Genomic DNA, 55041 nt, shown 5'->3' with positions numbered 1-55041 from the left:
GCTCAGGGCCAGACGGCGCTTGTCGTGTTCGTCTTTGCTGACATAGTCCACGTGATCAAAGATCAAAATTGGTGTTTCACCCAGCTTGATATAGTCCGCCAGCTTTTTGATCACATCATTGCGAACCACAACACAACCGCGGGAACCGCGAGTCAAGGGAACTGAGTCCGGAATAGCATGCAGCCAGATACCAGAACCCGTTTTGTTTTCGCGTTTGTCGAAAAGATTCGGATAGTTCGTGGTGAAGGCCAGTGCCCCGTAAAGACTGAAAGGAATCTTGGGCTGACTTAGGCGTTCTTGCAGGAAGTAAATACCTTCCGGAGTTTTATGATCATCTCTTTTGGTTTTGTTGCCACCCATTTTGCCGATGTCGGCTGGGTATTCGGTGATCTTTTGAATCAGTTCCCCATTGCGTTCAAAGACAGAAAGTTTGCGCTGTTCTTTATCGACCAGAAATACATAGCGGGAAAAGGCTTCGGTTTCTGAAATCTGCAGCAAAGAAGCGGGCAGCAGCTCTTTCTCGTTTTGGGATTTGGGCGCGACAACAGGATCCGCCATGGTCGGCAGACTCAGGAAAAGTAAAGCACAGCCCGTGAGGAAACATCTCATATTCTTATTATGCCCGAAAAGGTCTTGTTCTTGTCAAGTGGCTGTCCTCAGGTGTCCAGAGGTTGGACATTTTTCGCGTAATTTAGTTGTAAATAATGAGGTCTAAGATCTTAAGACCTAAGCCTGTCTCACCGATAAAATCTATGACAAGAGGTTTATACATGGCTGAACAAAAAGAGCAATCGACCGCGAAACCGCGCAATATGGCAATGATCTTTCAAGTGGCCTTCGCGGTGCTGAATCTGGGTGTCATGGGGGGCGGGGCTTACATGGTTTATGCCTCGACTATTGGATGGGAAAGCCCCAAGGTGACAGAAGAAGAGGCCGAGCGGGAATTGGCCTCCACAGCCAGTGAAGCGGACACGGCGCCGTTGATCTATACCATGGATAAATTCACGGTGAATTTGGGTGGTGAGCCCAAACGCACCATCCGTCTTGAAATCAATCTGCAAATGCTGGGTAAAGAAGGTTTTGAAGAGGTCATGGAGCCTGAAAACCGCGCCAAAGCCCGCGATCGCATCGTCCGTCTGCTAAATGATAAACCCTTTGCAGACCTGGACAGTATTCAGGGGAAACTTTTCTTGAAGGACAAAATCGCCGGGGAAGTGAACGGCATCCTTCGTCGTGGCATTGTGAAGGATGTTTTCTTCTCTGACTTCGTTGTTCAATAGGATATCTGCCAAAAGTCTTAAAAGTCCTTAAGGTCATTGTCATCACAGCCCTGCGGTTTCAAACTAGGTGCAGAGTCGTTCTGTATTAACTAACGAAAGAAGCACCTATGAAACGGATTTCAACTTTGCTCTTGGGGCTGGGGCTTGCTGTCTCTGCCTACGCCGTCGAACCGTCACCTGCACCATCCCCGAAAGGGCAGGAGGTGATTGGCGCTATCAAAGGATGGACTGAAAACAGTCGCCCAGATTTGAAGCTGTCTCTTCCTGTCACAAAATTTGTTCTGGATAATGGATTGACCGTACTTCTGTTGGAAGATCATGCGGTGCCGATGATCAGTTATCATACCTGGTATCGCGTGGGTTCCCGGGATGAGTCCCCGGGTGTGACGGGGGCCGCTCATATGCTGGAGCATATGATGTTTAAGGGTGCTAAGAAATACGACGGCAAATCCTTCGATCGCATCTTCCACGAAAATGGCATCACCAATAATGCCTTCACAACGAATGATTACACAGGCTTCTATGAAAACCTGCCCAGCTCGAAGCTGGAACTGGTCATGGACATGGAGGTGGATCGCATGAGTTCACTTCTGATCAGTCCTGGGGATCTGAAAAGTGAAAAAGAAGTTGTCAAGGAAGAGCGTCGCTGGCGCGTGGATAACAATCCGATGGGATTGTTGCGTGAGCTGATGATGGGAACCTTGTTCAAAGTTCACCCGTACAAATGGCCTGTCATTGGGTATATGAAAGATATTGAAGCTTATGATTCTGACAAGCTTCGCTATTTCTATAATACCTTCTATGTGCCGAACAATGCCGTTCTGGTTGTTGTCGGGGACTTCAAGACATCAACAGTGAAAAGCCTGATTGAAAAGTATTACGGAAAACTGCCGTCCCGTCCTTTGCCGGAAAGAAAGTATGCGACAGAGCCTCTGCAGAAAGCGCAGCAGAATGCGACCTTGCGCAAAGATGTTCAGAATACCTCGTTCGTAGTGGCTTATCAGAGCCCGAAACAAGGCGACCCTGACATGTACGCTCTGGATCTGGCGGCCAATATTCTGGGTAACGGCAGCTCCAGCCGTTTGCACAAGCGCCTGGTGTATCAAAAACAGGTAGCAACATCCGCTTATGCCTACAACTACTCCATGAAAGATCATGGGATGTTCGCAGTGGGAGTGAACATGAAGCCGGGGCTGGGGTCTGCTGAGGCTTTGGAGACTGTTTACAACGAGATCTGGAAGTTGCGTAATCAAAAGGTGACGCCTCAGGAACTTGAAAAAGCCAAAACTCAGGTCATGAAGGATCTGGTGGACAGTCTGAAAACGATGGATGGCAAGGCTCGCGCATTGGCAGTGAATGAAATCGTGAATGGCACCTATGAAAGCCTTTTCACCGACCTTGAAAAGTATCAGGCGGTCACAGCGGATGATATCAAACGTGTGGCCGACAAATTCACGCAGCAGACTCAGCGATCCATTATCACTCTTGAACCCAAAGTGCAAAAGGAACAATAGCCATGAGAATATTTACCGCAGCTTTGACACTTCCTCTTGTATGTTCTGCGCTGGTGGCTTGTTCCAGCTCGACCAAAAAAACAGTGAAGCCTCCGACAGAGGGGTATGTCACAAAGGGCAATGGGTCCTTCACTTTGCAGCCGTATAAAGAAGTCACTTTGGAAAATGGTTTGAAAGTTTATTTCATTCATGATGCCAGTCTCCCGCGGGTCAGTCTGACATTGATGATCAAGACTGGCAGCATGCAGGAGGGCTCCAAGGCTGGCCTGAACGCCTTGACGTCCTATCTTCTGGAACAGGGCACTCAATCACGGGACGCTTTGAAACTGGCGGATGAGTTTGGGCAATTGGGTTCCAGCGTGGATATCAGCCCCAGTGCAGACGCCACAACGGTGTATGCTGATGCTTTGACAACCGGAGCCCAGACGTTACTGGATCTTTTCGCGGATGTGACAATGAACCCGGCCTTTAAAGATGCGGAAATCGCCCGCATTCGTTCCCAGATGCTGGCGGGTTTGCAAAAGAAGATCGACAATCCGTCCTCTTTTGCTGACGAAAAAATGGATCAGTTTATCTTTGGCAATCATCCTTATGGACGTGACACCAATGGCACTCCGGAGGGGTTGAAGTCCATCGGCAAGCAGGATGTGATCAAGCACTATCTGACATTCTTCCGTCCGAACAACTCGTTGCTGGCGGTGGTGGGAAGCTACGATGCAGCCTATGAAAACCGCGTAAAAGAGGTCTTTGGAAAATGGACAAAGCGCACCACTCCAGAGGTTCAGGTCGAGGCTCCCCCAGTCAGTGAGAGCCTTCAGGTGAAGCTGATAGTGAAAAAGGGGCTGCAGCAGACTCAAATTCGCATCGGACAGGTGGGAATCGATCGCGCGAATCCTGATTACTTGCGCCTGCGTCTGGCAAATGAAACCGTGGGTGGCAGTTTTGCCAGTCGTCTGAACCAGAAAGTACGTGATGATCTGGGACTGACATATTCCATCTATTCGTACTTCGATGTTCGTAAAGAACGTGGAAGCTATGACATCGTGACCTTTACGAAGAACGAAACTGCTGGAAAGACCTTGGAGGAGGCCTTGAAGGTACTGACAGATTTTGTCAATAACGGGGCGACCGAAGCTGAGGTCAGTGCGGGACGCAACCAGTTGATTGGTCAGTTCCCGAGAGCTATTGAGACTGCAGATCGCCTGGCTTACAATCTTCTGGCTTTGGAGTTTTATGGTATCCCGGTCAATTATCTGACGGATTTCAACAAGAATGTCGGAGCCATCAAGCCGAAAGAAGCCAATGCGGCCTTCAGGAAAGTCGTAAACCCGGCTAAGTTCAAGGTTCTGGTTTACGGGGATGAAAAGATCATTCCTCAGTTTGAAAAGTACAAGCCGGTCATTGAGCGCCTGAAGTAAAAGATCACATTAAGACAAATAAAAACCCCACAACTTTGCAGGTTGTGGGGTTTTTGTTTTTAACTTTTGATCTGGATCTTATCTGCGTTTTTTGCGGGCCTTCAAGAAGATGAAGGCACCCAAAGCTGCTAACAGGATCGCTCCGGCCAGAAGCAGGGTCTTATTGTTGCCTTTGCCGCCTTCTTCTTCACCTTGCAGCATATCCGCAGGCATGGCGGAACTGATTGGGGCTCCCAACGTTTCCGAGCCAGGGCGGATGGGGCCCAGTTCCGGTTTAGCCAGAAGGTTCTTAGAGGCGATCACGCGTAAGCTCATCACCGCCTTGAAGAAATCCTGGCTGTATTTGGTGTAGTACTGCTTGTGGGCGCTGAAGGTGATCAGGATGGCAATTTTGTCTTTAATAGTCGCCAAATAGCGAGTGAAATAGTTGGGAACTTCAGAGCCCAGGTGCAGTGAATCCACCCATGTCTGGTCGTTGATCTGCACACTTTTGGATTTATAGACGATTTTGGATTCGGCAGAGCCGCCACCCTTCAAGGCCACAGAAATAGGTGTGTTCAGGTGCGATTCATAAAGAGCAAAGGTGTCCGTCGGACCGACTTCTTTGGCGGTCAGAATGATGATGGCTTCTTTGGCTTCCTTGGTTTGTTCACTTCGGCAGACCCATTCGGTTTGCTCCAGATTGCACTTCCAGGACTCTGGCATTTCAAATGCGATGTAAGCGTTACGAAAGACTTTTGCATGGGCGCTAAAACTGAGTAGAATAACGGCGAGTGATGCTAACAAACGATACTTCATGCAGACCTCGGCTGTGCTGTACTGGTTTACAATCCGGCGGTGCCGGATGGGTTTACACTTCGGCTTCACCGAAGTAGGCTGCAGTAAGTATAATAACAATTTCCTCTGGGATCAAAGAGCAAAAAAGGGAGATTTCCTGTGAAGAACCTTTATCAGCTGACCACATTCGTGACCGTCATCAGCGAGGGCAGCATGACTGCGGCAGCGGACAAGCTCTATCTGACCCAGCCCGCAGTCTCTCAGCAGATTCGTAATCTGGAGGAAGATCTAGGGGTTGAGCTGCTGGTCAGGGGGGTGCGTTCCATTAAGGCCACTCCTCAAGGGGAGGTTCTTTACGAGTATGCCAAAAAAATTATACATCTGACCCAGCAGGCGGAAATAGCCATCAAATCCATCGGGAATCAGATGAAGGGGCAGTTGCGAATTGGGACACTGAACTCCTTGGGATTGCACGTGATGAGTCCCATTGTGGGGCGTCTGATGCGGCATAATCCGGAACTGACCCTGAAGATCGAGTACGATCGTGGTGACGAGCTGATCAAGGGCTATAAAAAAGGTCACTACGATGTGCTGATTCTACCTGACACCAAGACAGAGTTCGACTCTGAACTTGACGGCAGCGAACAGCGCTTTTTGCTGAAAGAGGAAATGTGGCTGGTAGGCTCCAGCAAAGACGAAAAGATGCCTCAGCAGATTATGGTGAAGGATATGGGAGCCTTCCCTTTGGTGGACTTCACCGAAGAGTTCCCGGCTTTTTACAGTGAACTTCACGGCAAGATTCAGTCACAAGGAGCGAAGGTCAGCGCAATTTTTGAGTCTTCCAATGTGGGGACTTTAAAACGTGTGATCGAAGCCGGGTTGGGTTGGGGATTCCTGCCCGCGCACTCGATTAAAAAGCAAGTGCGTTCAGGTCGTTTGAATCGGGTGTACGTAAAAGACATGCACTACGAAATTGATCTGATGTTCTATTATAAAAAGAATTCAGAAAGCAAGGCCTTGGTCGAGGTCTTCTATCAAACTCTGGCCCAACAGGAAAAAGGTTAGACTTTTGTAGTGTTCTGTCCGAGCAGGGGTGACACAGTCTCGAGAGGAGAATTTAAGTCAAAGACTCTGTTGAAGATGTCATTGCCTGTTCCCAGTGTTTTCTTCTCAGTTCTTGAGCTTTATGTCTAGCTCTTTCTCTGCGCTTCAATAGTTCATACCGTCCTTGATGATGAACTGAATTTGGAGCAAAGCCTCCGTTCCCTTGGTTTGGTCGGTTGAAGTTATAATCGTTAATGGCTTTGCCGATAAGATCTCTTGCTTCCGTTTCATCAGCATACTGCTCTTGAAGATTTATTTCTTCGCGCTTCAATGTTCCAATCACTCTTTCAGTTCTGGCGTTGCCAGTGGGTCTACCGATGCCGCTTAGCCACAACTTCAATCCTTGGACCTCGATGTTAGTTTTTGTATAGGCTGCAATATTGGCACTGCCATGGTCTGCGACAACAAAGGGCTTGAGGTGACCACTCGGAAGTAAGTCAATTTTCTCGATGGCAACGGCTTCGGTGACGACAGTAACAACTTGGATCTGGGTGATCTGATGGTAAAGACCCCAAGATAAAATCTTTCTTGAATACCAGTCTAGAAGAACCAGACAAAACATAAATTTCCCCTTCACAGTTACCCAGGTCCAATCCATACCCCACAGTAAATTCTTCTGCCAGGGCTCGTGCAAAAGCATATCTGCTGGTGGTACTACTGGCCTTGGCTTTTCTGGTACAAAGGGGTGATTTAACCCGTGTGACTTCATGATCTCCGCTACTTTGGTTTTTCCGACGAAAGCCTTCGCGGTTTTTTCAAGATAATAAGCGATTCGTCGGCAATGCCAATCGGGGCGCCTCTTCGCGAGAGCAATCACTCGCTTTTCTTCAAGAGGTGTGATCTTATTTTTGCCACCGCCCCCGCCATGATTTTCTTTGGCGGGATCTTGTTTCCAACGGTAATAGGCTCTTGGATTTAGTTGCAGGTATTTGCAAACAGCAAGGAGCGACTCGCTCTTGCGAGCCTTATCGATAAACTCCACCAGAGCCTCGCGGTGCGCCTTGGTCAGGTGGCGATTGTAAAGGGGGCCCTCTAGTCCTAATAGCCGCTTTTTTTTAAGGCCTGCAACTCTATGGCTGTCTCTAGAAGGGCTTCCTTGAGGCGTTCGGTTTCGGCTTGAAGCTTTTCCACTACTGGATCTGCTTTTTGTTTTGGACCGCGCTTTAGGTCTTTGAGACCCGCAATACCGGCCTGTAGAAACTTTTGCTTCCATCGAGACATCTGCGCCGGTGCTATATTTTCTCGCCGACACACGACGCCTTGTCCGACTCGTTCTGCTTCCAAAACCAGTTCCGCCATTTTTTCTGGCGATCTTCTTGCGCGCTTTTTCTTTTCTTTGATCTGACTCATTGTGACTCCCTTTTATCATGGTTTGCTCTCCTTTGAGAACAGGGGTCACCTTCCAGATTTCAGCTATTTACGCTGAAATCGACACATTTTTTTGACTTAAATTGCCCTTTTGACTGTGTCGAACGAGCTCGGACAGCACAGTAGTATTCATTTATGAACAAGTTTTTCCGAAAGAATTATTCAGATTCTATTTCGGGAGAAGTCTTAAATGAAGAAACAGTATTCTATTCAGGTCAAGTTGGCAGTCCCTATTATTTTGATTGCATTGCTTGTATTGGGAACGATGACCTTTTTGATGGCACGCAACGGCCACGAAACAGCCAAAAAGGGAGCGACCGATAAAACCGTCGCCACGGCAAGAGCCTACGCGGCAGAAATGCGTCTGGAAGTTGAGCGCGGGTTGGATATCGCCCGAAGCATGGCGCATGTTTTGGAATCATTTAAGAAGCGCAACACCACGGGCCGTTCTCAAGTGGCCGAGGCTTTGCGTGAGATTCTGGAAAAGAACAAGTTTCTGATTGGTGCCTGGACAGGTTGGGAGCCCAATGCCTGGGATGGCAAGGACGCTGACTATGTTTCAGTTCAGGGGCACGATACGACAGGTCGTTTTGTTCCATATTTGAACTGGGAAGGTGGCAAGTCTTCTTTGACTCCATTGATCGGTTACAGCAAGCCGGGTGAAGGGGACTACTATCTGGTGCCTCAAGCCCGTGGTAAAGAAACCATGATCGAGCCTTATCTCTATCCGATTGACGGTGTACAGGTGTTGATGACCTCGGCGGTTGTACCTATCTTTATTGATGGCAAGTTCGTTGGAAACTCCGGTGTGGATCTGCCTTTGAAAGAGATCCAAGCCAAAGCCAACGGTGTAAAGCCATTTGAAACTTCCGAAGCTTATTTGGTCACTGCAAACGGGAACTATGTTTCACATCCCGATGAAAAGATGATCACCAAACCAGCTGAATATCCGTTTGAAGCTGAAAAATTCAAAGCGGCGATCAGCAAGGGTGAAGAGCTGACGATCACGGGTGTGGATCCGAAGGATCAAAAGGAATACCTGTATGTGGTCTCTCCGATGAATTTGGGTCACACACAAGAGCCATGGGCTTTGATCGTCAGAACTCCAACCAGCACGGTATTGGCTGAAGCTAACACGATGGTTTGGACTCAGATTATTATCGCCCTTTCCGGCATCTTCGTGTTGCTTGTGGCGGTGATGGCAATTGCCCGAATGATTTCCAAATCAGTCAGTGGCCTGGCCAACAAGCTGCAAAGTTCTGGTGACCTAGTGTCTTCTGCAATTCACCAGTTGTCCATTGCGGGGCAGTCCCTGTCTGAATCCTCCAGTTCTTCTGCGGCCTCTTTGGAAGAAACTGTGGCGGCTTTGGAAGAAATGACTTCCATGGTAAAAATGAATTCTGACAACGCGAAACAGGCGGCGGCTTTGTCGGCGCAGTCCTCTGAAACAGCCGTTCAGGGTGAAAGAGAGATGGGCGAGTTGTTGGCTTCCATGAATGAGATTTCCTCTTCATCCAAACAGATCGAAGAGATCATCAACGTGATTGATGATATTGCCTTCCAGACAAATCTTCTGGCCTTGAATGCATCCGTGGAAGCGGCTCGTGCCGGGGAACACGGTAAAGGCTTTGCGGTTGTGGCCGAAGCCGTGCGCACATTGGCTCAGCGTTCTGCCAGTGCAGCCAAAGACATCACAGGTCTGATCAAAGAATCTGTTGAGAAAATTGATCGTGGAACGCACAAGGCAGACAAATCCGGCGAAATGCTGAAAAACATTGTGACTTCGGTTAAGAAAGTGGCGGATCTCAACAACGAAATTTCCATGGCCAGCGAAGAGCAGTCCACGGGTATTCAACAGATCTCCAAGGCAATGAATCAGCTGGATCAGTCAGTTCAGTCTAATGCCGCGTCTTCTGAGGAAATCGCCGGTACAGCGCAAGAGATCAACTCGCAGGCGGCGATCATGAAGAATGTGGTGGATGAACTGAACACAGTTGTTTATGGGGACGGCAAGCAGCCGGCTCCAGCGACAACTTTGACGGCGAAGGCCCCACCAGAGCATCCGGAAATGGACGAAGAGGGCTGGAAAGCGGCCTAAGTCAGCGCCTCCACCGGGAGGTTGTATTTTCATGACTCGCAGAATTAAGCATGACCAAGGTCATGCTTAATTTTTTTGTGAAGGGGATAGAGTGCAATCAACCCTAAGCAAGGGTCCCTGTCGATGGACGACAGAGTTCAAGGAGTCACTATGAAAATCGTTTCTTTGATTATGGCAGCGTTGGTCAGTTTAGGTTCAGTGGCTTTGGCATCCCAAGAACAAGGTGTGGCCAAAGATGTCCAAATTGGTATCAGTGGAGTTTATGTTCCGGGCGGTTTTGATTCTGCCTCTGACGTTTATGTTGTTGTGAACGGGATCTTCCAGAATGGTTGTTACAAGTGGAAGAATGCTGAGATCGAGCACAAGGATACTTATTATCACAATATCAAGTCCATCGCGACCGTCAGCCCCGGCATGTGTCTGATGGTACTTATTCCCTTCCAGAAAGAAGTTCGTCTGGGCCGCTTTGCACCGGGAAAACACACTTTGCACTTTGAAAATGGGGATGGCACTTATATCGAAAAATCTGTGATGATCGAGTAAGAAATTGCACCCAAAAGAGGGCTTCAACGAGCCCTCTTTGTTTTTGAAGGGATGCTGTCATGAATAAGATCCTGCCTCTGTTTTTTCTCTTGTTCGCTTCCTGCACGAAATCATCTTTTCACGTGTATGACTGGAAAGCCGGAGACGAGAGCCCCATCACCCAAGAACTTGCGGTCTATGACTTCGCCGCCGCCCCTAAAAATCTGTCCCAGGGCGAGTGGGTTCGACTTCAGCCTCAGACCTATCGCGGTTTTGTGGTTGAATCCTCTTATCGAAAAGAAATTCATTCTGACAAGGGCGCGCTCAAGCAGGTAAGAGCTGGCGTGGTGAAACCCGAAATTGCCTTGGCCCATCTGGATACGAACGCGGTCAACCAGGATGCGCAGAGGATTCGTCAAAAGCTGCAATCGGCCTTTCCTGTTTTCCGCAAAAGACCTCCACAAAGTGTGACTCCGGTGATCACTCAGCGCGAGGGCTTTTACGAGATCGTCTGGCAGGTTGATTATGCCGATGAAAAAGGTCGTATGTGGACTCTGAAGCTGAATAAGAATCTGGAGGTTCGCTCTCTTCGCCCCGCAGGTTCGCAGTTTATCGATACCAGTGCCTGGGTGTTTCCTCGCGGGCCTTTGTGGGGTGGTGTTCAGGAGGTTCCCTTGAAGGGGCTCTATTTGGAGCCAGCGTTGGCCAATCATTGGGTTTATGTCAGTTCCCAGGCTGAAAATAAAATTAGTAAAATTGCGGGGCCTTTGAAGTTTTCAATGGAGGATCATCGCTTTGATCAGACGCAGGCATTTGTCTACTTAAACGAATCCTTTAGTTGGTTCCAAAGTCGTCTGGGCTTCACTTTGCCTTTTCAAGTGCAGGCGGAAGTGTTTGTCGGTTATCCCGAAAAGACCAATTCAGCTTTTTATTATCAGGGAAAAATCCGTTTGGGGCAGGGGGATGATGAGTACTATCAACATATTCCCCGGGATCCGTCCATTGTCATTCATGAAAGTGCTCATGCGGTGATTGATGTGCTGGCCAAGCTTCCTTTTGAAGGAGAGGGCGGATCTTTGAATGAGGGCTTTGCCGACTATTTCACGGCCATGCAGTTGGGCAGTCCGCGGATGGGAGAAGTCTCTTATAAGAAAGCACCTTTTCGCAGAACTGTTTTGAACAGCCTGTCTTTGGGGGATCGCAACGGGGGGCTGTATCATGATTCTGGAATTGTCAGCGGAACCTTGTGGGAGTTGTCTGAACAGTTGGGTGCAAGCAAGGGCCTGGAAATCGCCATGAGCGTTCTGAATCGACTGGTTCCAGGCAGCGATTTTGCCGACTTTGGAAAAACTTTGAAGGATGTGTGTCTGGAAAAATTGTCAGCTCAGGATGCCGGAGCGGCCTTGGCGATACTTTCCAAGCGGGGGTTGTTATGAGTTTGCTGGGGATCTGGATTTTTGTGGGTCTGTGGTATCAGGATCGCGAGCTGCCACCGCCGAACCCGGCACTGCACATCGTTTATCAGTTTGGCTCTGAAAGCGAAAACATCCTGCGCTATTGGCGAGACGGAGAACATGGCTTCTGTGAAAGACGGGCTCGTTACAGCTGGCGGGGCGAAGAACTCTATCAAAAGGTTGTCGAAGTTCATCCTGACAATGCGTCCTGGTGTTCCCAGGATCCTGACATGCGCATGGGCTTTGAGAGCTGGACGACTCTTCGTCTGAAAGACCAGCGTCTTTATTTGAAAGTTCTTATGGGCGAAGAGGATCTGGAGTTTATCTGGGAAAAACAGACCGATTGAGCTCTTTACTTAAAACGTTGGGCGCAAGCTTGTTTCAAAAGATACGCCTCGCGCCAGGTGTCGGCGCTTCGCAGGGCTCCCTTTAAGTACCAGTAGATGCGCACTTGTTCCATGTACTTTAGATCGCAGAATCCGGTGTCCACGTAACAGCTGACGTGGCTGTCCATGGCCATGGTGTGCAGGTCTTTGCAGCTTGTGCCTTCGGCCACTTCCTGAATACGTTCCTGCAGGCAATATCGAACATCCTGAAGCCAGATCTGTGACCGTGGTGAAAACCGGGTCTCATCTTTCAAGAATTTTTGACAATAGGGATATCCGAAATTTTGCCAATAACCTCTTTTGCCGCAGGCTTGTTCGCGCTCTTTACAGGCGTAGAAGTCGCAGGATTGGTCGCTGGGAAGGCAGGATGAGGCCGTCGCTGCAAAAGACGCCAAAACAGTAATAAAAGCGAGAAATAAACGAGACATAGAAAACGAAGCTAAAAGCAGAAGGGGCCGGTGTCCAGCCCCTTCCTGCCCACGGGCAAAACTTGCAGGGATGTCTAAATCAGTGACGCTCGCTTGGATCATTCGGCTTAGGCACTTTGCTGCAGATATAGCCGCAATGCTCAAAGCAGTGAGACGATTTGCTCCAGCAGTATTTCTTGGCAACCAAGTATCCCTTTGGGCACGAGGGACGTTCGAAGTCGGCCGTCCAGATAGGCTCCACAGCCGCCATCTCCGGGATATCCTGCGCTGAGCTATAGGTTTCTATCGCGCCTGCCGTGCCGGCAAATGCAAACGAAGTAAGAATCAGTAAAAACATTTTTTTCATGGGTGTCTCCTTGGTGATTTTGTGAAAGAGTATCGGGGGTTGCAGATTCCGATCCATCGCTTTTGTGGTTGGGTGCGGGATTACAAGCAAAGCGTTGCAGGGGCATTACACCATTCCAGAAATAGTGGGTAATTTTTCAAACGCGAACGCAATCTGACAAACAGGAGATTTTATGAAGAAGATTTTTTTATTCTTAGTGAGCGTCTTGGGTTCGGCGCAAGTTTTTGCAGCAGCTGATTCAGTCGCAGTCTTTCATCGCGCGGAAAAAGTGGGTGTTCTGTTGAATGAACGAGCCGCAGTGGGGCGTATTCAGCAATTCATGGACGCCGTCGGGGCCGACAGTCGTTTCCGTTGGTTGTCGGTGGATGAAAGTGTGAAAATTGAATGTGCCCGTGAAGATGTCAGAGCGACTTGCACCATTCGCTTCCTGCCGTCTGAAAGTGTGGCGATCCAGGGGCGCAGTGTGAAGGCATTTGTGGCAACTCAAGACTTCCCCCAGTCTTTTGAAATGACCTTCGAAAGCTCCATGGAGGATCGCTTTATCCTGCAGATGGGACAGCAAGGGCTGTGGCTCTGGGCAGGGAAACGCGGCGAAGCTCCTTAAGGCGCGCGCGGCTTAGGTCTGAATATAAAGAAGGCCCGGCGATGGGTCTGGGCAAAAACAAAAGGCCATTGGATAATGATTCCATGGCCTTTTTATTTGTCCTTCTCTTATCGTGGAACGTCAGTGCCGGAGAGCCCGATAATTTTTCTGCGCGCCGGGATTCCAGAGCCGTGGTCGCTAACGCGGAAATCAATAAAGCCATCAATGGTGTTCTGGACATGAATCTGCAGGAGTTCCCCGCAAAGTTCGGGTGTGATCGAAAGAAGTTTTTGGACTTTGTGCAGGACGATCTGGATCGCAATTTACCGCAAGTGTATAAGGCCGTCTATGTGAATGCGCCTGTTGCGGGGCCTCGCTTCGCCCGCGAAGTGCCTTATCGGGCCGGCCGCCCTTACACCGATCTTTACTTCTCCCAATCCTATAAGGTGAACATTAAGGGTCAGACATTCTATATCGGTCTGGATAAGATCGATCACTTTTTCGCGCATGGGGCGACTTATTGGGACATGGTCGGGCAGGATCCGGCCCTGCCCAAGGACAAGGTTAAAAAAGCTTTGGAAGTGGGAGTCCTGCAGGAACAAGCCACGTGGGGATTGCAGCGTCCGGGTGTGAAGTCCTATGCGGATCTGTCAGCCAACTATCAGGGGCTTTATTTCTGGCGGGATCTTTTTGATGGCAAGCCCGCCATTGCCCTTTGTCAGAACGGTCGTTTTGTAAAGAACCGGGAATTTAAGATTGAGGACTACTTCGTGCCATCGATGGATGAAACCATCAATTGCAACAGCTACGCCGATCAGGAGATGTATCAGGCGATAACCACGGTCACCAAGAAGTGGGGACAGAAGTGCCCTGCGGTGGAAGGTCTTTGCGAGGAAATGAAATCCAAAAACGGCGAATTCGCCTCTTTGCTGTTGCATCCGCGCTGTCTGGGCACAGGGACATCGCAAGTGGAAAAGGCCTCGGCCATGACCACGAAGGATGTGCTCGACACCGCTCAGGCGGTGATGGGCGGAGGCGCCAACTATCTGCTCTTTAAGTTGTTCGGCGAAAAGAAAGGGCAAGGTGTGCGATGAGGATTCTTCCAAAATGTGCTGCCGTCGCTGTCAGTTTTTTCGTGCTTTCAGCACAAGGCTCTCTGGATGACGCCAACAAAGTCTGGAAGGATTTCCGGGCTTGCGCCAAACGAACGCCGCAGGATGTATTTGTGTCCTGCGCTCGGGGATATTTGGCTTCCACGCTGGTGATGCCAGAGCAAAATAAGATGATACAGTTTTTGGATATCGGTTATGAGTTCACAGGATTACAGGACTGCACCGAAAAAAACAAAATCCAGCCGACTCAAAAGCGATCTGAGTTTTACTGCATGGAACTGAAAGGCAAAACGAAGAATGGGGAAGGCTATGTGGCCTTCGTCAAGGAATCCGAAGGCCTGAAGATTGAAACAATCAAATTCAAATACTAGGGGAATCAGAGACTACCATCCGCCGTCGGAAGGATCATATTCCAGATCGTAAAGACTGATATCAAAGTAATAGACACGGCCGTGGGCGCGATAGGCAAAACAACCTTTTTTATTTGCACTCAGATTAAATCCAGCCCCCCACCAGAAATATCCACTCACCTCACTGGCCGTATTGGCGGCGCTGGCTGGGTTTTGCACAATGGACATTTCGGCTTGGGTGTGATTTTCGCCCACCAGGTTTCGAGTTCTATGGCGGTGACGAACTCTCGGATCGGGAAGAACCTGATTATTTTCATCAAGCATCTTGAGCTGTTCTGCCGTGTGATACAGGAACTTGATCTGACTGTCGCGGAAAACTTCTTCATAGAACCGGGACATCGCCTGCACAGGGAAGCGGTCGTACTTTTCCTGCATTAACTTCTCGGGAATCAAAAGATGGGAATGTCCCATGTCCGGGAAGAACACAGCATCAACCACATCCAACTGAAGACCTTTTTCGATATGGCGAGCCACTGTTTGCACAAAGGATTCGTCCACCACGACATCTCCGCCTCGGTCGCTATAGTAGGGCAGGCGGATTGTTTGTGTTGATGAATCGAAATAGGCGTTTTTGGAAAGTCTTTTCGGAGACTCATACATTTCCGTAAATTTGAGCAGCATTTCCGGCAGCTCATAGCCCCATTTGAAGTCTTTGGTGTAAAGGGGGTTGACACTGGGGGTACAGCGAGCGGCGATTGCTGCCCGAGTATTGAGCTCTGCACTCTGTGCTTGAACCTGAAGTGTCCCAAAAAGAGACAGAACCACCAATGAGATCATCTTTTTCACTTCATCCTCCTGCCTTGCTGGAGGAATCTCTCCGCAGGTCAACTTATTGGAAGCAAGAAGTACGCCACTCCCTAGAAAATCACGCTGTCGGGAAGTCCCAGACGAGCGGCGATAATACGCACGATCTCACTGGCTGTTTCCTCTAGCGCGCGTTCGGTGACGTTAAACACCGGCCAGCGCCGATTCACCTTAAAGATCTTCTCGGCGTATTCGATTTCTTTGGCGATATGAGACATTGAAGCGTAAGATCCGCCGGGATCCTGACCGAACTTCTCCAGACGGCTTTTGCGAATTCTTTGCAGGGAATCCATATCGATGATCAATCCCACGATCCGGCGCTGATCAATTTTGAAAAGCTCTTCCGGCAGAGGCGTGTCCAGCACCAGCGGCACATTGGCAACCTTCCAGCCCTTGTGGCTAAGGAAGATCGACAGCGGAGTTTTGCTGGTGCGGGAAATTCCGACTAGCACGATGTCAGCTTTGTCCAGCTCTGCAAACGTTTTTCCGTCATCGTGTTTCACCGTGTATTCAATCGCCTCAATGCGTTTGAAGTATCTTTCATCCACCGCACGCAAAGCACCCACGGCGTCTTCGGAATGTTGTCCAAAGAAAGTGTCCAGCGTGGAAAGCAAAGGCCCCAGAAGGTCAAAGTAGGGAATGCCTTTGCCAGAAGCCATTTCCCGGATCTTGGCACGCAGGCCCTGGCTGGCCACGGTGTAGGCCAGCATTCCGCGGCGCTCGAAGCATTCTTCGATCACGGCTTCGGCCTGCGCTTCTGTGCGCACATTTTTACAGCGGATGATGTTGACGTCTTTGGTGGTGTACTGAACCAAGGCCGCACGGATCATCGTTGCGGCGGTTTCACCGGTACTGTCTGAAAGAATATAGATCGTGTAGGTTTGAGAGTCCGTCATTAGTCAGCAAGTCCATTGATCAGAGCTGTGCGAACATTTTCGATATGCTCTTTCAGCCAAAGATCGGCCATTCCCGAAAACAGTAAAAATGCAAAGTCAGGGCTGGCCTTAATTAGCAGGCAGGACGTTTTGTTTTCCGGATCCAGATGCTGCAGTTGCAGTTTGCTCAGCATTTGTTCGGAGTTGGTGGTCAAAACCGAAAGCATATTCATCGGTGGCAGGCGCAGAACGGCTTTGGAGTTGTTTTTTAAAAGCTGAGTGGCCCCTTTATGGAAATAAGCTTGAGCCTTCCATTGAGCATCGTTGTTTTCCAGAAGAACTCCGGCATCAAACAACATCGCCAGTCGGGAAAACACCACAATCGCACGGTCGATATGATCCTCTGGAAGCCCCAGGGAAAGACCGCGCACCAAGGACAGATCTCGGGATGGCTCAAAGTGGGCTGTACGTTCGCTGGCTTCAACCTTCGCCTCAAAATCATTATCCAGAACGGATTCCAAACGCTTCTGCAGGTTTGTGATTTTTGACACGATTGTTTGCGACAGTTTTTCCATGACGTTCTCCCACGCTGATCATTTTATTCTGGGGAGAAACACGCACTTAATCAAGTACGACAGTGAAATCCTGTGCAGGGTGGTGGGCCTGCCAGGCAATCTGAAGGTTCCCGGTACTTTGTCCAGGTGGCAGGAAAATGCGCAAGGTCGGCTCTTTCAGGTTTTTCCAGATGTCGAACACTTCCGCCGTCCAGGCGGCAAGATCCCCGTTCCACGGAAGAACCACGACCCACTTATTGGGCAGCAGTTTTTCAGAGGCGATCATCAAAGGGGCCGAAGATGTGGCAGGTTGAAACGGAGATTCCAGTTCCGCCTCCTGCACAACAGTTTCCACAAACGCGGGAATGGCCGGGCTGTGATGGCGCGAAGATTTGCAAACTTGAAAATTCAGATACCAGTCCAGCTTGGCGGTCCACGGTGACTTTTCCAGATCAGGCACAATCCACAGGTCGGAACCTGGGTTCAGTGCGCTAGCCTGGGAAAGTACGCTGAGTGCCATTAGCGAGCCTTACCGACTTGATCCAGAAGACCGTTGACGAAGCTGCCGGAATCCGATGTGCCATATTTCTTGGCAATTTCCACGGCTTCATTGATGACGATGTTTTCTTTGATCGGATCTGCGGCGAATCGCATTTCATAAACCGCGATGCGAAGAATGTTGCGATCAATTGTGGCCATGCGTTCGACCTTCCAGTGAGCACTGGAGGCTTGAATTTTGGAATCAATGGCGGCTTTCTGCGACTGCACACCGGTCACAAGTTGATCGGCGTAAGAAATCACTTCGGGGTCAAGACTTTGCTCAAACACTTCAAGGAAGGTTTGGTAGCTGATCTGCGGAGCAAACTCAGTTTGAAAGAGGACCTGGAGGGCGAGTTCGCGGGCTTGGCGTCTTGCTGTCAGTTTCATGGTTCGTACTTTTCTCGCTTTCAACAAATGTCATAGCGGTGAGGCTTAATTGTGGATTACTTGCGTCGACAAAATCAAGAAGCTCGGCGTCTTCCAGAGTCTCCACAAATTCCTGAACGTCTTTGAAAGTTCTGTATACACTTGCAAAGCGAATATAGGCAACGTCATCCAGTTGTTTTAGTTCAGCCATGACTTTTTTCCCGATCAGACGGGAAGAGATCTCGGATTCACCGCGGTTGATCACCCAGGCAGAGATCTTTTCCACCACGGCATCAATCTGCGCCAGACTGACCGGGCGCTTTTGACAGGAAGCTTGCAGGCCTTTCAGGATCTTTTCTTTGCTGAACGGTTCACGGCGTCCATCTTTTTTGATGATGAACGGGAAAGCCAGCATGATGGTTTCTACTGTTGAAAAACGAGCCTTGCACTCGAGGCATTCGCGACGGCGGCGAATGCTGCCATCTTTCTGCACTCGGGTATCCAAAACTCTGTCATCAGCATGTCCGCAAAATGGGCATTTCATAGTCTTTAGTCCCGTCTCAAAAGCTAGCCGGAGATTAGGGAGCCGACCGTCTTGAGTCAACGGGTCCAGTGGCTTTGTCTATGTGCGTTATAGACCTTCCGTGGCGGGCTAAAAGCTGGATAGAATAGAGGGCAGAATTGAGGTGCGTGTGAAGACTTTTCTATCGTTGATTTTGCCCTTGTTTGTCGCTTCTGTGGCCACAGCTCAAAATTCCCAGCCTGTCGTTGGACGTGAGGCGGCGGCCAAATACTTCCAGCCCCGTGATCCGGCTGAGTCCTATGGAAACTCGGTGCGAGCGGCTTCTGATCATTACCTGGCTTTGCACTTCGGCCGCTATATGGCATCGCAATCCTATGACTGGGGTAAAAACGGTCAGGAGGACGATGCGGGGAAAAATCAGTTTGGCGTCACTTACCGGGTCGGTGAGTGGTATAACTCCATGGATCTGGCGCTGCGCCTGGATTATTCCGAATTTGAGCTGGCCGATGAAAATCCGACGAAATTATCCTTCCTGCCTTTGATCACTTTCCCTGATGCGTCCTCACGTTTTCCGCTTTATTTCGGTGCGGGGTTGGGCTTGGGTGTGTTCTTTAAACAGGCCTCTGGAAAATCTGCACTGTCTTTGGACTATCAGTTGATCGCAGGCGCTCGTTTCTTTGATATCTTTGAAAATACTGGATTCTTCATCGAAGCTGGTTTAAAAAACCACCTTCTTATTCTGTCCTCGGGGCAGTTCAACGGAACCTTTTTGGCCACTGGCCTGGTATTTACATTTTGAAAATTCATAAGCACCTCGTATCCGAAATCGTTACTGCCCTTGATGAAGTCTTTGAACAGGGCTTCTATGCAGACAAAGTTATTCAGCGTCACCTGAAGGCGAACACGCGCTGGGGTTCCCGCGATCGTCGTTTCTTTGCTGAATCCGTCTACGAAATCGTGCGCTGGGAACGTCTGCTCAGTCACATGGCTGATGACAACGATCTTTGGAAGGTCTGGGGCGCTTACTGGATTCGTCAGGGAAATGAGCTTCCGGACTGGGAAGAGCTGCAGGGTTTGAACCCGGCCGAAGTGATTGCGCGTGAAAAGAATGTGTCTTCTTTTGCCGTGGCTCAGTCGATCCCGGACTGGATGCACGCACGTGGACAGCAGGAATTGGGCGACGAGTGGAAAGACGCCATGCGCGCCCTGAATAAGCCCGCTGAAGTCTATTTGCGCACCAACACCTTGAAAACGACTCCGGATGAACTGATCAAAACGCTAGAGACCGCTGGTATCAACGCCACGAAAGTTTCTCCGGATCTGCCGAATGCTTTGCGATTGGTGGAACGTAAAAACGTATTCATCACCGAGCCATTTAAGAAGGGTTTGTTTGAGGTTCAGGATGCGGCTTCGCAGATGGTGGCGCCTTTGTTGGGAGTTGAACCCGGCCACCGTGTGATTGATGCCTGTGCGGGTGCGGGTGGAAAAAGCCTGCATCTGGCTTCGATGATGAAGAACAAGGGCAAGATCATCTCTCTGGATATTCATGAGTGGAAGCTGCAAGAACTCAAAGTCCGCGCGCGCCGTGACGGGGTGGACATCATCGAAACGCGTTTGATTGATTCCAATAAGGTGATCAAACGACTGTACGATACTGCCGATCGCCTGCTTTTGGATGTGCCTTGTTCAGGGATGGGTGTTTTGCGCCGCAACCCTGACAGCAAGTGGAAGCTGAGCAATGAAGAGATCGACCGTCTGCACGGTTTGCAGTACGAGATCCTGACAGGTTATTGCAAGATGACCAAAAAAGGCGGGCAGATGGTTTATGCGACCTGCAGTCTGTTCCCGAGTGAAAACGAAAAGCAGATTGAAAAGTTCATGAGCGAGCACGGGTCTGACTGGACTTTGCTCAAGCAGATTCATGTGCGCCCGGATAAAGAGGGCTATGACGGCTTCTATGCCGCCCTTCTTCAGCGTAACAAATAACCGGACCTTTCTGGACCCTGACTGGCCTTGGGGTCCTAATCAATTCTTCCGATAGAAAAGCTGTGAGACTATTGTTGCCGCTGCTTTTTTTGATCGTATCAAGCACCGCCCGTGCCGGCTTTTTGCTGGAAGTGGGGGGGACCTATATGGGGGACACCCTTTCCACCTCTGAAACTCTAACCTCAACGAAGTATTTTTATAATCTCGGGGGGCTTTTCAGTCTGAAAAAGAATATCTGGGGTGGGTGGAACTACTCGGGCATTTCTCATACGGACAAGGACACGGCGACCACGACCTACAGTTCTACCGACACGGGACCTTATCTGAAGTGGCAGTTCGGGCGCAATCAGCTTTACAGCCTGAGCATGGCCTACAATATTCTGAGCAAGGGCAAATTTTCCGATGGCACCACCACAGAAGAGTGGACGGGGACCAGCATGTGGTTTCAGTTCGGTGTCATGCCAGAAGTGCGCGAAGGCTTCCATTTGGGGGCATCACTGAATTACTATTTAGCCACTTATTCGAAGAAGACTGTTTCTGGAGTGGAATCGAACGATTCGAACTCGAAATCCTGGATTTTCCCTATGCTTACGCTCACTAAGCAGTGGTAACGCAGCGCAGAAGATTAAATAGTTAGCAGTTGGGCTTTTTCGTTTGAAAGCTCGTATTTGCCTTGATATGACCCCTGCCAACGAAACAAGGGGGTCCAAATGATTCGTTCTCTAATCGCAGCGGCGTTGACACTGGGTATGGCGTCTTCCGCTTTTGCTACTGATAAAGCTTACTTCGAAATCAAAAAAGTCACAGTTCGTGACGTGACTGAGCAGTATCCGCAAATGGATACGTTTGCCAAAGGTGCAAACGGTTTGTCTCAGGATTGCAACTCTCAACGTCCATTGCGCGTGAAATTCACTGGCGAAAGCGATATCGCGAACGAAGTGAATCCATTGAATGCAATTGAGTTGATCGTGGATCAAATCATCAACATCGGTAAAAAAATCTTCGCAGTTATCAACGCCGGTAAATCTGTTGTTAACTTGAAAATGGACACTGCCAATGCTCTTCCTGCTGGTTTGACTTGCTGGTCTGACCTTCATGGCTGGAATGTTCCTCAGTCCAAAGTTTACAATGTAGTTTATGAAAACGGCTTCGGCATGGCTGTTGTCGATTTCTCTTACCGTGTAACTTACACTGCCGGTGGTTCTGCTGATGGAGTTGGTAAATACATCACAAACGCGACATTCATGCCTGCAAACCTTTCTGTTGCTTGGGGCTTCAACTTCGACGCAACAGCCGTGATCCCTTCTGTATTCAACACAGGTACAAAACGTGATCCTGTAGCTGGTATGCAAATGAACATGGAGTGGAAAGCCACTTCTCCAATGGCCTACGAGCAAGCGACTGAGTCGTACTTCGTAAGCGGCGAAAACAAATTGATCCAGTTGGATTAAAACCGTGAAAAAGGCCCGTCTGACTTCGTTGTCGGGCCTTTTGCTTCACTCCGGCGTACTTTGAGTACGCCTCCGATACGCAAAAAACCCTCCGCCTTGCATACGAACCTTTTTGACGGTTTTCTGCTTGGGGAGGGTTTCGTCTTCTTAGAAGAAGATCTTGATTCCTGACCTGATCCCTGTGCGATCGGTGACTGTGTCATCCGTCGCGGCAGGGATTTTTGTTTTCTGGCTCTCCTTAAACCAGCTTCCGAAGATCCGGACGGCTTTAAAGTCTATAAAAAGCCCGGCTTCGGCCCGATTTCCTTCGACATCTCCCAAATCATCCGTGGAGGTGGGAAGGAAATAACGATATTTTCCGTCGATTCCGAAATACTTGGTTAAATACACCTGCAGTGAAACCTGCCCAAACTGCTGGGACAGGCGGTCTCCGGTGCCTTCGCGTGTGCGCAGACCGTAATGGATAGTAAAAGCGGTGTTTTGGATCGAGTTCCCCAGCAGGCGGATGTTGAGCATTCCACCGAGGTCGCTGAAGTTTTCTTCCGTGTTGTTTTCATATTCGCCGGTCAGGCCGACAAACTGGGCATAGGCGGAAACCTCACCGCTGTACGAGACGTGAGATTCGCTCGTGCCTGAACCTTCTACTTCCGTTTTGAAAGAGTTGTAGGTGCCTCCCAGAGCGAACTCATAGGGGGAGGGTGAGTTGACCGACAGCCACATGTCCATCATGCGGTTGCGGTTTTTGGTCTCCATCCACTCAGACAGAGACCAGCGGCCCTTTTCCCGGGCGGCGGCTCGCTTGGTGAAATCAATCCCGCTGCCCCAGCGGCTGGCACTTTGTGCCTCGGCCAGAGACACGGTCAAAATAATGCAGAGTAGAAGCACAGATGAAAACCTAGACATACCCCTATTTTCTCGCTTTTATGGTCCCAGGTCCATAGAGCGTCTCAAATCAGGTAGATCACGATGTCGTGAGTGCATCACTTTGCGACGTGGACTAAGAATTAGTTTTACAAAAAGAAGGATATCCTGTGGTTCATGATTTCGATCCCTTTGCATTAAGAATTTCCGGAGACTTTGGCGTTCGCTGGTATGGTCTGTCGTACATGATGGGTTTTATCTGCGCCTATCTGCTGATCACCTGGTTGGTGCGCAGACAGCGTGCAGGCATGACAGCGCAAATGGTGGGCGATTTTATCACCTACGCCGCCATCGGAACCCTGGTGGGCGGTCGTTTGGGTTATGTCTTGTTCTATGGCCCGGATCTGTTTTTGAAATTCAAAGCAACCTTCCCGTACTGGGGTGTCCTGGCGGTGAACGAAGGTGGGATGGCCAGCCACGGTGGTATAATCGGTATCGTGATCGCTTGTTGGTTGTATGCACGCAAGTACTCCGTGAACACTCTTTATCTCTTTGACCTAGTGGCTGTCAGCGGTCCGGTCGGTGTGTTCTTCGGTCGTATCGCGAATTTCATCAACGGTGAGCTGGTGGGTCGTCCTTGCGATCCGACTTATCCTTTGGCAGTGAAGTTTCCGCAGGACATCACAAGCTGGCCCTCTCAGGAAGCCGGCAAGTTGTCCGAGCTGGTTCCGGTTGTTGAGAAAATCGGCGTGGGCCGCGAGCAGTGGTTGGAACTCATCGATAAATTCCGCTTCGACATGGGCGCGCGTGATCAGCTTTATTCCATTTTGAATAAGGTGATCGAGTCCATTCAGGATGGCAACACGGCGGCCAAAGAGGCGATTGCACCGTTGCTGACCCCCCGTTATCCATCGCAACTGTTCGCCGCAGTGGGCGAGGGGCTGGTGATCTTCCTGTTCTTGTTCTTCTTGTGGAGAAAGCCTCGCAAGCCCGGCTTCATTGCGGCTTGCTTTATCCTGATTTACGCGGTGGTGCGTGTAGTGGATGAACACTTCCGTATGCCAGATGCACACATCGGATTCCAGGCTTTGGGGCTGACCCGCGGTCAGTGGTTGAGCTTGGTGATGTTTGTCGTTGGTTTGATCATGATGTTTGTCTGGACGCGAGCAAGTTCTTTGAAGATCTCCGGCTGGAGTAAGGGACACTCGATCAAGTTGAATCGCAAGTAAAAGCATCAAAGCCACCTCCCGGTGGCTTTTTTGTTTCTGAAATAAACGAGGTAATGCAGTGAAATCTGTCATGATGGAAAAGAACGATATTATGATTGTGGGCATTGAAGTGCGTACCAGCAACCAGGCGGAAATGAACGGGGCGGGTAGGATTGGTGCTCATTGGCAGAGGTTTTTTCAGGAAAATGTAGCGGGACAGATCGTTAACGCCGTTTCGGATGACGTCTTTGCGATTTATACGGATTATGAAAGTGATGTGAATGGCGAATACTCGTTTGTGCTTGGGAAGCAGGTCGGCTCATTCGCGGACGTTCCTGCAGGATTGGTGTCAAAGGTTCTGCCAGCTTCCAGGTATTCCGTATTCACCACCCCGAAAGGTCCGATGCCGAACGTGGTGATCGAGGCATGGCAGCATATTTGGAGCTTGTCAGCCACGCAGTTGGGTGGCGAGCGTGCTTATCGTGCGGACTTTGAAGTGTACGATCACAGAAGTGCTGATCCGGGCAACACGCAGATAGAGATCTTTATTTCTGTAAAATAGCTCAACAGAGTCTTTTCACGACCGACCTTTCGCGGTAGCCTTTTTGAGAAGGAGAAATCACCATGATCGTCAGACTTGTCATGTCCGTGTTGTTGTTGGGATGGCTTTCGTTAAGTCCGTCAAAGGCTTGGGCTTTGGATTTTGACAAGGACGAGGGGATGTCCCGGGAAACTCTAGTGGCCTCTTTGAAAAAGAACACTCGTCTGAATCAGGAACAGATTGATCAGTTGGTTTTGACCTTGCAACAGCAATTCAAGGTTGATTCGGATCAGAAGATTCCCATCAAAGGTTATCTTTATGCGCATGGCATGAACGGGGCTCTTTTGATGGATCACGACGTGTGGACCTTTGATGCTGCGTTTCTGGTGCCAGGAACTGACGAAGTGGTGCGGATCCCTGAGATGTATTTGTGTGACTTCAAAAACGGCGGACTCAAGTTTGAGATTGCGTACAAGTGGATGTTCAGCTTCATTCCCAGCGGGGTGAATATCAGCGAACTCAACGGTGCGGTTTATGGCCGGGGGGTCGGCGTCGTCGCGGAAGCTTTTCTGGGGCTTGAGGGTTCTTGGTTGCCAGCTCAGAATAGGGTGAATGACTTATTTCACGTCGCCGTGAAGCTGGGGTTTGGTGGGGGAATCGTCTTCCCGAAAATGGAATTCAAACTGCGAAATATCAAGTAAGAAAGAATCAAAAAAACCCGCTTTTCAAAGCGGGTTTTTTCTTTCGTAGGATTTAAATGGAAAACGGAAAGGTCTTCAGTTCCTCGCGGGAAATTTCTTTTTGTTCCCCGGTGGAGAAGTTCTTCACCGTCACAGTTTTATTTGTGACTTCGTTGCCTCCCAAAATCAAAGCATAGTGGGCACCGGCTTTGTTGGCCTTTTGCATTTTCTTACCCATTTTGCCGGACAGGAAGTTTTCAGCTTTCAGGCCGCGGCTGCGAATTTCATGGGCGACTTTCACGCTTTCATCCTCACCCTGGTCATCCGCGCCAATCACAGCCACCAGAACTTCGGGCTTCACCGCCAGCTCTTTAGGAACTAGATCGGCCAAACGGTCGATGCCCGCAGCCCATCCCACACCCGGAGTTTTCGGCCCACCCATGGTTTCAATCAAACCATCGTAACGACCCCCTGCCAAAACAGTCCCCTGTGCGCCCAGTTTGGACGTGGTGAACTCAAAAACGGTGTGGCAGTAATAGTCCAGGCCGCGCACAAGGTGATTGTTCACCTTGTAAGGGATGCCGAGCTTTTCAATCCCTGCCAGAACCTTTTTGAAGAAGTCCTGAGAAGTCTGATTCAAGGATTGTTCAAGTTTCGGGGCATTGGCGTTTAGTTTTTTATCGCCCTCGTCTTTGGAGTCCAAAATGCGCAGAGGATTTTTCTCCAGACGCATTTTGCTATCCTCGGAAAGTTGATCCTTGTGAGTTGTAAAGTATTGAACAAGGGTGTCGCGGTAAGCCGCGCGGCTTTCGGCGTCACCCAGCGTATTGATTTCCAGTGTGCAGTCCTCAGAAATGCCGATTTGTTTCAGCAGATCCCACGCCAGGGCAATGCACTCCACGTCGGCCAATGGGGATTCGTAACCTAAACACTCCGCGCCCAATTGGTAAAATTGGCGATAACGTCCTTTTTGTGGTCGCTCATAACGAAACATCGGGCCGGAATAATAGAACTTCAAAGGAAGATTCTGCATCATGCCTTCAGAGATAAAAGAGCGAGCCACACCAGCAGTGCCCTCGGGACGCAGGGTCAATTTCTCTCCACCACGATCTGTAAAATCATACGTCTCTTTATTAACAACATCAGAGGTTTCGCCCAAAGTGCGGTGAAAAACGTCAGAAAACTCGAAAATTGGGGTTTCGATCTCGCCGTAGCCGTACAGAAGTGCCTTTTTATAGGCGGATTCTTCGACAAATCGGAAAAGAAGGTTGTCTTCAGGAAGAAGATCTCGAGTGCCGCGGACACTTTGAATTTTGCTGCTCATAAAATTGGCCCTTTTTTGACTAACAAGTACTCGTTATAGCAGAGGCTCGGGCGCTGCGCAAAGCTATTGCATTTAATGGGGGCAGAGTCTTTAATGGAAATATGAAGAAGTGGGTTTTAGCAGGAATTTTCATTTTGGTGGCCGTGACAGCCGCAGTTGTTTATCAGCTGGCAGGCTCTGGTGGAGCTGTTTTAAACGGTGTCGAAGTGGATTGGCGGTTGCTCGGTGAAATGGATTATATCACCGGGAATTCTTCTTCAGAGTTGAAGGCACTGGATGGGAAAACGGTGAAAATTCCGGGTTTCATGGTTCCTTTGGAGGACAATCAAAAAGAAGTGGTGGAGTTTCTGCTGGTGCCAAGTCCTCAAGCCTGTATTCACGTGCCGCCACCTCCTCCGAATCAAATGGTCTATGTGAAAATGAAAAAGGGAACCGATGCGGCCATTGGCCCGATTTGGGTTCACGGAACTTTGAATCTAGTCACTAAGAAATCTATGTATGGGGATGCGTCCTTCGAGCTGATCGGAGAGGCCATCGAACCGTATAAATAAAAACCCTCAAGGAGGTCTTTGTGTTAAAAGTTCTTCTCTTGTCATTGATGGCATTGGCGCACACGGAACATGGAGCTCATGTTCATGGCGCGGGAAAAGTCAGTATCGCCTTTGACGGTAAAAAAGGCAAAGTGGAGTTCCATGCTCCATCCGAAGCGATTTACGGCTTCGAGCATTCCGCAAAAAGCAAAAAAGACAAACAGAAAAAAGAGGAAGGTCTGGCCAAGCTCGACAACATGGCCGAGATGATGGTCTTTGATCCTTCGCTGAAATGCGAAGTGAAAAAAGAGATCTTTGAAGTCATCGAACAAAAAAGCCATTCCGACGTCGAAGCAGAGTTTGCTGTGAATTGTGAGGCGCCGGTGGCGGGTAGCACGGTGACCTTCAACTTTCAGAAGTTTTATCCTCGCCTGAAGAAGGTGCAGGTCGAAGTTCTTGTGGACCAGGTGCAAAAATCTCTGGAAGTGAAAAAGAACGGAGAAAGTCTTGAGCTCAAGTAGTGAATTGATCACCCTGAGAGATCTGACCTACACATACAGTGGGCAGATAACTCCCACGTTGCACGTTCCTGAGTTCCGGGTGAACAAAGGCGAAGAGCTGTTTTTGTACGGTCCCAGCGGAACAGGGAAAACCACCTTGCTGGAAATTCTGGCCGGGGTTCTGCGCCCGACCTCGGGTTCGGTCGAGATTCTGGGGCAGGATCTGGCAAAAATGTCCGATGCCCAGCGTGATTCCTTCCGTGCCGAGCATATGGGTTATGTCTTTCAAAGCTTCAATTTGATCCCTTATCTTTCCGTGCAGGAAAACATCGAACTTCCATTACATTTAAGTGCGTCCCGCAAGGCTCGTCTGGGCACTGTGGATACCGAGATGGTGATCCGTGCGTTATGCGGCAATCTGGGGATTGCGGACCTTCTGGAAAAGAAGGTCACTGAGCTGAGTGTCGGGCAGCAGCAGCGTGTGGCTGTGGCCCGAGCCTTGTTAGGAAAACCGGATCTGATTCTGGCGGATGAACCGACTTCGGCTCTGGATGCGGATCATCGCGAAAAGTTCCTGAAACTGATGTTCGAACTTTCCGAGCTGTATGGCACCACGGTGATTTTTGTATCCCATGACCGCAGCATTGAAAAACTATTCAGTCGTTCTCTTTCTTTAGAATCCATTAACAAGGTTGTGTGATGGTCTTTTTGAAGTTGGCAATCAAGTCTTTGCAGAATCGGGCGTTTGCGACAACGCTTACGGTGATTTCCATTGCTTTAAGTGTGGCCTTGCTGTTGACCGTCGAACGTGCCAAGCGGGCTGCGGAGGAAGGTTTCACACAGACAATCAGTAAAACAGATCTGATTGTCGGGGCTCGCAGTGGTCCATTGCAGTTGATTCTGTACACTGTGTTTAATATGGGAAATGCGACCCATAATATCTCCTACGAGACTTACGAAAAAGTCCGCGCCAACCCGGCGATAGAATGGACGATTCCGTATTCTTTGGGAGACGGGCATCGTGGATTCCGTGTTGTCGGAACCACCCAGGATTTCTTTAAGTACTATCACTATCGTGGGGATCGCAAAGTCACTTTGGCCGAAGGGCAGGAGTTCAACGACCTTTGGGATGTGGTTGTCGGTGCCGAGGTGGCTCGCAAACTGGGTTACAAGCTGGGTGATCGTGTGGTGGTGACTCACGGGGTGACCAAGGGTGAAGGCATTCTTCAGCACGATGATCGTCCGTTTAAGATTTCCGGAATTTTAGAAGCTACGGGAACGCCACTGGACCGCGCGGTTTATATGTCCCTGCAGGGGATGGAGGCTTTGCACATTGACTGGCAGGATGGCTCAGCCCCTTCGCCGGATAAAATCGTGCCTCACAACCAGCTAAGTAAAGAGACCCTGCCTGTGCACACAATCACGGCCTTTTTTGTCGGGGCGAAGTCCCGCATTGAAACTTTGAAGTTGCAGCGGGAAATCAACACCTACAAGGAAGAGCCCTTGCTGGCGATCATCCCCGGGGCGACTTTGAGTGAGCTTTGGAATGGTCTGTCCTATGTCGAAGGCGTACTTCGCATGATTTCCTGGATGGTGGTCGTTGTCGGATTTATGGCGATGTTGATTGCGTTGACGACGACCCTGAATGAACGCCGTCGTGAGATGGCCATCTTGCGCGCTGTTGGTGCGAAGTCCACACAGATTGTCGGGTTGTTGGTTTTTGAGTCCGCTCTTTTGACCGCCGTGGGTGTTTTCTCTGGGGTGGTTTTGTCAGTTGGTCTGGTGGCGGCTTTGAAGCCTTGGATCGAGACTGAATTTGGTCTTTATCTGGTGGGGCCGTGGTTTACACGTTCTGAGTTGGTCTATCTGTTGATTACTTTGGTGGGGGGAACGGTGATTGGCCTGATACCGGCTCTGCGCGCTCAGAAGCTGGCTTTGAAAGACGGCCTTAGCGTTCGTACCTAAAGAAAAAAGCCACCTTGTTTGACCGCGGTGGCTTTATGTCTCTTAGGTTTTGGAATCATCTAAACTATTGACCAATCTGTGCTAGCTGGACACCTCCCTTTGTCGATTGGACTCGGAAAGGGTCCACGTTTTCAAGAATCACATCTGTTTTAGCTTTGAAGAAGATGTCCACCATGAGGCGGAACTGCGCCGTTTGGCCGTCTTTGTTTTTTCCTGTCACCAGACGAGTTAGAATTTCATCTTCAGAAACACCTTCTGTTTGTTCCGCGGAAGCCAGAACCTCACCCGGTTCGAGCATCAGGAACGGAGCGCGCAACTCGGTGCTGTTACCGTATTTGTCCTTTTCGTTTGCATAGACCACGTGGCAGGCATTGATCGCAGCAACACGCGCGTCAGCCAGAGCAATCACTTCGGAATCATCGGCGATGCCGTTGCGGTTCTTATCCACCCATACTTTAATCTTTTGACTGTACAGTTCACCATCCCAAGGTCCCAGATAGTGTTTCTTGGGGTCTTCAGATTGACAGTCCTTGCCAGCCAAGGCGATCAGGGTTTCAAAGCCATTGGCAAAAGTTTTTTCCTCATCTCCGACCTTCACTTTCATTTCCGAGCCAAAAAGATTTTTTGCACTGGTGATGCTGCCATCGGCATTGGGAACAACCAGGAAACCATCTTCGATTTCTCTTTTGAACAAGGTTTTATTCACTGAGTTTTCAGACTCTTTGGTAACTAATTTGCCACCCAGCCAGGCGGTCATGTGGCTGACTTTTTGACCTCCATCCAAGTCGTTGTCGCTGCCGTCCACTTTCAGGTTTGCCAGATTGAAGAAGGTGCCACCCTCCACACTGGAGGTTTGTACGTTTTTCTCACCCAGATCCAGAACCAGTGGGGTGTACTTCGTTGACATGGCGGTACCGTCCACTCCGGAATGAACCATCCATTGAATCAGTTGTGGGACCGCCTCATAGGCGGAATAACACAGATCTCCGGTATTGCAGGAGCCCATTGTGACTGTGGTGCCACTCCCTGTTTTTACGGATCTTTGGGTGGAAAGAACTTCGGTGATGAAATCTCGTTGCGACCATACGGTGCGCAGGTCAAAGATCTGTTTGAAGGTCAAAGTCACTTCATCACCACGAGTCAGACCTTTACTGAGTTTAACGAACTCCGGAGTCAGGATATTAAAGGCTTTTTGATTGGTGTCGTTGATGTTTTCACGCAAGTCCGCCAAATAAAGGTTCACGATATTCGGAGAACCGTCACCCAGCTTTTTGAAAAGACGGGGACTGCCGGAATTCACGTCATCCGCATAGGATTCTCCATAGTACAAGTTGCGCAGGGAGTGGTTTTGCAGGGCGACCGCATCAGGAATGGCCTGACTTTGATCACCGAAAACAGTCACAGCCCCGGTGTTTTCAACACTGGCAATGGCGCGAACCGTACTGAAGAAGCATTTTGAACCTGTGATGAACTGACTGCGAGCGGTCATGTGATCCACCAGATAGTGGAAGTGATTGGTGATTGCCGCTTTAGGTGTGCAGTTCGTGGACCATTTACAGGCATCCGTGTCTTTCTTGGCCGCGCCCACATAAATAGGTGTCACACCCTCAGTGTCTTTTCTGAGGATGGATCTTTGATGAGACCAGTGAGCAATCGTATCCACGGCACTGCCTGCGGAAACCGAGAAGCGCACCGGGATCAAAGACGTATCTTCTTTGGCCGCCTGAAGAGCCGCCTGGCGTTCCTCTTCATAGCGGTCGGAACCGTCAGGACGGATGCGCTCGCAATTGGAAACAGGCTTGCCGTTCACGGAATCATCCGTCGCCAGATTCGGCGTCATGGAGTCGTCACCATCGGCAACGTCTGTCATGTGTTTGTACGGATTAAAAGGATCCACTTTGGGAACTTCAGGAATTTCCACTTCTGGAATCACTGGAGTGGTGCCAAAGGCATTGTCAGATAAAGAGCTTTGTTCAAGGGCTGAGGGGGCGAAACGTACTGGTTGGCTGCAACCGACGACAGCCTCAACAAGAGCTCCACACAGAACCAATTTTGAAAATTGAGTTAGTTTATTCACAGTATCCCCCCGGATCGTAAATAACAGAAAATACAACTGGAATGGAATGAAGAGGCTATTCAGCGTCGCGAATGGACTTGACCTCAACCTCGTCCTCATTAAGGAACGGATTGTATTTGACCGGATTGCGCTTGCTATCCACGACAGTGATCACGTCACCTTTAAAGCTCGCTCCACCGGTGGAGCTGACATTTCGTGCGATAGTTGCATTAAGGCTTTTGGCTGCGGCGTTGCCTTCATCGATCATCTGATTGAATGTGCCTGTTGAAATGGCGTCTTTGGCCATGGCATATTCTGGAACCGCGGCTGCTACAAACAATATGGTCCACAAAATCTTTCTCATCGTTCCCCCCTAAGGAAGTCACAAAGCAACGGTTGGGCCAGCACCTAAGCTGCTGAAATCTTACAAATCTGTATGTCGAGGAAATTCAGACAAAAGTTTTCCATGTTTTGTGTGAGTGCTTGTTTTCAGGTGAGATTTTTCGGAATCGGAAAATGTTTGAACATGTGCTGAATCTGTACAGTTGTGATCCGATGCAAATCGACTGTCTAATATATTTTAGACAGTGCTTAAGGACTTTCCGTTTATAAGCAACCTATTGCAATAGGGGTGGCAAGGAGCATGCAAAGGGATCTATCTACGATATCCGGGGGGATGTATGAAGTTGAAAGTAGTGTTGTTGTGTCTGCTACTATTGAATGTTGTGTCTTGCGCCAGTGCGCCGTCTTTATTGTCCTCCAAGAAAGATCCCACAAAGAATATCTATATAACGGAAGCTTTTATCTATCCTGAATTCCGCCAGATGGCTGCGGCGGAGTCTGTGGTTGAAAAAGAAGACGCCGCTGTTGTTGCGGCGGTTTCCTCAAGCTCTCGTGCTCCGGCGAGTAAGCACTAGGCAGCGTCTTTGATTTTCACTTTGTCTGCGGCTTCAGCTTCATAGTCGGAATATGGGGTGCTAACATCGACCATGCTTCCGTCTTCAGCTCTGTAGCCGCGGACTTTGAACATCTTCAGGGCTTCGGAACGCCCTTTCACTTCGGCGGCTCCGGCCAGTTCGGTTTTAAAATCCTCACCAATTTTTTCGATCACGGTGTCCGAGATCAGCAGATCTGCACCGAAAGCTTTGGTCGAAGCTTCAATACGGGAAGCTGTATTGACGGTGTTTCCGATGACAGTGTACTCCATGCGCTCATCTGAACCGATCGTGCCCGAAATTGCTTTTCCGGCGTGCAAACCCATACCGATATTGATCGGCGGGTGGTTGCGGGCAATACGGCGTTCATTCAGTTGTTCCAAAGCGCGTCTCATTTCAAGGCAGGCGCGAACCGCCTGATGAGCATCGCGGTCCGAACTCTTCGGTGCCCCCCAGACCGCCATGATCGCATCCCCGATAAATTTATCGACGACCCCACCGTGGCTGTTGATGATTTTAACCATCACGCCAAAGTATTCATTCAGCATTTCCACGACCTCTTCCGGAGATCGCTTTTCTGAAAACGCCGTGAAGCCGCGGATGTCCGAGAAGAAGACCACGACCTCTTTGGTCTGGCCACCAACCCCGATGTCCTTGTTGATCAAGTCTTCAGCGACAGAAGATCCGTGGAATTTCGAGAAAAGGCTTTTCACTTTGTCGCGCTCTTTTAATCCCTCGGTCATTTGATCGAAGGCCTCTGCCAGATCGCCCACTTCGTCGTGGGATCTGACGGCCGCGCGGGCTTTGACGTTGAAGTTTCCTTTTGAAACCAGGTTGATCATCTCCGCCAACTTTTCAATAGGGGAGGTCAGTGTCATCGAAAACAGGAAGATAAAGAAGATCGCCATGGAAATGGCGGAACCGGCCACAAAGATCGCCCGGCGTTTCACTTCGTTGGAAACTTCAAGAATTGTTTCTTCTGAAGTTTGTGAAATCACGGTTGCGCCGTACGAAGTCTTAACTGAAGCTCCGAAATAATCTTTGTCATTGTCAGGATTCAGAAACTTAGTCTGGAACTGCGGGGATTTTTGTGTCAAAGCCTTTTGCACAATAGGGTATTTCCCCATGTTCAGGCGGGCCATGGCTTTTTGTTCATCTTTGTGAGCCAGAAGCTCCCCGTTGCGATCAATCAGGTATTGAGTGCGCTCGGACGGATCGGTGAATGGCTTTTCGAACGGAGCCAGCGTCACATCCGCCAGGGCAATGTGCGTGATTTTCCCCTGTTCATCGCGGATCAGGGGAATGCCGATGGTGATCATCGCCGGGGCCTTGGGATAAGAGGCATTTTTGATTTCAATGCTTCCCTGAGCTACCGAGCGAATCGGAAACTTCTGCCAGGAGCGCAGGTGAGTGATATAAACCGGTGTCAGACCATACGGTTTAAGCACATCCTCTTTGACTTTACGGGCTACGGTTTCCACCGCCGGGCCATCAAGTTTCAGGACTTCCAGGGCAATAAAGTTTTTATCTTTAGTAAAGTTGAAATCAAAATCATCACCGGCCTCCGTTTGCGAAGCGGCACCCTTTGTCAGCAAAGAAGCTGTCGTGCGGGTCTTATCGACCAGACTTGCCACGATATTTTCAATTTCCTTGGCTTTGGCGGCTGCGGATTCAAGGTTGGCGATATCCACCTGTTCGGCGGCTTTCTTCTCGAAATAGGAAGAGGAGATCCAGGTGATCGTGCCTGTGGCCGCCACCAGAATCAGGATGGTGACCGTGATGAGTTTTGTAGAAATGGGTATTCTCATAATTCTCTCCTGATCACTAGAAGCTCCACTCGGCAAAAACGTTCAGATAATTTCCGACGATGGTGGATTCATTCACGTCCCCATCGCTGGCGAAGCTGCCAGTTCCTGTGGCGGCCTTGTAAGACATTTTATCTTCACGGCGGGCGTAACCGATCAACCCCGTAAAGCGCGGAGTAAAGCGGTAACTTCCCAGGAATCCAAACTGTGTGGACATCTTCGGTTCCATGGGTTCGCCGTTGGGGGTGCTGATCTTCATCAGTGACAGATAAAGATGGGCATTGACCTGAACTCCCAATTTGGGCGTCAAAGAGTACCAGTATTCCGCTCCGAAATGCGGCCCGGCCGAGCTGATTTTTAAGTCCGACGATTGACCCGAGAATGGATCACCGACAGTTTCAGGCAGCTCTTTATAGTAAGGCCCGGCTTGGAAGCGCACTTCCCCGCGATCGCCCACGGCCTTGCGATAGACGGCATTGGCTTCGGCGGAAGCAAAGGTTTGAGTCTTGCCGTTGAAGGTGAATCCGCTTAAGTCCAGGATTCCCAGGAACCCCCAAGGGGTTGTTGGGCTGAACCAGCCAATTCCCAGGCGTCCCGTGCCGCCCAGAGCTTTGTATGCCACGGAAGAATTCTTTTCCGGATTGATCCCTTGGTATTGCATTTCGGTGATCAGATAGCTAGCCACGGCATACCATCCGGTAACCCGCTCAATGGATTTTCTGACCAGTGTTGTGTATTCTGCGGCTGGAGAGCGATCTCCATGGCGCACAGAGAACGACTGTTTCGCCAGTTTGGATGAAGGTCGCAAATCTGATTTGGCGCGAATACCGATCTGATATTGTCCGCCAGGCCAGCTTTCATCAAAGGGCAGGGTGTCCTGCTGATAGTTTTCAAGGACCTTCATCTTTTCCCATTTGCGGGCTGTCTTGTTGAATTTCAAAATATAGATATCAAAGCCGGTGACGTAGTCGGGCTTGGACCATTTCAGTTCGCGAACGAAATCGGTTTCGGGCTTATCAATACGAGGGTTTTCAACAGGTTTCCCCATGACCGTGAATTGTCCCACGGCAGTGGCATCGCTGACGATGCCTTCAGCATTGGAAGAGGAAACCTTCCAGGTATAGTGGGAAGCCACGGGAATCGTTGCCTTAAAGGAAGGTTCTTTCAAAGTTTCCGAGATCTGAGTTTTGCCGTCTTCAGAGATCAGCGTGAATTGATACTGATCCGCCCCGCCAACAGGTTCCCACTTGAAGTTCACAGTGGTCTTGTCGTTTTCCTGCGTGGGCAGTTGCAGGCGGGAGCCCGGGAATTTCAGCACGGCGGTTTCCAGGCCCACATTGAATTCGCTTTCCTCGCTCCATTTCCCAGGAACTCCGCGATAGTCACGTGAACGCAGTTTCATCATGTACTTGCCAGGGGTCAGGCGGCCGTTCCAGGCGGCTTCGGTCACTTTAAAGGTGAAGGTCTTGGCCTCTTCCCCTTTGGCTTTGACCTGTTTTAATTCGATCTCATAAGACTTGGCGTTTTCAATTGCTTCCCACTCGAAGTTCACGAGTCGGCGATAGGGCGCCGCCCAGACCAGTGAGGTCCAGAAAGAGATTAGCAAAAGAAGGAACGCACTAGTTAACTTCATCAATTAACCTTGATCTTCTTTAAAGTAGGGGCCTTGATATTAGAAGTATCCGGCACCAAAAGTTTGCGGGCAGGCAGAACTTCGCTGCTTCGGCCATAAGTGTCCACGGCAGAGACTTCGACCTCATATTCACCCGGCAGAAGATTTTTTAGCGAAGTGGAGTTCTGTGCATATTTACTGCGCTTAAGTTCCTTGCCGTTTTTTCTGATGGTCAGCCAATATTCCTTGGCACCTTCCACTTGGCTCCAGATCAACTGACTGCGACCATCGTTCGAGGCTTGCAGCACACCTTCGGCAGGTGTGAATACAGGGGCTTGTAAAAGTGGCAATGGGCTGACGGTCAAGACCTGTGAGCTTGCCGCCCCCAGAACTTTTCCGTCCTCGGAAAGAGCTTCGATGGAAGCGATATAGCGGCCGGGTTTGTGCACCGGAGCAGTCAACTTAGTGTCTTTGACGTTCATACTCTGGGCGGACTCGGGGGCGTCATTTTCGCCACGGTATTTAACTCTCCAGGATGCCACCTGATCCGGCCGGTCCCCTTTCCAGGAAAGACCCAGTTGAGGCTGTTCAACATAGTACTGCACCAGATCCTTTTCTGGGATGGTGAAATCCACGACTACTGGGATCGGCGCTTTCTTGGCGTTGAACTCTGCCAACGAACCGACTGTGAATTTTTGCACTTTGCCCAGAACTGGTTTTTCCGTATCAACAAAATATGAAGTCATGCGCCAGAAGTAGGTTCCGCTTTTCAGGCCGGGCAGGGTGAAGTTATCTTCTTTGGTAAGCGTCCGGGTTGCCACTTTGCGGGTCATTTGTTCATCGGACCAGACTTCTAAAGTCACCTGTCTTGTATCATCACCTTTTTGCCATTTGAAATTCATATCATAAGGAACTTGGGGAGCCTGAATTTCTGCATCTGCAGTCGGGAACGTCACTGTCGGAGCATAGCGCGCCAGCACCTCGGTCTTGTAAACGGGGCTTTCACCCGCGACGGAGCCCTGAGGTGTGGTGGCGACAAGTTTCCAGTAGTGACGGCCAAACGGCAAAGCGGCCTGGAGCTGACTGGCATTCAAGCTGGCCTTTTTGATTTCTTTAAGTTGCTTACGACTTGGGCCCACCCACAAGGATACTTGCGTGTTAGGCGGGAAGCCGCGCCATTGGAAAGAGACTGGATCAGGGCTTTCTGCATTCATCGCCACAGGTTTTTGCGGCGATGGAGACAGGATCTGCACTTCTTCACGAGTGGTCAAATCCTGCGTCTGACCATTACTGTCTTTGATGGAAGCTTTACCCTCGAGGACCTGAACATCCACGGCGTTTCCACGGCCTTTTGAAAGGGAGGCGGATGCCTGGGACAGATCGACCTTACCATTGGCGGAATTTAATACCAGTCCCGGGGCATTGCTGTCGCCCGCACCGGCTTTGGCATTAACGAACAAGCTACCTTCCATCAGATCCAGAGCGATTTCGCCTTCGGATTTTTTAATGACGATCAGAGATTCCGGCTCCAGATCCAGATAGCGATCCGAGTCGACAAACTGAATACGCACTTCGCCGCGTTCACCGGTGCGAATGGCTTCGCCGTTATATAATGGCTCGCCTGTGTTGACGAGTTGCCACAACAGACGCGATGCCGGGCGACGCTGAATGTCTTCAACAATTTTTCCGACGTAAGCCAGCGGTTTTTCATTGGATTGAGAGGCGCGATTGCTGTCCGTGGATTGATACCAAAACCACGTTCCTGCAAACACGGAAGACGAGCTTAAAGCGGCGATAAGCAGACGTTTCCATTGTTTTTTCATCGATTCCTCCTCAATCTTCTTTCGGAGAAAAAGTCTCATTATTAAATGGCGCTTAAGTCCAGGTCCGCCCCGTTCGGGTGATAAATTATGGAATACGAGGGAAAAACCTTTGTAAGGACTCTGGCAGATGGTCTAGTCTTGGCTTATGGATACCAAGAAGAATTATATCACCCCTGAAGGTCTGGCGAAGTTAAAAGCCGAGTATCACGAACTGATGCATGTGGAGCGTCCGAAGTTGGTGGAAGTGGTGGCCTGGGCCGCCAGCAATGGCGACCGCTCGGAAAACGCAGACTATCAGTACGGCAAGCGTCGCTTGCGCGAAATCGATCGTCGTGTGCACTTTCTGACAAAAAGAATCGAAGATGCCGAACTTGTTGATCCAAAACTGATGAAGGGCAGCACTGTCCTTTTTAGTGCAACTGTGACCTTGGTAAATGAAGATGGCGACGAAGTTGTTTATCAGATCGTCGGTGAAGATGAGTTTGATCCAAAGCAAGGCAAGATTTCCTGGAAGTCTCCTGTGGCGCGAGCATTGTTGGGCAAGAAAGAGGGCGACGAAGTCCGCATTGTCAAACCGGCTGGGGAAGAGTTTGTCACCATCGACAAGGTCGAGTTTCGTTAGCCTTTTGTTTGCGAGCTGACAGCTCTTGCTGTCAGAGAGAGCTACAAAGTTTTTACATCCGTGGGCAGACATGATGTACTGGTCGAAGAATCTTGTTTGCAGCGAGGTGAGCGGGTGCCATGTGCGTGGAAGGTCCTTTTAATAGGGTTCACATTTCTGGCTTCTTTTGCCCGTGCAGAAGTTCTGAAGCTTCTGGCGGAGGACGGCTTTCCTCCGTACAGCTCTGGACAAGCTAATAATGTCGAAGGCTTGTCGGTCGATATTGTTCGCAGTGTGTTTCGCACTCAGCATATCGAAGTTAAATTTGAGGCGGTGCCATTTTCGCGCTGTATGGCGAAGGTGCAGGCTGGAACAGAACTGGGATGTTTCAGCACCACTTATGACCCGACCATGTTGAATGTTCTGATTTTCCCCGACTATCCCTTGCTCATTACCAGTGCCATTGCCATCGCTCATAAAGACAGTACAGAAGGCAAGGTGGATGAGGTCAATGATCTGGAAGGGAAAAAGGTGGCTGTCACCAATGGCTTTTCCTATGGACCCGAGTTCGACTATCACCCTAAAATCGAAAAGCAGTTTGTCAGTTCAGACTCGAATGTCTTAAAGCTTGTGGCCGGCAAACGAGTTTCGCATGGCGTGGTGAATTTTTTGACCTATTACTATCTGCTGGGAAAACAGACCGAGATAGTGAAGAAGAACTTAAAAGTCCTGGGGCCGATAGGAACCGGTGGCCTTTATCTGATGATCAGTAAGCAGCATCCTCTGGGAGAGCAGACGGCACGTAAATTTGACGCCGGCATGGACAGTCTGATTCGTTCTGGAGAGTACGAAGGCCTGCTGAAGAAGTGGGGCGAGAAATTCAAACTCTCTCTAAACGACATTCGCTACATGTCAGCGACCAACAAAGACCCTCTTCGAGTGCCAAAGAAAGAGAAGTGAGCCTTTTTCTTTTATGGTGTTAGGGGTCTGTTAGCAGTAAATTTTACAGAGAATGTAAGACTCTTTTTGATTGTCAGATGTCCTCCTTTGAAGCAGACTTCGTCCCCGTGGTGGGGTGCTTCAATCATGAAGGGGGATGTGATGAAGTCTTGGGTTCGCGTTGCGATCTATGTTTGTGCGTTTGCGGTTGTTGTCTTTTCTCAAATGGAGTCTGCTGAGGCGGCTCGATTCAAGCAATATCAGGAAAATGATTTAATCAGTGACGATCGCGATTTGGTGGAGGCTGTCAACAACCGCCGCCGCGAGGACTTTGTTGAGGGCGCCGATATGGTGGTGACCAAAATTCTGCCCGACGACAATAGTGGTCTTGAACATCAAAAATGGACTGTGCGTCTTTCTAATGGCGAGACCATGCAGGCGGTGTATAATTTGGATATGTGCCCTCGCGTCCCGCTGAAAGTGGGTGATCGAGTTGCGATGGGTGGTCAGTTTATCTGGACCAACAAAGGCGGCCTGCTGCACTGGCTGCATCACGATCCGCGCGGCAGAAGACCGGACGGATATGTTTACGTGAACGGAACCTTCTATTGTAAGGAGTAACTTTGCGACGTCTTGATCTGATTCCATGCTCTGCGCCTTTTTGGGCCGACAGCGGTCATGGTCAGACTTTGTGGGCGCACTTCCTTAAATCCATAGAACTTTCTGATTTTGGTAAAAAGTTTCAAGTCGATCTTCCAGACGGGGATCGGCTTTTTTGTTCCTATCTGCCGGGTTCATCACCCCTCGTGGTCAGTCTTTTTCACGGTTTGTCTGGCGATATTTCCTCTGATTACATGCAAAGAACAGCTTTGATTTGCCAAAAGCTGGGACATACCGTGGTCCTGGTCAATCACCGAGGGGCCGGCGAAGGGGCACCCTATGCGCGACGTCCTTATCACTCCGGCAGTGCTGAAGATGTGTCGCTCGTCTTAAGTCATTTGCGTCGGATGTTCCCGAACCATAAGCATGTTTCAGTGGGCTACTCCTTAAGTGGCAATATCATGTTGTGTTTGTTGGGGGGATTCGCCGGAAGAGAAAAGCCCGATGGAGCGATCACGGTCAATGCGCCGTTAAATCTTAAAAGTGGATCTCTGCTGCTTAAGTCAGGGCTGAACAGGCTTTATGATCTGCGTTTTGTGTCCCGTTTGCGCAAACTGGTGGATGAAAAGTACAAGATGGGGCTGATCTCGGAGCGCTATGAAATTCCGCCTTGGGCCACGTTGTGGGACATGGATCAGATCTACACGGCTCCGGCATCGGGTTTTTCCAGTCGTGAAGACTATTATCAGCGTTGTTCATCAATCAATTATGTCAGCAATATTGACGTCCCGACGTATTCATTGACGGCGGGGGACGACCCCTTTGTTTCCGTTCATGACTATTTTCAAGCGCCCTTTTCCAAGTATGTACAGCTTCATATTGAAAAGCGTGGCGGGCACATGGGGTATCTGCATCAGGGGGCATTGCCAGTCGGTGGAAATCGCTGGCTGGACTATTATCTTTACGAAGCCCTGTGTGGCCTAGAGCAAACACTCTTTGAAAAGACTCCAGCGAGTGCCCCATAGGGAATAACCTGGTGCTGTCTGACCAGAATCAAGGACCGACAGTTGTTCCACCTGCAAAGGCTGCTGCCGCAGGGCTCGCAAGACAGACGGTGCCAAATACCAGCCTTGTATCTTTTGCTTTTTCATATGCACCGTCAGTTTTTTAAGTGCGTCCTGCTTGATCATGAGGACATCACTGAGTGGGTCCGCGGGCACGGGTCCGAACTTTTCCTTTAGAATTCCGTTGAAAAGATGTTCATTCTTCTGGCGTGTATTTTCTGTCTTTAAAAAAGAACTGTTCTTCTGTGCGTAGCGATTGCCCCAGTACAGGTCTATTTTTTCTTCACTCATCAAATGTTGCAACAAACGGAAGAGATCACCCAGGGGAGTGCTCATTTCCACGGATGAAATTGTCAGGAAGTGACCTTGAGCAGCCTGCAGTCCTTGCCACAGGCTGGCAGCGCGGCCCAGATGTTTTTCATTCCGTATCACCTTCACAGCTTTGGGTGGATCTGAAACCACGACACCTTTTTCTGTCATCAGGATGACTTCGTAGGGAAGTGGAAACTTGGCAAAGAAGGTCTGCAAATCACGCAGACAGTCCGTCAGGTGTTTGTTTTCCTGATTCAAATATATCACCAATGACAAGAGCGGGGTTGACACAGCAGATTCCATCTTTACGATAGTTAGCAATGAAATCATCGAAGGTCACGAACTTCTCTGAAATGGCGCTGTGGGTGGGGCTTTTACTGCTGGCAATTCTCAGTCGCTTTCTGTTGCTGACAAACAAGCCTATTCATTTTGATGAAGGTATCAATGGCTGGTTCGTCATGCAGATGTCCAAGTTGGGGTTTTACCAATATGATCCCAATAATTATCACGGACCTCTTTACTTCTATGTTCTTCAGTTGTTCGAATCCCTTTGGGGGCGCAGTCTGGAAGTTCTTCGGGCTGTTCCGGCATTTTTCAGTGTTTTAAGTGTGATGGTCTTTTTTTACGGGGCGCTTTCGTCCCGGTTTGTGAACCGAAGCATGGCTATTTTACTGCTGATCAGTCCTGCGTTTATCTTCTTCGGTCGATCCGGTATTCACGAAATGCCCTTCGTGTTCTTTCAGCTCATCTTTGCATTTGGGATTTTGCGCTGGTTGCAGCAGCAAGATGGCAAAGCCCTGGGGCTTTTCTTGCTGGGTTTGTGGGGGATGGTGACTTTGAAGGAAACCTTCGTCGTCACATTGTTTGCCTGGGTTGTGGGGCTGGGTGCTTTGGGGCCCCGGGCATTGCGTGAACTGTTTTCAGTCAGGCGCATTTCGCAGGCGTGGAGTCGTTCGGTCACTGTGCTGTTTTTGGTTTTACTTTTGCTGTTCGTGCAGTTGTTCACCGGCTTTTTTAAGAATCCGTCGGGACTGGGGGACTTCTTTAAGGCGATTTTGCCATGGTTGAAAACGGGAGTGCATGGCCAGGGACACGAAAAAAGCTTCTGGTACTGGATCCAGGTGCTTTATGCGGCAGAGCCGCTCGTCTTGCTGGGGATGGCTTGTTCGTTCTGGGGTGTGTTTTCCCGCCAGAAGGCCTTGCGAGTTGTCAGTGTTTTTTCGCTGGTACAACTGTTGGTGTATTCGTTAATTCCCTATAAGACCGTATGGTGCGTGCTGTCGCTGGTGTGGGGTTTCTATTTTGTTCTGGCATTCACGGCGGAACAGATTTTCGCAGCCCGATCCCAAGGGCGTTGGCCTTTGCTGGCTGTGGGGGGACTCTTGGCTTTGCTAGGTTTCCGAAGCACTTATATTTCCGTTTATCAGGTGCCGATGGATTTGACACATCCCTATGTTTATGTGAATTCAAGTTACGAATTGGTAGAACTGGCCGATCGAATCACAGGCGTCTTGCGGGATCATCCGGAATTGCGTCAGGAAACTTTGCAATTCGGAATCAAGGAGCAATGGCCGTGGCCGTGGATTCTGCGGGATTCCAAAGGGGCCGCTTTTGAGCTTTGCAGTAAAAGAGTTTTGCCGGATGCCTTGGTGTATTTCTGCGAAAAAATCGACAGCGAGCCGCTGGAGCTGCTTTTAAATGAACCTTACTGGAAGATTGAGACAGTTTTCCGTCAGGGCAAGGAAGCCAGTGTCGTGTATTTGAAGAAGTCCGCTTTTGATATGAGCGATTACAAAGGAAGCCTGCAGGTTGTGGGCCCTTCAGAGGAGGATGCTCCGTGAAAAAAAGTTTGGTCTTGGCAAGTCTTTTGACGGGCTTGAATGTTTCAGCACATGTGCACAAGGTCGATGTAAATAAAGAACTTTCGGGCAAAGTGGTGGATTTGTATCGAGTGATGCCGGAAAAGAAGAAAGTTAAATTGTCGCCACTTTCTCAACTGAAGGATTACGAAATTCATCTGAAATGGGTGGAGTGTTCAAAACTGGCGCCTCAAGTGTTCAATGCTCGCAAGGAGCTGCGGGGTTGGGTGGCAACGACCTGGTTGCACTGTTTGGAAGGGGTGCAGAGCAAGCGCAAGGATTCGGCGTCTGTCGACAAGGCCTTAAGCACTCTGGAAGCGCACAAGGATTTGATGCAGGAAGGCCCTTGGTCCACCAATCTGGCGAAGTCTTATGTCAGTCTGAAGTTGATGTCGCTGGAAGATCAGGTCAGTCGCAAAGTTAAATCGGCGGCGGCAGGTATAGATGCTTTGTTGGGGGGCAGCTACTCTTTGAACAAAGAGCAAAAGTCCCGGGCATATCAGATGTTGGGCGATCTGGCGCTTGTGGATAATAATTATCCCGAAGCGCAGTTTTTCTATGAGCAGGCGCAGGATCAGCGGGATTCAAAATATCTTCAGGATAAACTGGATTTTATCAGTCGCACGAAAGTCACTGTGGTGACACCCGTGAAGCCTGCGGCGACCGTCACTGAGGTCAGCGGCGAGGAAGGCAAACTGGAAGAACGTGTGGCCTCAGCCCTGAAGCAGAATGATCCGATCTCGGCCCTGAAAGACGCTATACAAATTCTGAATGAATATCCCGGAAGTCGTGCCGCCCGTCGCATGAAGGACAAACCACTGGAGATCTACAATTCATTGTCAGAGCAGTTGGTTAAGGTCAAAGCGTTGAATGAAATGGAAGAGGCCGACACTCAACGGCTGATGGACTGGGCTCAGAGTCTGCATCGTCGTGCGGATTATACGGGCTCTCTGTCTTTGGCGATGAAGGCTTTGGATAAAAGCCCCACTGCGCCCAGCACGACCTCCGCGTTGTGGATAGCCGGGCGTTCTGCGCACTTTCTGGGGCAGTACGATCGTGCATTGGATCTTTATAAGAAACTTTTCACCCATCATCTGGGATCTGACGAAGCTGCAGAGGCTTTATTCCGTTCCGGTTTGATTTACTATAGAAAGAAGGAATTCACCAACGCGTCAGCCCTTCTGGAACGACTTCTTCAGCAGGGGCGCGAACGCTATGAACTGAACGGGCAGTACTGGTTGGTGCGTTCACTTCAAGGCAGCAAGTCAGATCGGGCGCAACAAGCGGCTGCGGATTTGATGGAGCGTTATCCGTTTTCCTATTACGGGCTGCGCCTGCGGGCGGAGTCTCAGGCGGGCAAACTGACCTGGCCTGAAAACAAAGATAAGGTTCCGGCGTTGACGAATGAATTCTATGTCGTGGGTTCGCAAAAGACGGCATGGCAGCGCTTTAAGTCCCTGTCAGCGGCAGGTTGGGTCGGCGAGGCGCAGGAAGAGTTGTCTTTTATGCCGTTCATGAAAGACGCGACATTGAAAGTGAATCTGGCGGAAAAAATGATGGAACGCCAGCAGTACGTCACGGCCATTCGCTGGATCAATGAGGCGATGGAAGCAGATCCTCGTCTGCGTCGCGAGCAATTTGTGAAGATCAGCTATCCGGAGGCTTTCTCGAGCTTGTATCAGGCTGAGGCAGAACGTTATGGCGTGGATGCAGTGTTGTTTAAGAGTCTGACTCGTCAGGAAAGTGCTTTTAATTTGAAAGCTGTTTCCACATCCAATGCTTTGGGGTTGATGCAGATGATTCCTCCCACCGCGCAGGAAGTGGCGCGCAAGCTGGGAATGAAGGTGGAGCTTCCTGACGATATGTTCCGCCCGGAGGTGAATATTCCGATGGGGTCGTTCTATATTTCCCAGATGTTGGACCAGTTCCAAGGAAGTGTGCCATTTGCTTTGGCGGCTTATAACGCAGGACCCTATCGCGTAAAATTGTGGATGGAAGCAAGAGCTGAGGTGAGCGAATTAGTTTCCAAGCCCAGCTCTGAACCCCTTGATGAGCTGTGGTTTGACGAGCTGCCGTGGACAGAGACGAGCTTCTACGTGAAGGCCATCTTGAGAAACGTCCTGCTCTATCGGCTGTCGGAGAAGGGAAATTACGCCCCAAATCCCGTCCTATGGCAGGATTTGCTGATTAAAAAGGCAAAATAAGGACGATGTTTTATTGAAAAAGTCCTCTGACTTTTGTAGCCTGAAACCTGCGTCGGAGGACTCATGAGGAGACTTTTAACATTGAGTTTGGTCCTGGCCTTTTTGGCAGGGTGTGCTCATAAGGATTTGGGCACAAAAGCTGGCAGACCAGCTACCAACAGTGAAGGGGATTTGAAGGACATTGGCTCGTTCCGCTTGTCTGACCCCGAAGGCCCCAAGGTGGTGGATCAGGAATTGGAATCCATCCCTACTGAAGTTAACCCCCTGGTAGAAAAATGGATTGCCTACTTCCAAGGTCGCGGTCGCCCGCACATGGAACGTTATCTGGCCAGATCCACTCGTTACGAAAAACTGATGAAAAAAGTTTTGCGTGACAACGGACTTCCTGAAGATCTTTTCTACATTGCCCTGATTGAATCCGGATTCAGTTCCCGTGCGACGTCTCATGCGTCTGCCGTGGGATACTGGCAGTTCATTCGTGGTACAGGCAAACGTTATGGCTTGGATATCAACGCCTTTGTGGATGAACGCCGTGACCCGGTATTCGCAACCCAAGCGGCCGCTGAATATTTCAAAGGCCTTTATAGCGTGTTCGGCTCCTGGTATCTGGCAATGGCTTCCTATAACGTGGGTGAAAACCGCGTGAAACGCGAAGTAATGAATCACTACACGCGCGATTTCTGGGAACTGGCTCGTAAGAAAAGACTTCCAGCTGAAACCATCAATTACGTGCCTAAGTTCATTGCCGCGAAAATGATCGGCAAAGACCCGGCGAAATATGGTTTCGACGATATCGATTATCTTCCACCCATTGAGTTCGATCACATCACAGTCAATCAACCGGTGAATCTGCGTATGATGGCTGAAAAGCTGAATCTGAACTATGAAGATTTCAAAGCTTTGAATCCGAAGTTCAAAGGGGAAGTGGCAATTCTTAAGGGCAGCGACCTGGTTCTGCGTGTGCCGCCGGGCACATCTAATGAAGCAAAAGTGGCTGCAACCGAAAGCTTTGTATCCAGTGTTCGTTTCGTTGCAGACTCTGGTGATACACAGACCTATCGCATTCGTCGCGGTGACACTCTGAGCACCGTGGCTCGTCGCTATCGCACAACAGTGGCTTACCTGCGTGATTTGAATGATCTGCCTCGTCGCAAACCTTTGAAAGTGGGTATGCGCATTCAGGTTCCGGACCGCACTCCAGTGAAGGATCGTCCAGCAACGCGCTCCATGGTGGCAAAGAAATCCACCTCTGAAGAGCCAAAGAACTCAGTGACCGTCAGCGCTGATGGTCGTTACTATATCGTTCAGTCCGGTGACTCTTTGTTCACGATTGCACGCAAATACTCCACCAGTGTTTCTGAATTGCAGCGCATGAACAACATCAAGCGTGGCCGTACTTTGAAGGTGGGCATGAAATTGAAAGTCCCAGTCCCAGGCAGTTCTTCCATTGCGAAGGCTTCTGTGGATGTGGCGAAGTCCAGCAAAGCTAAAGCCAAAGTTCACGTAGTTCGCCGCGGTGAGAATCTTTCCGTGATCGCTGCGAAGTACAATGTGGCTGTTTCGGATATTAAACAAAGAAACAATATCCGCAATCCGGCATCTTTGATGGTTGGAACACGTATTGTGATCCCCAATGAAGTGAATCAATAAATAGCCAAAACAGTTAAGACTAAGAAGGGACTCTGAAAAGAGTCCCTTTTTTTATTCTAAAATTCCCTGAGTTAGTTCATGAGCAAACAGACGCGCGGGTTTGGAAAGCTGATGCTCTCCCAGATGAATCAGATAGATCTTATAGCGGATCCGTTCGGCCCAAACGGAAAACTCTTCGACGGTTTTCAGACCCGTCTGGACGCTGGCGACAAAGTCCGGGACAAGGCCCACACCCATTCCCAGCAGACTCATTTGAGCAATGACCTCCCAGCTTTCCACTGTTAAGGCCGTCAGTGCATTTTTTCCTGTGGCCCGCTTGTAGGCCTTCTCCAACTCGTGTTTGCCGGGGCTTTCCAAGGTGCTGATAAAGCGCGGCTGGGCGGGGGAGGTTGAGGACTTGTGAATGCAGCTAAAACCACCTTCCCCCAAGAGTCGTCCTTCAAATCCCGGTGGCCGGTTTTCGTCGATGATAATACCCAGTTCAGCTTTTCCAGAACGTACCATTTGCAGGATCTCAGGCACTGACCCAAACTGAATTTCCGGAGAAACGGCCGAATGGGTTTTCAGAAAGTTTTTTAGAAATTTCGGCAGCAGATAGTGCGCCACTGCGCTCGAAGTGGCAAGTGTCAGGGGGCCCGAAATCACTTCAGAGCGGCCTTTGAGTTCGCTTTTCAAATCTTCAAGTTGGGTCAGGATGCCCCGGGAGCGTTCCAGCAGCAGGCGCCCTTCTTCCGTCAGCTTGAAGCGGTTTTTAGTGTGCAGAAGAAGTTCACATTGCAGGTTTTCTTCAAGCTTTCTGATGGCTTGGCTGATCGCTGGCTGACTGATGTTCAGCGCTTTGGCGGCCGCGGCCAGACCGCCCAGTTCAGCGGCTTTTATAAAGTACTTCAGATGGTAAATATTAGGTTCAGACATAATAAGAAAATTTTATTATTAAATTAAAATTAATTCAATTTTGATTATGTCATTTCAGCGTTATAAGGGCCTTCGTTGTGGAGGTCCTATGAAAAATCTTGTTGCTTCTGTTTTGACATTTTTGACAACGTTCGCCGCACTGGCTGCAAATCCAGTTTGTAGGGTGGACTATCGCAGCCCCGCCAAAGCGTATGAGATTCCGGTGGAATTGACGGTGGAAGTAAAAGAAAACACCGATCTGGCCAGTTGGGTGCTGGATCAATGGGTTGAGGGATTCAAGGTGCGTGTGGTGGAAGTTGACGGGCATTATATGGCGACGCTGACTTTTGCGGATGTTTCCGTACACACAATGACCGACAGCGACCTGTCGTTGTCCTTAAAGAAGAACTCAGAGCAAGTCACTGTGACCTGCCCGGCTCGCTACTAAATATCTTGAATTGACAGCAGGGAAATGGCGCTCTTGATCTTGCGGATCGAAGCATTTTTATCCGGCGTCGCGGTGGCTTCACGGATTTCCCAGCGACGTCCCTGATAGAGATAATACAGATAATTCTGCAAAGTTTCCTCTGTGATCTCAGGATGGTAATGGGCCACGTTTCTAAGATCCTTCATCAGGTCCGCGCAGAAAGCCAGTGTTGCCACGGCGGCTGATTTGGGGTCTTTGAGATCACTTTTTTCCATTTTATAGTGCTCGATAATAACGTCCGGAATGCGTTTTATCTGTGTTGGGCCGCGGCTGTTGGCGTCCGTATCAAAGCCATTTCCCTTGGCCAAAGAGACCAGCACCGGCGCCAATTCCTTGATTTTGTATTTCCAGTTCTGCCCGTAGTCTGTTTCTGGCGCCATGACTCCGAAGGCGAACTGGGCCAGCATGTTGTAGTCATCGTCTTCAATTCGCAACAGTCCCATCAGCGTACTTTTTTCGTCCTGCAGGGCTTTGACATAAGCTTTGGTGAAGCTGTCTTGCAGGTTCACGGTAATAGACACCTTTTTGAAGTCACGATTCAGTGGAGTGTAGTTGTAGGCCACGCGGTTGCGGAAGACCTTGCCGGCGCCAAAGGTCAGACGGTGATTGCGGATACGGAAACGATGCTCGGTGGTTGCCGGCAGCACATAGACAGGGGTGCCAACCGGGACAGAAGCGTTGGATTTAAACACAGCGCGGGTCAGGTTGTCTCTTTCCGCTTGAAGGAAATGGAAGCCGGCAGACTGGGAGGCATAGAAATAGATCCCGGCGCCCCCAGAGTTGATTTCGTCACCGGCGAATGTTTCAAGTCCGGTTCTGGAAAGTTCAACTCCGTCCTGACGGAAGTAAAGCAGTTGCTTTTGTTTTTTGTCGATAACGACATAGGCTGAATCACCATAGTGGGTGTGGAAATATCGAATGACATCCAGATCCGCCTTCTGATTCACGGCGTGACGTTTTTGAATGTACGTTTCATATTTTTCCGCAGGATATTTTTTCAGATTTACAATCTGGGTTGTGCCCTGATTCAGGCGCTGATCGGGAAGTTTGACAGAAGGAATTGCGACAAAGACTTGTCCCAGCACCATAATGCGTGCGCCGTCCACGTCGGACGTCTGACTTTCACGCAAAGTCAGCCAATAATCCTGACGCATTTTCTTTTGAATTTCAGCGTCGGTAATTGTGTCACAGTCGCGGCCCAGACTGCGCAGCAGGGAATTAAACTCCACAACCGTCAGATGCCGTTTCTTTTCAGTGGCCCCTGAAATAGAGGCCAGTTTTTTGGACAATGAAGTTCCGTCGATGTGAGGCCAGTTGTGGCTGATCCAAAGGCTTTCTATTTCACTGTCGCTTAAATTGATTTCCCCCAGATGGCGGGCCAGCGCAGCCAGCACTGCAACATAAGAGTTCGACATGCGGGTGGCAGGTTTCCAGTAATCGGTTTTTTTCAAAGTTTGAATGAAGTTTTCATAATCTGAAGCCTGTCCGTAGTTCGCGAAAACAGACTTGAAACTTTCAATCTGTTCTTTTTTCAGGCGTGTGCTCAGTGTGGCGGCATAAGCTTCAATCGTATTGAGATTTTCAAGACTCAGTCTTTGCGCAAGCTTCAGGAAGGCGCGCTGATAAAGGTGTCCTGTTAGGGACGGATTCAGAATTTTTTGCTCGGAATCCTTCAGACGGACAATGGGTTCTTTGCAGTGGGCCGGAACTTCGGTGGCCCAGGCGGTGCCAGAGATCAGTAAAGCTGAAATAAAGACTTTAAAAGCTTGAATGCGCATGTCTGGCTTTTCAGCAAAGCCGAAGCCACACTGAGGGGAAAGTCAGGCCCTCGTGGCGTTCTTCACGCTGTTAATATGTTAGACAGGGGCCCCGCAGCGGCAAGGGCCCATTCGGCCTCTCGGGTTTTAACTGTGGGTAGGTTTTATGCCAACTGGCTATATTTGAATAGAGCCCTCGTATCCATGTGTCTCGAATTGAGAAAGCCACACCGTTGAAGGATCTTAAGCATGAATGATTCCTCGTTCTGATAATTGTAAGCCATCGCCTTTAAAACTCTGATCTTATTATTGAGTCCTTCACTGATAGCCGTCGTCAAATTAGATCGTATATAAGCCTCAATATTCATTCGATACTTTCTCACTTGAAGAGCAAACTTTCGCAGCGGAAGGAGTTTTGAGTCACGAACCAAGCCGTACCATTTCGTAAGCCGAGATCTAAAACCTTGAACACCTTTTTCTTCCAATACTTTGTGAAAGTATTCAACGATGATCATGGCATTTGAGATATTCGTATTTAGTACTTTTAATTTACCAAGCATATTATGCTCCTCAATAGATAAAACAGCGTTGCGTTCTAAAAACATGAACCGCTTCGAAGGGGATAGCATGATCTCTTCGAATTCTTTTTTGTTTTTCTTGGCTCTTTGAAACTCCTCTTTTCTGATTTTTTCAAAGTATTCGTTCATATTCTGAATCAAGTGAAATCTATCAACCGCGATTTCAGCATCTGGGCAAAGCTTACTAACGGCCTGGAAGTATCCTGGGTTCATGTCTATTGAAAAAAACTCTACTGATAATCGCTGAGGACGAGAGAGCGAACGCAGGCAGTTGGCTAACGCCATTGCATCCCGACCAGCGGCATTTGCAATGATCTTGGCCTCTTTAGTGCAGACTAAATTGGTAACGAACTTTACAGTCCATCTTGGTGCAAAGGGGTGGTCTCTCTTTGTTTCCGTTTCAGTTTTAAAATGCACCTCATCCGCGCTCATACGTGACACATCTATATCTTGCGTGAACTTCTTTAGATCCAAATTCTTTTGCATTTCTCGCATACGCCACTGATCTATTTGCCATAAAGTTTTTGGATCTGAACTCAAGGTCCTACTGGCTGCAGCGCAAGTGGTTTCTTCCATCAATCGACCAGCAGTTTCAACGAAACTACAGCTATGGCCTTTAAACTTAGAGTGGACTCCTGCCACAAATGCGCGTTGGATTTTATTGCAAATGGGGCAAAGGCCTCGTGGATAACGTAGTTGAATAACTACGTCTTTAAAAAGTCCAAGTGGAGGGACCTTGAGCTCACGATGACTCCATTGATGGAACTCCAATAGTGGATGCTCACAACTAGCGCAGCGCGCTCGCGCCCAGGGAAGCTCAGCTTTGATCCGACAAGATACAAAGTCTTCTGAAAGCTCCGCGTTGGTAATCGTTAAGTCTTGCAGACCCAACAAGCTGTTGATCAAATGATGAAGGTCCATCCTTGGCCTTTGTAATTTGGTGATTTGTGGTAAAAAAATCAAATCACAAGGTCAGCCAAGATGGGCCTTTTTTATTCCCACGCCACAACGCAAAAAGCTGGTCACGATGACCGGCTTTTCCCCAGGGTATGGGAGCGGGAAGCTCCTATGACAGGATGTCTTTCTTCTTATTTACCCACAGCTAAATCCCGAGAACCGCCCATTCGCGGCAGAGGTATCATTTTAGGCGTTTATTTGATCCTCTCTCGGCTTTAGGTTGCTTATGGCCTGGGTACGAATATCGCTAAGACCTAAGAAAGAGGTCTTATGCGTTGGAAGAATGTTTTCGCTGTCAATTTCGTGTTGTCTTTTATGGTGGCTTTTCAGGTGCAGGCCTCGGTTGCGCAGTACGTGTCTCCGGATTACTATCTGGGGCAGTTGGTGCGCGGTATTTTGATGGCGGCGGCCGAGATCAGTCATCCACAGTTCAAGGAAATTGAGGCGCCCGAAATAAAGCGCAGGGCGGATCAGGCACTTCAGAAAATCTATCAATATCCGGCATTCAAGTATCGTTACGACAAGCTTTCGATTGTTATCATTCAGGGTCTTCCCGGAGAGCCCAACGGATTTAGTTTTGGTAACAACATGTTCTTGACCAAAAGTATTGTTGAGATGTTGACCCCGGCTCAGTTGACGGCCGTGATTGCCCATGAGTTGGCGCATTCTGAAAAAGCTCACAATATGCAAAAAACACCGCTGCCTTTGGGGGCGGTGGCTTATCAGCTGAAAACTATCTATGAGTCTGTGAAAGCAGGCAAATGGCCAGCGGGCCGGGACCTCTTAGCTTCGATACAGGAATTGCTGGCCACCAGTGGGCTGGCAATGGAGCTTCAGGCGGACTGTGTGGCGGCTCAGCAATTGGAGCATATGAAGCGTCAGGGACTTCCACATTCTGCCGCAGATTTAAACAGTGCCACCAGTGTCTTGATGGGTTTTGACATTACCACAGACACATCGGAAGACCCTGCGGCTGTGCGGGCTCAAGCTTTAGTGAATAAAGTTTATGAGCAAGGTTCGTGTGATATCTTTTAACACGGGGCTTCGGGTCTATTAAAAGGTGAAAATCGCAATCGAAGTTTGACCAAAGTGCCTATGTTCGGTAGGTCCTTGGTATGACAACAATTACCAAAACTCTGACGACGTCGCCGAAGGCGCTTCCTCCGTCCAATCAACTTGGATTCGGACAGCATTTTTCTGATCACATGTTCGTGGCAAAGTTCACGGAAGGCAAAGGATGGAGCGAAGCTGCCATCCTGCCTTATGGTCCTCTGTCTCTGGATCCGGGGGCTTCTGTTTTTCATTATGGTCAGGCGCTGTTTGAAGGGATGAAAGTCTTTCGTCAGGAGGACGGTAAAGTGGTGTTCTTCCGTCCGGAGTTCAATCATCGTCGTATGGCAGATGGCGCTGCTCGCCTGTGTCTGGAAGCGCCCCCGTTGGAGCTTTTCATGGAGGCTTTGCAGGAGCTGGTGGCGGTTGATGAGCGTTGGATTCCCAAAGAGCCCAACACGTCTTTGTACATTCGTCCGACTCTGATTGGTTCAGAGCCCTTCCTGGGGGTTCGTCCGTCGCGTGAAACGATCTTCTTTATTATTTTATCCCCGGTGGGCTCTTATTATTCTGAAGGAACCAAGCCGGTAAAAATCTGGGCGGAAGAAAAGTATCTTCGTGCAGCGCCAGGTGGATTGGGTGCCGTAAAGGCCGGAGCAAACTATGCCTCCAGTCTGAAGGCGGCCCTGGAGGCTAAAAAGCAGGGCTATTCCCAGGTTCTGTGGTTGGATGTGGAACACCAGGGGATCGAGGAAGTCGGCACCATGAACGTGTTCTTTGTTTTCGATAACGAGATCGTCACACCGGCCTTGAACGGCAGCATACTTCCGGGTGGGACCCGTGATGCGATTTTGGAACTTTTGCGTTCCAAAGGTCTGCCAGTCGTAGAACGTCGTATTACCATCACAGAGGTGATCGAGCGCCTGGGGCGGGGAGAGCTTAAAGAAGTCTTTGGAACTGGCACAGCGGCGGTTATTTCCCCTGTGGGTGTGTTGCACTACAAGGGTAAAGACTGGATCATCAATAACAATGAAAATGGTCCACTGAGCAATGAACTGTACCGAGAGATCACGGCCATTCAGCGTGGAACTGAGCCGGATAAATTAAACTGGCTGGTGCCTCTTAAGAAATAGTTTTTGTATTGATTGTGTGCGGGCCGGGTTGTCTTGAAAAGGCAGGGCCCAAAAAAAGTGCTAGCGAGGAATCGTCAGTGATAACTCGCTAGCTAAGGGGAATGAAACCAATCCTTGTATGTATTTGTTCCTTCCATATGCACACCTCTGATTCCTCAGGTGACTCATGACCTTTGGCAGCTGGCTGGCATGGCTTGCGCCGACACCCCTTTAGCTTTGCGTCCCGCCGTTTCCGAGCGGTTTGCCTTGAGGCAAAGGAAGGATCTTAATCCTAACGAGTATAACCCTAGGAACCTCCTTTGAGTTATTCATCAGATCCAACCAGCCCATTCTTGTTTAGAGAGGCATGAACCGCACCTCTTTGTAATAATCCTGGTGACGCGTCTTCACTTCAGTTCGTCATCGTGATGTTCGTAAAAACGAAAATTCATCCGTGTCCTCCTTTAGCTGGCCCTACTAGCATTCACTTACTCAGAGGTAAGTCTCACGAGCCTTGTGGTTTCAACACAATCAGGATAGCCCGACCAAAGTTTTAATTTCAATAGCACGGATGTCGATTCTCAAATTACGTCAGATTTACGTATCAGGGTGGGAAACAAGGTCGTTTTTTGTTTTGGCTTGAAACAAAAAGGCCGTCAGAACGACGGCCTTTTTTGAGAATAAAAAATAGAATTTCAAAAATTTGAACTAGGTCGTTGGAAGAAGTTCGCGAATTTCTTCAGCGATCTTCATAAACGCCTGCGCTTCAGCGCCGTTGCTGTTGGCTTCCACGATCGGAATACCCGCTTCACACGCCATGCCCACAGACGGGTTGAAAGGAATTTCACCCAGCTTGTTGATGCCCTTGGATTCTGCGTAGGAATCGATTTCACCCTTCGGGAAAAGTTGCATCTTTTCACCGTTGGCAGGGTTGATCATGTAGGCCATGTTTTCCACAAGCCCCAAGAGAGGCACGTTCACACGCGCATACATGTCGACTGCTTTTTTAACATCCACCAATGCCACGTTCTGCGGAGTGGAAACCATCACGGCACCGGACACCGGAACTTTTTGCGCCAAAGTCAGTTGGATGTCGCCAGTCCCCGGAGGCAAGTCCACCACCAGATAATCCAGCTCACCCCAGTTCACATCACGCAGGAACTGATCCATCGCTTTAAACAGCATGGGTCCACGCCAAACCACGGCGGCACCTTCTTCGACCAGGAAGCCGATACTCA

57 protein-coding genes and 1 riboswitch (2 of these 58 running past the window's edge) are annotated in these 55041 nt (G+C 49.5%); of the genes, 33 read left to right on the top strand and 24 right to left on the bottom strand.

Annotation, left to right across the window (positions count from 1 at the left end; translation table 11 throughout):
• Window positions 1-609 carry the 5' portion of a L,D-transpeptidase family protein gene (locus ACZ5ZV_RS14685; RefSeq protein WP_464117943.1) on the bottom strand. It extends 390 nt beyond the left edge of the window, so only the first 609 of its 999 coding nucleotides appear in the window; the start codon lies at window positions 607-609; its stop codon lies off the left edge, out of view.
• Between the two features lie 161 nt (window positions 610-770).
• Here ACZ5ZV_RS14685 and ACZ5ZV_RS14680 point away from each other — a divergent pair, with 161 nt between their 5' ends.
• The 3 genes from ACZ5ZV_RS14680 to ACZ5ZV_RS14670 all read left to right on the top strand — a co-directional run bounded on the left by ACZ5ZV_RS14680 (window position 771) and on the right by ACZ5ZV_RS14670 (window position 4212).
• Window positions 771-1280: a flagellar basal body-associated FliL family protein gene (locus ACZ5ZV_RS14680; RefSeq protein WP_464117942.1), complete on the top strand. Its 510-nt coding sequence runs from the start codon at window positions 771-773 to the stop codon at window positions 1278-1280.
• Window positions 1281-1387: 107 nt separating this feature from the next.
• Window positions 1388-2794: a M16 family metallopeptidase gene (locus tag ACZ5ZV_RS14675; protein WP_464117941.1), complete on the top strand. Its 1407-nt coding sequence runs from the start codon at window positions 1388-1390 to the stop codon at window positions 2792-2794.
• A gap of 2 nt (window positions 2795-2796) precedes the next feature.
• The gene (locus ACZ5ZV_RS14670) at window positions 2797-4212 is read left to right on the top strand and encodes a M16 family metallopeptidase (protein WP_464117940.1); all 1416 of its coding nucleotides are present in this window, start codon (window positions 2797-2799) and stop codon (window positions 4210-4212) included.
• A 78-nt stretch (window positions 4213-4290) separates the two neighbouring features.
• On the opposite strand, the gene ACZ5ZV_RS14665 is transcribed toward ACZ5ZV_RS14670, so the two are convergent.
• Window positions 4291-5010 (bottom strand): hypothetical protein, encoded by a 720-nt coding sequence (locus tag ACZ5ZV_RS14665; protein ID WP_464117939.1) that lies wholly within the window; start codon window positions 5008-5010, stop codon window positions 4291-4293.
• 138 nt (window positions 5011-5148) lie between these two features.
• On the opposite strand from ACZ5ZV_RS14665, the gene ACZ5ZV_RS14660 reads away from it, so the two are divergent.
• The gene (locus ACZ5ZV_RS14660) at window positions 5149-6054 is read left to right on the top strand and encodes a LysR family transcriptional regulator (protein WP_464117938.1); all 906 of its coding nucleotides are present in this window, start codon (window positions 5149-5151) and stop codon (window positions 6052-6054) included.
• Window positions 6055-6106: 52 nt separating this feature from the next.
• Here ACZ5ZV_RS14660 and ACZ5ZV_RS14655 read toward each other — a convergent pair whose 3' ends face one another.
• Window positions 6107-7075: a transposase gene (locus ACZ5ZV_RS14655; RefSeq protein ID WP_464117937.1), complete on the bottom strand. Its 969-nt coding sequence runs from the start codon at window positions 7073-7075 to the stop codon at window positions 6107-6109.
• A gap of 56 nt (window positions 7076-7131) precedes the next feature.
• The gene (locus ACZ5ZV_RS14650; RefSeq protein ID WP_464117936.1) at window positions 7132-7443 is read right to left on the bottom strand and encodes a helix-turn-helix domain-containing protein; all 312 of its coding nucleotides are present in this window, start codon (window positions 7441-7443) and stop codon (window positions 7132-7134) included.
• A 208-nt stretch (window positions 7444-7651) separates the two neighbouring features.
• Here ACZ5ZV_RS14650 and ACZ5ZV_RS14645 point away from each other — a divergent pair, with 208 nt between their 5' ends.
• The 4 genes from ACZ5ZV_RS14645 (at window position 7652) to ACZ5ZV_RS14630 (ending at window position 11882) form a co-directional block, all read left to right on the top strand.
• Window positions 7652-9559: a methyl-accepting chemotaxis protein gene (locus tag ACZ5ZV_RS14645; RefSeq protein WP_464117935.1), complete on the top strand. Its 1908-nt coding sequence runs from the start codon at window positions 7652-7654 to the stop codon at window positions 9557-9559.
• Between the two features lie 150 nt (window positions 9560-9709).
• Window positions 9710-10102 carry a hypothetical protein gene (locus tag ACZ5ZV_RS14640; RefSeq protein ID WP_464117934.1) on the top strand — a complete coding sequence of 131 codons (393 nt, stop codon included), beginning with the start codon at window positions 9710-9712 and terminating at the stop codon, window positions 10100-10102.
• 59 nt (window positions 10103-10161) lie between these two features.
• A complete protein-coding gene (locus ACZ5ZV_RS14635; protein WP_464117933.1) occupies window positions 10162-11517 on the top strand; it encodes a gluzincin family metallopeptidase in 1356 nt (451 codons plus the stop codon).
• Window positions 11514-11882, top strand: coding sequence for a hypothetical protein (locus tag ACZ5ZV_RS14630; RefSeq protein WP_464117932.1), 369 nt, complete (start codon window positions 11514-11516; stop codon window positions 11880-11882). Before ACZ5ZV_RS14635 ends, ACZ5ZV_RS14630 begins: the two co-directional genes overlap by 4 nt.
• 5 nt (window positions 11883-11887) lie before the next feature.
• Here the strand turns inward: ACZ5ZV_RS14630 and ACZ5ZV_RS14625 are convergent, their stop codons facing one another.
• Window positions 11888-12349 carry a hypothetical protein gene (locus ACZ5ZV_RS14625; protein WP_464117931.1) on the bottom strand — a complete coding sequence of 154 codons (462 nt, stop codon included), beginning with the start codon at window positions 12347-12349 and terminating at the stop codon, window positions 11888-11890.
• A gap of 79 nt (window positions 12350-12428) precedes the next feature.
• Window positions 12429-12695 carry a hypothetical protein gene (locus tag ACZ5ZV_RS14620; RefSeq protein WP_464117930.1) on the bottom strand — a complete coding sequence of 89 codons (267 nt, stop codon included), beginning with the start codon at window positions 12693-12695 and terminating at the stop codon, window positions 12429-12431.
• A gap of 172 nt (window positions 12696-12867) precedes the next feature.
• Here ACZ5ZV_RS14620 and ACZ5ZV_RS14615 point away from each other — a divergent pair, with 172 nt between their 5' ends.
• The 3 genes from ACZ5ZV_RS14615 to ACZ5ZV_RS14605 are packed head-to-tail and all read left to right on the top strand — an operon-like array spanning window position 12868 to window position 14761.
• Window positions 12868-13299, top strand: a complete 432-nt coding sequence (locus tag ACZ5ZV_RS14615) for a hypothetical protein (protein WP_464117929.1) — start codon at window positions 12868-12870, stop codon at window positions 13297-13299.
• A 41-nt stretch (window positions 13300-13340) separates the two neighbouring features.
• Window positions 13341-14372 (top strand): hypothetical protein, encoded by a 1032-nt coding sequence (locus tag ACZ5ZV_RS14610; RefSeq protein ID WP_464117928.1) that lies wholly within the window; start codon window positions 13341-13343, stop codon window positions 14370-14372.
• Window positions 14369-14761: a hypothetical protein gene (locus ACZ5ZV_RS14605; RefSeq protein WP_464117927.1), complete on the top strand. Its 393-nt coding sequence runs from the start codon at window positions 14369-14371 to the stop codon at window positions 14759-14761. Before ACZ5ZV_RS14610 ends, ACZ5ZV_RS14605 begins: the two co-directional genes overlap by 4 nt.
• A 12-nt stretch (window positions 14762-14773) precedes the next feature.
• On the opposite strand, the gene ACZ5ZV_RS14600 is transcribed toward ACZ5ZV_RS14605, so the two are convergent.
• The 6 genes from ACZ5ZV_RS14600 to nrdR all read right to left on the bottom strand — a co-directional run bounded on the left by ACZ5ZV_RS14600 (window position 14774) and on the right by nrdR (window position 18483).
• Window positions 14774-15586 carry a hypothetical protein gene (locus ACZ5ZV_RS14600; RefSeq protein ID WP_464117926.1) on the bottom strand — a complete coding sequence of 271 codons (813 nt, stop codon included), beginning with the start codon at window positions 15584-15586 and terminating at the stop codon, window positions 14774-14776.
• A 71-nt stretch (window positions 15587-15657) separates the two neighbouring features.
• Window positions 15658-16500 (bottom strand): pyruvate, water dikinase regulatory protein, encoded by an 843-nt coding sequence (locus tag ACZ5ZV_RS14595; protein ID WP_347357236.1) that lies wholly within the window; start codon window positions 16498-16500, stop codon window positions 15658-15660.
• A complete protein-coding gene (locus ACZ5ZV_RS14590) occupies window positions 16500-17054 on the bottom strand; it encodes a GTP cyclohydrolase (RefSeq protein ID WP_464117925.1) in 555 nt (184 codons plus the stop codon). Before ACZ5ZV_RS14590 ends, ACZ5ZV_RS14595 begins: the two co-directional genes overlap by 1 nt.
• 46 nt (window positions 17055-17100) lie before the next feature.
• Window positions 17101-17553, bottom strand: coding sequence for a hypothetical protein (locus ACZ5ZV_RS14585; RefSeq protein WP_464117923.1), 453 nt, complete (start codon window positions 17551-17553; stop codon window positions 17101-17103).
• Window positions 17553-17960: a transcription antitermination factor NusB gene (nusB, locus tag ACZ5ZV_RS14580; RefSeq protein ID WP_464117922.1), complete on the bottom strand. Its 408-nt coding sequence runs from the start codon at window positions 17958-17960 to the stop codon at window positions 17553-17555. Before nusB ends, ACZ5ZV_RS14585 begins: the two co-directional genes overlap by 1 nt.
• Window positions 17899-18483 (bottom strand): transcriptional regulator NrdR, encoded by a 585-nt coding sequence (gene nrdR / locus ACZ5ZV_RS14575; protein WP_011163623.1) that lies wholly within the window; start codon window positions 18481-18483, stop codon window positions 17899-17901. Before nrdR ends, nusB begins: the two co-directional genes overlap by 62 nt.
• 148 nt (window positions 18484-18631) lie before the next feature.
• Here nrdR and ACZ5ZV_RS14570 point away from each other — a divergent pair, with 148 nt between their 5' ends.
• The 4 genes from ACZ5ZV_RS14570 to ACZ5ZV_RS14555 all read left to right on the top strand — a co-directional run bounded on the left by ACZ5ZV_RS14570 (window position 18632) and on the right by ACZ5ZV_RS14555 (window position 21899).
• Entirely contained in the window at window positions 18632-19261 is a 630-nt protein-coding gene (locus tag ACZ5ZV_RS14570) for an acyloxyacyl hydrolase (RefSeq protein ID WP_464117921.1), read from the top strand.
• Window positions 19258-20448 carry an RsmB/NOP family class I SAM-dependent RNA methyltransferase gene (locus tag ACZ5ZV_RS14565; protein WP_464117920.1) on the top strand — a complete coding sequence of 397 codons (1191 nt, stop codon included), beginning with the start codon at window positions 19258-19260 and terminating at the stop codon, window positions 20446-20448. The genes ACZ5ZV_RS14570 and ACZ5ZV_RS14565 overlap by 4 nt, the downstream gene beginning before the upstream one ends.
• Before the next feature lie 62 nt (window positions 20449-20510).
• On the top strand, window positions 20511-21059 hold the full coding sequence (locus tag ACZ5ZV_RS14560) for a hypothetical protein (RefSeq protein WP_464117919.1): 549 nt from the start codon (window positions 20511-20513) through the stop codon (window positions 21057-21059).
• Window positions 21060-21158: 99 nt separating this feature from the next.
• Window positions 21159-21899, top strand: coding sequence for a hypothetical protein (locus ACZ5ZV_RS14555; RefSeq protein ID WP_464117918.1), 741 nt, complete (start codon window positions 21159-21161; stop codon window positions 21897-21899).
• A 147-nt stretch (window positions 21900-22046) separates the two neighbouring features.
• Here ACZ5ZV_RS14555 and ACZ5ZV_RS14550 read toward each other — a convergent pair whose 3' ends face one another.
• Entirely contained in the window at window positions 22047-22784 is a 738-nt protein-coding gene (locus tag ACZ5ZV_RS14550; RefSeq protein ID WP_464117917.1) for a hypothetical protein, read from the bottom strand.
• A gap of 146 nt (window positions 22785-22930) precedes the next feature.
• Between ACZ5ZV_RS14550 and lgt the strand changes: the two genes are divergently transcribed.
• The 3 genes from lgt (at window position 22931) to ACZ5ZV_RS14535 (ending at window position 25210) form a co-directional block, all read left to right on the top strand.
• Window positions 22931-23989, top strand: coding sequence for a prolipoprotein diacylglyceryl transferase (lgt, locus tag ACZ5ZV_RS14545; protein ID WP_464117915.1), 1059 nt, complete (start codon window positions 22931-22933; stop codon window positions 23987-23989).
• A gap of 58 nt (window positions 23990-24047) precedes the next feature.
• On the top strand, window positions 24048-24530 hold the full coding sequence (locus ACZ5ZV_RS14540) for a GyrI-like domain-containing protein (RefSeq protein WP_464117913.1): 483 nt from the start codon (window positions 24048-24050) through the stop codon (window positions 24528-24530).
• A gap of 62 nt (window positions 24531-24592) precedes the next feature.
• The gene (locus ACZ5ZV_RS14535) at window positions 24593-25210 is read left to right on the top strand and encodes a hypothetical protein (protein ID WP_464117911.1); all 618 of its coding nucleotides are present in this window, start codon (window positions 24593-24595) and stop codon (window positions 25208-25210) included.
• Window positions 25211-25262: 52 nt separating this feature from the next.
• Here the strand turns inward: ACZ5ZV_RS14535 and hisS are convergent, their stop codons facing one another.
• Window positions 25263-26513, bottom strand: a complete 1251-nt coding sequence (hisS, locus tag ACZ5ZV_RS14530; protein WP_464117910.1) for a histidine--tRNA ligase — start codon at window positions 26511-26513, stop codon at window positions 25263-25265.
• A 101-nt stretch (window positions 26514-26614) separates the two neighbouring features.
• Here hisS and ACZ5ZV_RS14525 point away from each other — a divergent pair, with 101 nt between their 5' ends.
• From ACZ5ZV_RS14525 to ACZ5ZV_RS14510, 4 genes are read left to right on the top strand one after another with little or no spacing between them, the layout of a single operon-like run.
• Window positions 26615-27064, top strand: coding sequence for a DUF3299 domain-containing protein (locus ACZ5ZV_RS14525; protein WP_464117908.1), 450 nt, complete (start codon window positions 26615-26617; stop codon window positions 27062-27064).
• Window positions 27065-27084: 20 nt separating this feature from the next.
• Window positions 27085-27564 carry a ZrgA family zinc uptake protein gene (locus tag ACZ5ZV_RS14520; protein WP_464117906.1) on the top strand — a complete coding sequence of 160 codons (480 nt, stop codon included), beginning with the start codon at window positions 27085-27087 and terminating at the stop codon, window positions 27562-27564.
• A complete protein-coding gene (locus ACZ5ZV_RS14515; RefSeq protein ID WP_464117904.1) occupies window positions 27551-28243 on the top strand; it encodes an ABC transporter ATP-binding protein in 693 nt (230 codons plus the stop codon). Before ACZ5ZV_RS14520 ends, ACZ5ZV_RS14515 begins: the two co-directional genes overlap by 14 nt.
• Entirely contained in the window at window positions 28243-29508 is a 1266-nt protein-coding gene (locus tag ACZ5ZV_RS14510; RefSeq protein ID WP_464121424.1) for an ABC transporter permease, read from the top strand. The genes ACZ5ZV_RS14515 and ACZ5ZV_RS14510 overlap by 1 nt, the downstream gene beginning before the upstream one ends.
• 64 nt (window positions 29509-29572) lie before the next feature.
• Here ACZ5ZV_RS14510 and ACZ5ZV_RS14505 read toward each other — a convergent pair whose 3' ends face one another.
• Together ACZ5ZV_RS14505 and ACZ5ZV_RS14500 are read right to left on the bottom strand one after the other, a co-directional pair.
• Window positions 29573-31585: an iron-regulated protein frpA gene (locus ACZ5ZV_RS14505; protein WP_464117902.1), complete on the bottom strand. Its 2013-nt coding sequence runs from the start codon at window positions 31583-31585 to the stop codon at window positions 29573-29575.
• Window positions 31586-31640: 55 nt separating this feature from the next.
• The gene (locus tag ACZ5ZV_RS14500; RefSeq protein WP_464117901.1) at window positions 31641-31928 is read right to left on the bottom strand and encodes a hypothetical protein; all 288 of its coding nucleotides are present in this window, start codon (window positions 31926-31928) and stop codon (window positions 31641-31643) included.
• 316 nt (window positions 31929-32244) lie between these two features.
• On the opposite strand from ACZ5ZV_RS14500, the gene ACZ5ZV_RS14495 reads away from it, so the two are divergent.
• A complete protein-coding gene (locus ACZ5ZV_RS14495; protein ID WP_464117900.1) occupies window positions 32245-32481 on the top strand; it encodes a hypothetical protein in 237 nt (78 codons plus the stop codon).
• Here ACZ5ZV_RS14495 and ACZ5ZV_RS14490 read toward each other — a convergent pair.
• Genes ACZ5ZV_RS14490 through ACZ5ZV_RS14480 form a run of 3 tightly spaced genes read right to left on the bottom strand, consistent with a single transcriptional unit; the run spans window position 32478 to window position 37739 of the window.
• Entirely contained in the window at window positions 32478-34307 is a 1830-nt protein-coding gene (locus ACZ5ZV_RS14490) for an adenylate/guanylate cyclase domain-containing protein (RefSeq protein ID WP_464117898.1), read from the bottom strand. The genes ACZ5ZV_RS14495 and ACZ5ZV_RS14490 overlap by 4 nt on opposite strands.
• A 16-nt stretch (window positions 34308-34323) precedes the next feature.
• On the bottom strand, window positions 34324-35937 hold the full coding sequence (locus tag ACZ5ZV_RS14485) for a fibronectin type III domain-containing protein (RefSeq protein WP_464117896.1): 1614 nt from the start codon (window positions 35935-35937) through the stop codon (window positions 34324-34326).
• Complete coding sequence (locus ACZ5ZV_RS14480) at window positions 35937-37739, bottom strand: FecR family protein (RefSeq protein ID WP_464117894.1); 1803 nt, start codon at window positions 37737-37739, stop codon at window positions 35937-35939. The genes ACZ5ZV_RS14485 and ACZ5ZV_RS14480 overlap by 1 nt, the downstream gene beginning before the upstream one ends.
• Window positions 37740-37884: 145 nt before the next feature.
• Here ACZ5ZV_RS14480 and greB point away from each other — a divergent pair, with 145 nt between their 5' ends.
• From greB to ACZ5ZV_RS14460, 4 genes are all read left to right on the top strand, one after another.
• Complete coding sequence (gene greB / locus ACZ5ZV_RS14475) at window positions 37885-38361, top strand: transcription elongation factor GreB (RefSeq protein ID WP_464117892.1); 477 nt, start codon at window positions 37885-37887, stop codon at window positions 38359-38361.
• Window positions 38362-38475: 114 nt separating this feature from the next.
• Window positions 38476-39300, top strand: coding sequence for a substrate-binding periplasmic protein (locus ACZ5ZV_RS14470; protein ID WP_464117890.1), 825 nt, complete (start codon window positions 38476-38478; stop codon window positions 39298-39300).
• Between the two features lie 141 nt (window positions 39301-39441).
• Window positions 39442-39900 (top strand): DUF3465 domain-containing protein, encoded by a 459-nt coding sequence (locus tag ACZ5ZV_RS14465; RefSeq protein WP_464117889.1) that lies wholly within the window; start codon window positions 39442-39444, stop codon window positions 39898-39900.
• A gap of 2 nt (window positions 39901-39902) precedes the next feature.
• A complete protein-coding gene (locus ACZ5ZV_RS14460; protein ID WP_464117887.1) occupies window positions 39903-40904 on the top strand; it encodes a YheT family hydrolase in 1002 nt (333 codons plus the stop codon).
• Here ACZ5ZV_RS14460 and ACZ5ZV_RS14455 read toward each other — a convergent pair.
• Window positions 40860-41585, bottom strand: a complete 726-nt coding sequence (locus tag ACZ5ZV_RS14455) for a hypothetical protein (protein WP_464117885.1) — start codon at window positions 41583-41585, stop codon at window positions 40860-40862. The genes ACZ5ZV_RS14460 and ACZ5ZV_RS14455 overlap by 45 nt on opposite strands.
• Between ACZ5ZV_RS14455 and ACZ5ZV_RS14450 the strand changes: the two genes are divergently transcribed.
• From ACZ5ZV_RS14450 to ACZ5ZV_RS14440, 3 genes are all read left to right on the top strand, one after another.
• Entirely contained in the window at window positions 41576-43096 is a 1521-nt protein-coding gene (locus ACZ5ZV_RS14450) for a flippase activity-associated protein Agl23 (RefSeq protein ID WP_464117884.1), read from the top strand. The two genes, ACZ5ZV_RS14455 and ACZ5ZV_RS14450, sit on opposite strands and share 10 nt — an antisense overlap.
• Window positions 43093-45318 carry a lytic transglycosylase domain-containing protein gene (locus ACZ5ZV_RS14445; protein ID WP_464117882.1) on the top strand — a complete coding sequence of 742 codons (2226 nt, stop codon included), beginning with the start codon at window positions 43093-43095 and terminating at the stop codon, window positions 45316-45318. Before ACZ5ZV_RS14450 ends, ACZ5ZV_RS14445 begins: the two co-directional genes overlap by 4 nt.
• Window positions 45319-45381: 63 nt before the next feature.
• Window positions 45382-46968 carry a LysM peptidoglycan-binding domain-containing protein gene (locus tag ACZ5ZV_RS14440; protein ID WP_464117880.1) on the top strand — a complete coding sequence of 529 codons (1587 nt, stop codon included), beginning with the start codon at window positions 45382-45384 and terminating at the stop codon, window positions 46966-46968.
• A 51-nt stretch (window positions 46969-47019) separates the two neighbouring features.
• Here the strand turns inward: ACZ5ZV_RS14440 and ACZ5ZV_RS14435 are convergent, their stop codons facing one another.
• A complete protein-coding gene (locus ACZ5ZV_RS14435) occupies window positions 47020-47883 on the bottom strand; it encodes a LysR family transcriptional regulator (RefSeq protein ID WP_464117879.1) in 864 nt (287 codons plus the stop codon).
• An 88-nt stretch (window positions 47884-47971) separates the two neighbouring features.
• Between ACZ5ZV_RS14435 and ACZ5ZV_RS14430 the strand changes: the two genes are divergently transcribed.
• Window positions 47972-48310, top strand: coding sequence for a hypothetical protein (locus ACZ5ZV_RS14430; protein WP_464117877.1), 339 nt, complete (start codon window positions 47972-47974; stop codon window positions 48308-48310).
• Here the strand turns inward: ACZ5ZV_RS14430 and ACZ5ZV_RS14425 are convergent.
• Entirely contained in the window at window positions 48307-50127 is a 1821-nt protein-coding gene (locus tag ACZ5ZV_RS14425) for a hypothetical protein (protein ID WP_464117875.1), read from the bottom strand. The genes ACZ5ZV_RS14430 and ACZ5ZV_RS14425 overlap by 4 nt on opposite strands.
• A gap of 143 nt (window positions 50128-50270) precedes the next feature.
• The gene (locus ACZ5ZV_RS14420; RefSeq protein WP_464117818.1) at window positions 50271-51605 is read right to left on the bottom strand and encodes an ISL3 family transposase; all 1335 of its coding nucleotides are present in this window, start codon (window positions 51603-51605) and stop codon (window positions 50271-50273) included.
• A gap of 306 nt (window positions 51606-51911) precedes the next feature.
• On the opposite strand from ACZ5ZV_RS14420, the gene ACZ5ZV_RS14415 reads away from it, so the two are divergent.
• Both ACZ5ZV_RS14415 and ACZ5ZV_RS14410 read left to right on the top strand, forming a co-directional pair.
• On the top strand, window positions 51912-52676 hold the full coding sequence (locus ACZ5ZV_RS14415) for a M48 family metalloprotease (RefSeq protein ID WP_464117874.1): 765 nt from the start codon (window positions 51912-51914) through the stop codon (window positions 52674-52676).
• 80 nt (window positions 52677-52756) lie between these two features.
• Window positions 52757-53824 carry a branched-chain amino acid aminotransferase gene (locus ACZ5ZV_RS14410; RefSeq protein WP_464117872.1) on the top strand — a complete coding sequence of 356 codons (1068 nt, stop codon included), beginning with the start codon at window positions 52757-52759 and terminating at the stop codon, window positions 53822-53824.
• 172 nt (window positions 53825-53996) lie between these two features.
• Window positions 53997-54080: riboswitch (cyclic di-GMP riboswitch) on the bottom strand.
• Between the two features lie 431 nt (window positions 54081-54511).
• Here the strand turns inward: ACZ5ZV_RS14410 and ACZ5ZV_RS14405 are convergent.
• Window positions 54512-55041 carry the 3' portion of an Mrp/NBP35 family ATP-binding protein gene (locus tag ACZ5ZV_RS14405; protein ID WP_464117871.1) on the bottom strand. Its footprint extends 271 nt past the window's final position, so only the last 530 of its 801 coding nucleotides appear in the window; the start codon falls outside the window, past its right edge; the stop codon is at window positions 54512-54514.

The organism is Bdellovibrio sp. HAGR004, assembly GCF_055397015.1.
Note: the sequence above shows the minus strand (reverse complement) of the source record. Positions and strands in the feature narration are given on the sequence as shown.

Bases quoted from the DNA above. Each gene is read 5' to 3' on its own strand.
- nrdR (WP_011163623.1), bottom strand. From the start codon at position 18,483: ATGAAATGCCCATTTTGCGGACATGCTGATGACAGAGTTTTGGATACC.
- ACZ5ZV_RS14615 (WP_464117929.1), top strand. From the start codon at position 12,868: ATGAAGAAGATTTTTTTATTCTTAGTGAGCGTCTTGGGTTCGGCGCAA.
- ACZ5ZV_RS14420 (WP_464117818.1), bottom strand. From the start codon at position 51,605: ATGGACCTTCATCATTTGATCAACAGCTTGTTGGGTCTGCAAGACTTA.
- ACZ5ZV_RS14640 (WP_464117934.1), top strand. From the start codon at position 9,710: ATGAAAATCGTTTCTTTGATTATGGCAGCGTTGGTCAGTTTAGGTTCA.
- ACZ5ZV_RS14455 (WP_464117885.1), bottom strand. From the start codon at position 41,585: ATGATTTCATTGCTAACTATCGTAAAGATGGAATCTGCTGTGTCAACC.
- ACZ5ZV_RS14620 (WP_464117930.1), bottom strand. From the start codon at position 12,695: ATGAAAAAAATGTTTTTACTGATTCTTACTTCGTTTGCATTTGCCGGC.
- ACZ5ZV_RS14605 (WP_464117927.1), top strand. From the start codon at position 14,369: ATGAGGATTCTTCCAAAATGTGCTGCCGTCGCTGTCAGTTTTTTCGTG.
- ACZ5ZV_RS14415 (WP_464117874.1), top strand. From the start codon at position 51,912: ATGCGTTGGAAGAATGTTTTCGCTGTCAATTTCGTGTTGTCTTTTATG.
- ACZ5ZV_RS14645 (WP_464117935.1), top strand. From the start codon at position 7,652: ATGAAGAAACAGTATTCTATTCAGGTCAAGTTGGCAGTCCCTATTATT.
- ACZ5ZV_RS14680 (WP_464117942.1), top strand. From the start codon at position 771: ATGGCTGAACAAAAAGAGCAATCGACCGCGAAACCGCGCAATATGGCA.
- ACZ5ZV_RS14625 (WP_464117931.1), bottom strand. From the start codon at position 12,349: ATGTCTCGTTTATTTCTCGCTTTTATTACTGTTTTGGCGTCTTTTGCA.
- ACZ5ZV_RS14480 (WP_464117894.1), bottom strand. From the start codon at position 37,739: ATGAAAAAACAATGGAAACGTCTGCTTATCGCCGCTTTAAGCTCGTCT.
- ACZ5ZV_RS14595 (WP_347357236.1), bottom strand. From the start codon at position 16,500: ATGACGGACTCTCAAACCTACACGATCTATATTCTTTCAGACAGTACC.
- ACZ5ZV_RS14650 (WP_464117936.1), bottom strand. From the start codon at position 7,443: ATGAGTCAGATCAAAGAAAAGAAAAAGCGCGCAAGAAGATCGCCAGAA.
- ACZ5ZV_RS14590 (WP_464117925.1), bottom strand. From the start codon at position 17,054: ATGGAAAAACTGTCGCAAACAATCGTGTCAAAAATCACAAACCTGCAG.
- ACZ5ZV_RS14670 (WP_464117940.1), top strand. From the start codon at position 2,797: ATGAGAATATTTACCGCAGCTTTGACACTTCCTCTTGTATGTTCTGCG.
- ACZ5ZV_RS14535 (WP_464117911.1), top strand. From the start codon at position 24,593: ATGATCGTCAGACTTGTCATGTCCGTGTTGTTGTTGGGATGGCTTTCG.
- ACZ5ZV_RS14665 (WP_464117939.1), bottom strand. From the start codon at position 5,010: ATGAAGTATCGTTTGTTAGCATCACTCGCCGTTATTCTACTCAGTTTT.
- ACZ5ZV_RS14435 (WP_464117879.1), bottom strand. From the start codon at position 47,883: ATGTCTGAACCTAATATTTACCATCTGAAGTACTTTATAAAAGCCGCT.
- ACZ5ZV_RS14500 (WP_464117901.1), bottom strand. From the start codon at position 31,928: ATGAGAAAGATTTTGTGGACCATATTGTTTGTAGCAGCCGCGGTTCCA.
- ACZ5ZV_RS14495 (WP_464117900.1), top strand. From the start codon at position 32,245: ATGAAGTTGAAAGTAGTGTTGTTGTGTCTGCTACTATTGAATGTTGTG.
- nusB (WP_464117922.1), bottom strand. From the start codon at position 17,960: ATGAAACTGACAGCAAGACGCCAAGCCCGCGAACTCGCCCTCCAGGTC.
- ACZ5ZV_RS14510 (WP_464121424.1), top strand. From the start codon at position 28,243: ATGGTCTTTTTGAAGTTGGCAATCAAGTCTTTGCAGAATCGGGCGTTT.
- ACZ5ZV_RS14630 (WP_464117932.1), top strand. From the start codon at position 11,514: ATGAGTTTGCTGGGGATCTGGATTTTTGTGGGTCTGTGGTATCAGGAT.
- ACZ5ZV_RS14425 (WP_464117875.1), bottom strand. From the start codon at position 50,127: ATGCGCATTCAAGCTTTTAAAGTCTTTATTTCAGCTTTACTGATCTCT.
- ACZ5ZV_RS14610 (WP_464117928.1), top strand. From the start codon at position 13,341: ATGGGTCTGGGCAAAAACAAAAGGCCATTGGATAATGATTCCATGGCC.
- ACZ5ZV_RS14635 (WP_464117933.1), top strand. From the start codon at position 10,162: ATGAATAAGATCCTGCCTCTGTTTTTTCTCTTGTTCGCTTCCTGCACG.
- ACZ5ZV_RS14675 (WP_464117941.1), top strand. From the start codon at position 1,388: ATGAAACGGATTTCAACTTTGCTCTTGGGGCTGGGGCTTGCTGTCTCT.
- ACZ5ZV_RS14430 (WP_464117877.1), top strand. From the start codon at position 47,972: ATGAAAAATCTTGTTGCTTCTGTTTTGACATTTTTGACAACGTTCGCC.
- ACZ5ZV_RS14450 (WP_464117884.1), top strand. From the start codon at position 41,576: ATGAAATCATCGAAGGTCACGAACTTCTCTGAAATGGCGCTGTGGGTG.
- ACZ5ZV_RS14555 (WP_464117918.1), top strand. From the start codon at position 21,159: ATGATTCGTTCTCTAATCGCAGCGGCGTTGACACTGGGTATGGCGTCT.
- ACZ5ZV_RS14440 (WP_464117880.1), top strand. From the start codon at position 45,382: ATGAGGAGACTTTTAACATTGAGTTTGGTCCTGGCCTTTTTGGCAGGG.
- ACZ5ZV_RS14465 (WP_464117889.1), top strand. From the start codon at position 39,442: ATGAAGTCTTGGGTTCGCGTTGCGATCTATGTTTGTGCGTTTGCGGTT.
- ACZ5ZV_RS14485 (WP_464117896.1), bottom strand. From the start codon at position 35,937: ATGAAGTTAACTAGTGCGTTCCTTCTTTTGCTAATCTCTTTCTGGACC.
- greB (WP_464117892.1), top strand. From the start codon at position 37,885: ATGGATACCAAGAAGAATTATATCACCCCTGAAGGTCTGGCGAAGTTA.
- ACZ5ZV_RS14585 (WP_464117923.1), bottom strand. From the start codon at position 17,553: ATGGCACTCAGCGTACTTTCCCAGGCTAGCGCACTGAACCCAGGTTCC.
- ACZ5ZV_RS14410 (WP_464117872.1), top strand. From the start codon at position 52,757: ATGACAACAATTACCAAAACTCTGACGACGTCGCCGAAGGCGCTTCCT.
- hisS (WP_464117910.1), bottom strand. From the start codon at position 26,513: ATGAGCAGCAAAATTCAAAGTGTCCGCGGCACTCGAGATCTTCTTCCT.
- ACZ5ZV_RS14490 (WP_464117898.1), bottom strand. From the start codon at position 34,307: ATGAGAATACCCATTTCTACAAAACTCATCACGGTCACCATCCTGATT.
- ACZ5ZV_RS14525 (WP_464117908.1), top strand. From the start codon at position 26,615: ATGAAGAAGTGGGTTTTAGCAGGAATTTTCATTTTGGTGGCCGTGACA.